A 51,366-nucleotide genomic window follows, 5' to 3' on the forward strand; every position below is an offset into this window, starting at 1 on the left:
TTCCGCTTCCTGCGCCTCCGGGGCAACGAGGGAAAACATTACGCCGAACCCGCCCACCCCGCAAACCCAGCCCACACCCCGGGCGTGTCGCACCCCAGCCCACCACCCAAACCCCCGACCACGCCCGAATCGACCGCGCGGACGCGCTCCACTCGCCCGCCGAGACGGGACGAGACGAATGGGGAGGAGGCCGGGGAGGCTGGAGCGGCCCGCCGGATTCCACCGCGTCGTGATCGACCGCGGGCGGAACGAAGCGCCGGCCCGACGCGCACCGCCGGTCAGAGCGCGCACGTTCGATACCGACGCCGACGGCACGTCCCGTGCTCTCGACCCAACGGGAGATCTCGCCCGGTCGAACCCGCTACGGCTGTGCGGGCTGCGCCGCGTACTCGGTGAACGCTTGCTCGACCTCGCTGAGGAGCTTCGAGCTGAGCGCATCGACGGCTCGGCAGGCACGGGCGGTGTTCACGCCCAGGCCGTGCGGCGTCGCCGATCCGTGCGCATGGATGTTGCGGAGCGCGTACGCGAAGACGACGAGGCCTGCGGTCGTCGAGATGTCGTCGAACTTGCCGCTTCCCTTCATCCCGGTCACGTTCTCGTTCGACGTCATGGCCTCGATGTCGAGCGTGCTCCGCAACTCGTCGGCGAGGTCCGGATCCGCGATCGCGCCGAGAGCCGCCTTCCGGCTCGGGTCGAGCTTGGTGAACTGCTCGAGCGCCGAGTACGCGAGCAGCAGTCTGAACAGGCTGGTCTGACCGGCCAGGGTGTCGTCGCGGTACCCGTCGAGCTGGAGGCCCGTGAAGCTCCGTGCCACACGCCAGCGGGAGTGGAATCGGGCGGGCAGACCGCTGCGAAGCAGCTCGGGATCGTCCTCCCGGATCCGGTCGCAGTAGGCCTTCCAGCCGATGAGCTCGATCGTCGCGGTCTCGGTCGTCATCCGGTCATGCTGGCAGCGCTGACAGCTGTCGCGGAAGGGCCGGTGCGGACTCGCCTACCCCACGTTCGCGGGGGCCGGCGTGCCGGCGGAAACCGGTGCGGGGGAGTCATCCACCGCAGGCCGGCGGGCGGTCGCGGCGGCGATCGCGACGGCGATGCCGACGAGGATGCCGAAGGCCGCACCGAACAGTGCCGAGAAGACCAGGTTCGCCGCCGTCGTGCCGAGGAACGTGCCGAGGTCGGCGTGGAGCACGAACGAGTACGCGACGCCGCGCACGAGGTTCGCGGCCATGACGGCGAGCACGGTCACGCCGAGGGCACGGCCGAAGGCGCGGGCGGGCCGTGGGAACGGGCGCTTGCGCACCGCGGCGCGCAGCAGCACCCACGCGGTGACGAGGAGCACGGCGACGGCGACGAGATCGACGGCCCACAACAGCCACGTCGTCTCGCCGACGGGCACCGGTCGCAGGGCCGGCAGCAGGAAGGGCAGGCCGATCGCGGCGGGCACGGCGACGTAGGGGAACCACGCCACGGCGGTACCCATGAGGGGCTGGATCCCCGCCAGGAGGCAGAGCACGGCGAGCGCGATGAGGACCGTCCAGGACGTGCGCCCGAGCGGTTGTGGGTCGATCGTCCCAGTTGGCATGGGCCGATGATAGCCTCGCGCACACGCTCGATGTCGAGCGATTTCCACGCCCCGCCCGAGGGGCGCGAGACCCGAGGAGACCGCAGTGCGTTTCGGTGCCCGTTCGACCCTCGCCGTGCTCCTCGTCGCCGTCTTCGGCGTGGGGGCCGCGGCCGCAGCAGCGCGCACGCCGGTGCCGGATTCGCTCGCTGCCGGCCTCACCGGTCCGGACGGCCGCACGCTCGTCGCCCACGGCTTCAACACCGCGAGCAGTTCGAAGACCGTCGCCGACGGCCTCCCCGACTTCACCGAGGACGACCTCGACGCCGAGCACGCCGACATGGGCACTTCCTTCGTGCGCTACCTGATCTCGTGGCGCAAGGTCGAGCCGAGCCCGGGCGTCTACGACCAGGACTACCTCGACGACGTCGCCGAACGGGTGCGCTGGTACGACGAGCGCGGCTACTCCGTGATGCTCGACATGCACCAGGACCTCTGGGGCGTCGGCATCACGCCCGACGGCCAGGTCGGCAACGGCGCCCCGGTGTGGGCGACCTATATGGACGGCCTGCCGGTGGAACCCCAGCCGCAGTGGGAGCTCTACTACCTGCAGCCCGGCGTCATCCGCGCGTTCGACAACTTTTGGAACACGACGGGCGAGCACCCCGAGCTCATGGACCACTACGCCGGCGCCTGGCGGGCCGTGGCCGAGCGGTTCGCCGACACCGACGCCGTCGTCGCCTACGACCTCATGAACGAGCCCTACGGCGGCTCCGTGCAGGGCGTCGCGTTCGAGTCCGGGCCGCTGACCGAGCTCTACCAGCGCAGCGTCGACGCGATCCGCGAGGTCGACCAGGACTCGTGGGCCTGCCTCGAGCCGCAGGCCCTCGGCTTCAACTGGGGCCTGCCGAGCGCGCTCGGCCACGTCGACGACCCCCGCGAGGGCGACCCTCGCATCGCGTTCTGCCCGCACATCTACCCGCTCCCGATGGACCTCGGCGACGGCTTCAGCGGGACGTCCCGCGACCTCGTCGAAGGCACCGTCGCCTCGTGGCGCGACAACGTGCTGCGCACCTCCCACGAGCTCGGCGACGTGCCGGTCATCCTCGGCGAGTTCGGGCTCGACACGACGCTGCCGGGCGCGCTCGACTACGTCGACCTCATGTACGACACCGCCGGCGAACTCGGCTTCGGCGTCACCTACTGGTCGCGAGACCCCGGCGGCTGGGGTCCCTACGAGGCGGACGGCACCCCCCGCAATCTGATCGGCGCCGTCGATCGCGCGTACCCGGTCGCGGTCGCGGGCACGGCCCGCTCGTGGTCGTGGGAGGACGGCGTCTTCACGCTCGTCACGGAACCGGATGCCTCGGCGAGCGCGCCGACCGAGCTCTACCTGCCCGACTCGATCGGCGACGACGTGCACGTCGAGGGGGCGGAGATCCTCGAGTGGGACGCGGCGAGCCGCATCCTCCAGCTCGAGGCGCCGGCGGGCGAGAGCGAGATCACCGTCGTGGTCAGCGCCGGCTGAGACCTGCGGCCCTCAGTCGATCGCCTCGACGCCGGCGATGCGCTGCTCCTCGACGTCGAGCCGCGTCTGCACCGAGTTCGCGACCGCGTCGTCGATCGAGCCGTCGCGGCGCAGCCGCAGCAGCACCTCCCGCTTGCGATCGAGGATGGCGAGCTGCATCCGCCGGTACTCCTCGAACCGGTGCACCGGGGAGAGGTCGACCTCGGCATCCTCGTCGGCGAGCGGATCGGCGCCGGTCGCGTCGGAAGGGTCCGCCGAGCCGGCCGATCCGGCGACCCCGGCGGCGCCGGTCGAGCCCGCGACGACGAGCGAGGCGCCGGCCTTCGCCGCGGCCTTGGCGTTCATGACCTCGAGCCGTTCCTCGAGATCGCGCCGCACGCGTTCGCGGGTGTCGTCGCCGACACCGAGCTCGTCGGCGAGTTCGTCGACCACCTGGTACGCGGCGCCCGAGAGGGAGCGCTCGGCGAGCGAGCGCTCCTCGTCCTCGCCGAAGTCCTCGGGGAAGCGCGCCCAGCGCACGACCGCCGGCAGGAGCGGGCCCTGCACGAGGAGGGTCAGCAGGATGACGCCCGCGGTCACGAAGATGATCTCGTCGCGGCCTTCCAGCGGCGCGCCCGAGGCCGTCGCCGGCACGGCGAGCGCGAGCGCGAGCGAGACCGCGCCGCGGAAGCCCGCGACCGTGCTCACGACGCGGGCTCGATGGCTCATGCGGCGAGCGCGTTGCGAGGGGCGCCGGTCGATGAGCCGGATGAGCGTGATCGAGAGCACCTGGAACACGAAGCGCACCACCAGCATGACGACCCACACGACGACCGTCACGAGCAGGAGCCACGCGACCTCCCACCCGGGGATCTCGCGGGCGACGACCTGCACCTCGATGCCGACCAGCACGAACAGGGCGCCGTTCAGGAGGTAGGAGCCGAAGGGCCAGGCCGACTCGGTCAGCCGTCGCGAGGCCGCCGTGCTGATGCGCGCCGACTGGTACGAGACGAAGAGTCCCGCGACGACCACGGCGAGCACGCCCGAAGCGCCGATGAGCTCCGCGAGCAGGTACGCCGTGAACGGCGTCGCGAAGAGTCCGAGATTGATCGTGAGCGCGTCGCGGCGTCGCCGGGCGAACAGGTAGGCCGCCCAGGCGACGAGGAGCCCGGCCGCGATACCCCCCAGGTAGGAGAGCACCACGAGCCACGAGAGGTCCCACGCCGTGTACGAATCGCCGGTCGCGATGCCGACGGCGACCCCGTAGACGACGAGCGCCGTTCCGTCGTTCGTGAGGCTCTCGGCCTTCAGGAGCATGAAGTTGCGCCGCGGCAGACTGCGACCGAGCGCGCTGACGGCCGTGGCGTCCGGCGGCGCGATCGCCGCACCGAGGATGAGGGCGGCCGTCCACGGCACACCGAGCGCGGCCGCGGCGCCGCCGACGGCGAACGCGGTCACGACGACGAGCAGGGTGCTCACGAGGACGATGCCGCGGAAGTCGCGCCGGATCGACCGCAGCGAGGTGGTGAGGCTCTCCCAGAACAGCATGACCGGCAGGAACAGGAGCAGCACGGTCTCCGGCGGCAGTTGCACCTCCCGCAATTGCGGCACGAAGCCGAGCAGCAGCCCGAGCACGAGCAGCACGAGCGGCGCGGCGATCCTCACGCGCATCGCGACGACGGTGCCCGCGAGGATCGTCAGCGCGAGCAGGACGGTGACCTCGAGCCCTTCCATCGACGGCTCCTTTCCCCGGCCGGACGGGATCCCGGTGATCCCACCCTGCACCCGGAATCGAACCGCGCGGGAGGCCCGGCGATTCCCGGGTACGGGTGGACCGGTCTCGTCGGACCTGTCCGCGCGGTCCCGGTCGCGGCGCGGGGCGCCGGTCGCTAGCGTCGGGCGCAGGCGGGAGGGGGCCGGATGACCGAGGGCGAGGCGGCCCAACCGCTCGAGGCCGGGCGGCCCGACCCCGAGGATGCCGGCGCCGCGGCGCTCGTGGCGATCGCGGCCATCGTCGAGACGCTCGACGCGAGTCTCGGACCCGCACTGCTGGACCTTCCCGACGGCGTGCACGCCCACCGCAAGGCCGTGCGGCGGCTGCGCAGCGCGCTCGCGGCGTTCCGACCGTTCTTCGACGGCGCGCGGGTCGACGTGCTCCGCGCCGACTACCGGGCGTGGGGCCGCGAGCTCGGCGACGTGCGGGACGCCGAGGTGCGCATCGAGTTCGCGGAGCACCACCTCGCAGCGGACGACCCGCCCGAGGCACGGGTGCTGCTCGTCGACGACGAACGCTCGGCGCGGGCCTTCGAGCACGCACGGCTCGCGCGGCACGGCATCGGACCCGCGGCGGCAGGGCGTCGGCGGCGACTCGCGGCGTTCCTGCTCGAGCCCGGCCGGACCGCCGTTGCGCGGCAGCCCATCGAGGACGGGTTGCGAGAGCGTCTCGTGCAGCAGGGCGAGCGAGCGCTCGATCGGGCGGATGCCGCGCTCGGGGCATCCGCGAGCCTCGACGACCTGCACGGGTTCCGGAAGGCGGCGCGGCGGCTGCGGTACGCGACCGAGGCGGCCGCCGCATTGCCCGCGTCGCGGTTCGGCGAGCGCGCCGACCGGCTCGCCGCCGCGGCCGAGGCGATCCACGAGTCGCTCGGCGCCCACCGCGACGGCGTGCTGTTCGCCGAGCACGTCGAGGCGCTGCCCGGCTCCGGCGCCGCGCTCGAGCCGATCGCGGCCCGCGCCCGCCTCGAGGCCGGCGCCCGGCTCGGGAAGCTGCCCGCGACCGTCGACGAGCTGCGGGCGGCGCTCCGCGCCTTCGCCTGAGCCGGGCCCCCGCCCGATCGAGGGTCACGGATTCACGTTGAGGTTGCCGTTCCTGCACGCTTCCGCGCGTGCCCCGGAAACCCGCGGAACGACGCCGATCAGAGCCCGTCGGCGACGGCCCCGGCGGCGGCCAGCCAGGCCCGTCGGGTCGGCTTCGCGAGGCGGTCGAAGCGCAGTTTGCCGTCGCGCATGGCCGGGTCGTAGGGGATCACGACGGCCTTGCGGGCGATGGGCCGGAAGCCCGAGGCGATGTGCTCGGCCGGGCCGAGGCCCGCACGGCGGTCGGACTGGGACACGATCACGACGGCCTGGTCCGCGAGGCGCGCGGCGCGGCCGTCGCGCGAGCGCAGCGCCTCGAGAAGGAGCGCCCCGGCCTCGGCGTGCTCGCCCTGCGCGGTCGTCGCGATGACGAGCTGGTCGGCCTGGTCGACCATGCGACGCCAGCGTTCGGCCGACTCGTCGTTGCCGGAGTCGATGACGATGAGCCGGAAGTACTTCGCGGCGACGGCGTGCACGGCGTCGAACTCGGCGGAGGTCAGCCGCTGGTTCTCGGCGAGGACGTTCGGGTTCGACCGCAGGACGTCGTAGCGGTCCTCGGTCTGGTGGTGCACGAACGCGGTGAGGTCGGAGACGCGCGCCATCGGGCCGATGAGGTGCGCGGCGTTCGGCAGCAGCTCGTGGATCGTCGCGTCGTGCGCGCCCTGCTCGGTTCGCCAGCCGAGGGTGCCGCGGGTCTCGTTGTTGTCCCAGGCGAGCACGCCGGCGCCACCGTTGCGGGCGAAGATCGCCGAGAGCATGGCAGTCGAGGGCGTCTTGCCCGCCCCGCCCTTGCCGTTGACGATCGCGATGGTGCGGGGGCCCGCCCAGTGCCGGCTGACCCGGGCGAGGTCCTCGAGCTCCTCGGCCTCGGCGGCCGACGGGGCGACCCGCATGCCGACCTTGTTCATCGCGCCGCGCCAGCCGCGCGTGGCCCGCTGGGACTGCTGCTCCTCCTCGATGAAGGAACGGCGCGAACGCATCGTGGCGACGGAGTGCTGAAGGGGCTGCGCGGCGACCGGCTGCACGGCCGGAGCGGGCTGCGGGGCGCCCTCGGCTGCTGGCGCGGGCGGGGTCATGGGCGTCAGGTCGACGGGACGCGGCCGGTCGGCGACCTCGACGCTCGTGTCGGCGACGACCTTGCCGTCGGGGTGGACGATGATCGGCCAGGTGCCGGTCGGGTCGTAGGTCATCACCGGCAGCGGTCGGCCGACCTTGGCCGCCTCGATCGCGATGAGGGCGCTGACTGCGTCGAGCGTCTGCTCGGCGGAATCGGCGAGCACGATGTGCATTTCGTCGTCGATGCGCACTTCCGCGGACCCGTCGTTGCGCATCTGCACGGTCACGGTCGGCCCGTCGAGGGCGTGGTCGGTCGTCATGGACTCTCCCTGTCGTGGCTTGGCCGCCGGGGGCGGGCGGCGAGCAGCTCCGGGGCGGACGGCTCGGGTGCCGGCCCGGTGCCTTCACAGCATACGAGCGGCGGGGGTCCGGTTCCATCCATTTGCCCCGCACCCGGGGGACATCGCATCGACGGCGTCGGGCTCCCCGGGCGGACCGCCGGTCGCCGTCGCCCCGAAGCGCTCGGCCTGCTCGAAGCGTTCCGTCGAGAATGGGTGGATGACCTCCCCCGTGCAGCTCACCGACGCCGGCCGTGCCTTCCTCGACGAGTACCACCTCGCGACCCTCTCCACGATGGGCCGCGACGGCGGCGTGCACGTCGTCGCCGTCGGCTTCACGCTCGGCGAGGACGGTTACGTCCGCATCATCACGAACGACGGCAGCCAGAAGGTCGTGAACGTCGAGCGGGACGACCGCGCCACCGTCGCGCAGGTCGCCGGGCCCGCGTGGCTGAGCATCGCCGGCCGCGCCGAGATCGAGCGCGACCCCGCGGCCGTCGCCCACGCGGTCGAGCTCTACGCGAACCGCTACCGCCAGCCCCGCGAGAACCCGAACCGAGTCGTCATCCGCATCGCGCCGACCAAGGTCATGGGGTCGCCGGGCCTGCGGGCCTGAGCGTCGCGGCGCCGGCTGACGACTCGCCGAGAGGATGCCCGTCGCCGCGGGCGGGTGTCGCCGGAAGGCCCTACTGTCTGGGCATGGCGCTGTTCCGACGACCGACCCCGAAGACCGTCCGCCTCGACGCGAACGTCGGCCTCAAGGCCTCGCGCGCGCCGTGGAGCCTGTGGGCCGACGGGTTCGGCCGGCTGGCCACCCGGAGCATCCAGATCATCGTCGTCGTCGCGGTCGCGGCGGGCATCATCTGGCTCATCCAGACGCTCACGATCGTGACGATCCCGCTCGTGCTCGCCCTCATCCTGGCGAGCGCGTTCGCCCCCGTGATGGCGTGGATGCGGCGCCGGGGCGTTCCGGACGTCCTCGCGACGCTCCTCGCGCTGCTCGCGACCTTCGTGGTGCTCGGCGGCATCGCCTGGCTCATCGTCGAGGCCGTGCAGGATCAGTGGGACGATCTCGCGACGCAGGCCTCCGACGGATTCGACGACCTCGTGCACTGGGCGCAGGACCTACCGTTCTTCCCCGAACCCGACCAGATCCAGGACTGGATCGACCAGGCCGTCGGCTTCCTCACGAGCGCCCAGTTCGGCTCGGGCGCCGTCGCGGGCGTCGGCGCGGTCGCGAGCTTCATCACGGGCCTCGTGCTGATGATCGTCATCCTGTTCTTCTTCCTGAAGGACGGGCCGCGCATGTGGGAGTTCCTGCTGCGCCCCTTCCACGGCGACCACTACCGCCGGGCCCGCCGCATCGGCGATAAGACGGTCTCGACGTTCGGCTCGTACATCCGCGGCACTGCGGCGGTGGCGGCGGTCGACGCCGTCGGCATCCTCATCGGCCTGCTCATCCTGCAGGTGCCGCTCGCGCTCCCGCTCGCGGTGCTCGTGTTCCTGCTCGCGTTCATCCCGATCGTCGGTGCGACGATCGCGGGCATCCTGGCAGCGCTCGTCGCCCTCGTCGCGAACGGCTGGATCAACGCGCTCTTCGTCGTCGGCGTCGTGATCCTCGTCCAGCAGCTCGAGGGCAACTTCCTCCAGCCCGTGCTCATGGGGCGCTCGATGAAGCTGCACGCCTTCGTCATCCTCGTCGCCCTGACCGTCGGCACGGCCGTCGGCGGCGTCCTCGGCGCGGTGCTGGCGGTGCCGATCGCCGCGGCGGCCTGGGGCATCATCCAGGTCTGGGACGGCCCGAACCTGCCCGCCCGCTGGGCGCGCGCGAAGGTGCCCGAACGCGAGTAGCCGCGCGTTCGCCGGTCACGGCGCGACGCGCGCGGGCCGCGACGTGATTTCGTCGCCGCCACGGCGGCGGGTAGTCTTTCGGAGTTGCCCGGCGACGGGCGGCATGCGGATGTGGCGCAGTGGTAGCGCATCACCTTGCCAAGGTGAGGGTCGCGAGTTCGAATCTCGTCATCCGCTCCGATGAAGCCCGGCGGTCACCCCGCCGGGCTTCACTCGTTTCCGGGCGTTCCGGAAGCCGGGGCGAGCCAGGTACGCGCAGACCCTCCCGGCAGCGGGGTCGCCCGGCCTACCGTGGAGGAATGGGAGACATCCGCTCGGAGGCCCGCGAGTTCCTCGGCTCGCGGCGTGCGCGCATCACCCCCGAGGAGGCCGGCCTGCCCGTCTACGGCGGCAACCGCCGGGTGACCGGGCTGCGTCGCGAGGAGGTCGCGATGCTCGCCGGCCTCTCGGTCGACTACTACGTGCGCCTGGAGCGCGGCAACCTGGCCGGTGCCTCCGAGAGCGTGCTCGATGCACTCGCGAACGCCCTCCGACTGGATGACGCGGAACGCGAGTACCTCTTCGATCTCGCCCGCGCGGCCGGGCCGGGGCGCAAGCGGGCCACGAAGCCCGCGACGGCCGTGCGCCCGGCGGTGCAGCAGGTGCTCGACGCCATCTCCGACGCCCCGGCATGGGTGCGCAACGGCCGGCACGACATCATCGCCGCCAACAGGATGGGCCGCGCGCTCTACTCCCCCGTCTACGCCGACCCGCACCGGCCGGTCAACACCACGCGCTTCGCCTACCTGAACCCTGCGGCCCGCGCGTTCTGGCGCGATCACGACCGCATCCTGCACGACGCCGCCGCGATGCTGCGGCTCGAAGTCGGCCGCAACCCGCACGACCCCGATCTCATCCGCCTCGTCGGCGAGCTGTCGACGCAGAGCGATGACTTCCGCCGGCAGTGGGCATCCCGCGACGTGAAGTTCCACCGCAGCGGACTGAAGCGCCTGCGCCACCCGGTCGTCGGCGACCTCGACCTGAACTTCGAGTCGATGGAGCTCTCGAGCGAGCCCGGCCTCTACCTCAACGTGTACTCGGCCCCCGAGGGCTCGCCGTCGGCCGACGGCCTGCGCCTGCTCGCCTCGTGGGCGGCGACGCAGGAGGCGGAGTTCTCAGCCGAGGACCGAGCCGCAGTCGAGTAAGCCCCCCGTTCCCGGGGCGGCGCCCCGGGCGCCCCGGTGCTTGAATGAGCCATGCTCATCGTCGAGTAAGGGGGATCCCATGGGGTTCGTCGCATTCGCGGTCCTCGGCCTCATCGCCGGCGCGATCGCCATGCTGATCCGCCCGGCCGGGAACGGCGGCGGTTGGCTCCTCACGCTCGTGCTCGGCGTCGTCGGCTCGTGTCTCGGCGGCTGGCTCGGCATCGCGCTCTTCAGCATCGACCTCCACCGATTCTGGGATCTGCGCAGCTGGCTCTGCGCCATCGCGGGCGCGGCCGTGGTGCTGCTCGTCCAGGCCGCGCTCCTCCGCGGCCGCGACCGCCGGCCCTGAGCACTCCATGCGAGGATCTCCCGCGTGGGGATCTGCTCGTGCACCCGGCGAACGCCGTCGCCAAGCGATGGGCGCAAGGCGAGAACGGGACGTTCCTCCGCGGACTCGGCGACGAAATCGTCCGTCGCACCGGCCTTCGCGCCGAGGACTGCCTGACCCGTCCAGGTCCGCTCCGGGCTGACCGCGCGACCCTTCCTACTGCGCGAGCGCCGGGAAGCTCCAGCGGCCGTCGGTGATCTCGGGGTGGGGTCGGTAGAGCCGGACGAGGTAGTTCCATCCCTCGACGATCGGCAAGGCGTTCGGGACGTCGTCGGGGTAGTCGCCGAAACGGACGGTGATCGTGCCGTCCTCGTTCCGCACCCCGGTGATGCTGTTGATCGAGTAGGCGCCCCGGTCGTTCGGCTCGAAGTAGCCGGCCCTGTTGTACACGGAGATCGACCAGAACCCGTCGACCGGAACCTCGCCGACGGTCAACTCGTACTGCCCGACGGGCAGTCGGGGGTCGACGCCGAGGTAGGTCGCCTCGATCGAGGGGAGCCCGCCCCACCCGGCGGCGGTGCCGATGAGGTGCCGGACCGGGTCGACGTCATCACGCGAGCCGAACGTGCGGTCGAAGGCGGTGAGATTCCGAGCGAGCGCGAGCAGGGCGTCACGGGTCTCATCGAGGCCGGCGGTGTCGTAGTCGGGCAGCTCGAAGGGGTTCGATGATCCGACCTCGAGCCCGATCTCGTCCTGCAAAGCCGCCACCTCCGCGAGGTCGGATTCGACGGCGGGATCGACCAGTGTCCGCACCGCCACCACGACGTACGGAGTGCCGAACTGCTCGACGGTCAGACGATGCTCGCCGGCTCCATGGAAGATCGCATCGATGTAGTGGTGCTCGTTGACCACCATCGCCGACAGATACCGCTCCCCGGGCTCGGGGAGGGTCAGCGTCGCGCCGGCGCTGATGTCGACGACCGCGAAGCTGTACAGCGTGTCCCGGTTCAACCGGATGACCGTCTGAGCATCGACGGCCGCCGGAACGCGGTTGTGCACGAATCGATTGACTCCGCCGGCGTCGCGCTGAAGATCGTGCATCATCCGGTGCGTCTCTGCGAGCACGAAGTTATCTGCGTTGACATGTATGGGCATGTCCCGATATTCGCAGCGCCATCGGCCCGCGCGCCGCTGGACTCGCGGGTCGGCAGCGCGTCGCGATTTCCGTCAGTCGCGGTCGGTCGACGCCGACTGGAACACCGGAACCGTGGTCGTCCGCCGACGATTCGCGAGCAGCACGGCCACGATGCCGAGGCCGAGGGTGCCCGCCAGGTAAGCGAGCTTCCCGAGCGTCAGGAACAACCCGGCGAGGCCCTGGATGTCGTCGGCGCCGACCGCGGCGAAGAGGAGCTGCGGCACGACCCACGCCACGACGTGCAGGCCGAACACCCACAACGGCGCCCGGTTCCACGGGCTCGGAACCGTGTCGGCGCGGGCGATCTGCACGGCCGCGATGAAGCCGGCCGCGGCGGGGACGAGCACCGACGCGACGCCGAACACGCTCCACGCGAGGTCGCCGATCGGCTCCGACGGGCTCAGCAACCGGCCGATGAACTGCGTCGCGAACGGCCAGAGCGCGAGCACGACGAGGGCGATGACGCCGAGCGGCCGTCGCGCGACCACGCTCGACTCCCGCGACGTGCCGATCGCGAACAGCAGCAGCGCTGCGGCGGCGAGGATCTCGGCGGCGGCGGCGATCACGGGCGCCCCGGCGCTGCCCACGAGGTTGTCGCGCAGCATCCCGAGCACGCCGGCCGCGATGAGTCCGAGACCTCCGGTCATCCACACCGTCGTCGTGCGCCGCATGCGATCACGCTACAACCCGACGCGCGGGCCGGGGCGGCGGAAACGGAAGCCGGGCGCCGCGGCGCGACGGGGGCCCGGCCTCCGTTCGAGCAGTTCGCTCAGCCCGGGTACTCCTCATCCGTGAGCAGGTCGCCCCACACCGTCTCCGGCTCGTCGCCGTCGGGGTCGGGCGCCTCCCACAGGGCGAGGTGGCACATGAACTGGTCGGCGGTCGCGCCGTGCCAGTGCCACTCGCCGGCGGGCGTGTAGGCCGTGTCGCCGGGGTGCAGCACGATGAGCTCCTCGCCGCGCGACTGCACGTACCCGAGGCCCTCGGTCACGTGCAGCGTCTGGCCGAGCGCGTGCCGGTGCCACGCGGTACGCGCGCCGGGCGTGAAGCGCACGAGGTTCAGCCGCGCCCGCGAGGGCTCGGTGCCGCGGTAGTACGCGTTGAAGTAGACGTCGCCGGTGAACCACTCGGCGGGGCCGCGGTTCGTCGGCCCCTTGGGCTGCAGTTCGGTCACGGTCTCCCCTTCCGGAGCCAGGATGCCCGCGGCGAAGCGCCGCGGGAAGCATCCGCGATCAGAATCGGATCATCGTCTTCAGCGACTCGCGGGCATCCATCGCCGCGTAGCCGGCCGGCGCCTCGTCGATGCCGATGACGCGGTCGAAGACGCGACCCGGGTCGATCTCACCCGCGAGCACCTGCGCGATCGCCGGCTCGAGGTAGGCGCGTACGGGCGCCGGGCCGCCGGTGAGCGTCGCGTTCTTGCCGAACAGCGAGCCGAACCCGATGGGCGCCGACTCGTACTGCGGCACGCCGACGCGGGAGAGCACGCCGCCGGGGCGGAGGATCCCGTACGACTGCTCGTAGGCGGGCATCAGGCCGACGGCCTCGAGCACCACATGGCTGCCCTCGCCGCCGGTGAGCTCCAGCACCTTCGCGACGCCCTCGTCGCCGCGTTCGGCGACGACGTCCGTCGCGCCCCACTCGACGCCGAGGTCGGTGCGGGCGGCGTGGCGGCCCATGAGGATGATGCGCTCGGCGCCGAGCCGGCGCGAGGCGAGCACGGCCGAGAGCCCGACCGCGCCGTCGCCGACGACGGTGACCGTCTTGCCCGGCTCGACGCGGCCCATGAACGCGGCGTGGTACCCGGTGAGGTAGACGTCGCTGAGCGCGAGCAGGGATGCCAGGAGCGACGCATCGGCGCCCGACGGGTCGACGCCGGGCACCGTGACGAGGCTGCCGTCGGCGAGCGGGATGCGGGCGAGTTCGGCCTGGAGGCCGCCGACCTCGGGGTTGCCGTACCAGCCGCCGTGGACGCACGCCGTCTGGAAACCCTCGCGGCAGAACGCGCACGTGTTGTCCTGGAACGCGAAGGGGGCCACCACGAAGTCGCCGGGCTTCACCGTGACGACCTCGGAGCCGACCTCCTCGACGATGCCGATGAGCTCGTGGCCCATCGGGGTGCCGTGCGCACCGTGGGGCATCGAGTGGTACGGGTGCAGGTCGCTGCCGCAGATGCAGGCGCGCACGGTGCGCACGATGGCGTCGGTCGGGTGCTGGATGACGGGGTCGGGGACGGTCTCGACGCGGACGTCGCCGGCGCCGTACATGAAGGTGGCCTGCATGGGTTCCTCTCGGGCGGTTGCGCCGGGGCGGATCTCGCTGCACCGGCGACACCCAGTCCACGCCGACGCGCCCCGGAGCGGGAGTCCCGGTCGGAACGGGTACCGGCGGTACCCCCTTCGCCGCGCGGGGCTCGCGCCGCGCGGGCTCAGGTCGCGCGGGCTCGCGCCGCCCCGGCGAGCGCGCGAGTAGCCTGAGGGCCGTGGATGACCGCGGGGACCAGGCCTACCTCGACGCGGAGCTCGAGCGCTACGAGCGCGAGCTGCCGCGGTACGAGCGACTCCAGGCGCAGCTCGTCGAGGAGTTCACCGACCGCCTCCACGAGGCCGGGTTCAAGTACTTCCACGTCAGCGGCCGGGTGAAGGCCCGCGACTCCTTCGAGGCGAAGCTGCGCCGCCAGCCCGACCGACCCGTCCTCGACGTGCTCGGCATCCGCGTCATCGCGAACTTCGAGGGCGACCTCGCCCGCATGGAGCAGGTCGTGCGCGAGGCGCTCGTCGTCGACGACGACTCCTGGGTGGACAAGAGCGACCTCCTCGCCCCCGACGCCTTCGGCTATCGCAGCGTGCAGTTCGTCGGCCGCATCCCCGGCGAGATCGCCGACGCGGATGCCGACGGAGACGACTGGCGCGTCGAGGTGCAGCTGCGCACCGCCCTCTCCGACACGTGGAGCGAGCTCGAGCACGACTTCCGCTACAAGTCCCCGCGGCAGCTGCCGCGCGAGGTCGATCGGCTGTTCGCCCTCTCCGCAGCGCTGCTCGAGCAGGCCGACACGAACCTCGACCAGATCCGCGAGCGCGTCGAGGACTTCGGCCGACCCTCCCCGGCGTCCGACGGGGCCGCCGAGAAGGGCTACATCGGCCGCTTCATCCAGTACGACGGCGACTCGCGCTTCCTCGACCAGCTCATCACCTCCGCGCTCGACGTGCCCTTCGGCACCGTCACCGGGTCCGGCCGCGAGCTGCGCAGCGTCGTCCGCGCCGCCGGGTGGATGCAGTACGACGAGCTCGAGGATGGGTTCGCGGGCTATTCGGAACTCGGCCGGCGCCTTGCCATCACGTGCTCGAGCGCCTCCCACGGCATCCTGCTCACCGACGTCGAGCCCGGTCGGCCGGCCCGCTCGTTCCGCGGCATCGGCGTCTACTGGACCGCGCTGGCCGCCGCGCTCATCGGCGGCGCGGACCTCTCCGAGAGCCGCGTGCCCGCGGGCCGCCTCGCGGAGTTCCGGGTCGTCGCGTCCTACTTGTTCGGGCATCCCGACCGCTCGGCGCTCGACGCCCGCTATCGCTACCGCACGCTCGCGGCGCCGGTCGGGTCGACCGAGGATGCCGCATTCCAGCCGATCTCGATGGACTGACGCGGCCGCGCCGCCCGCTGGTCGAGGATCGAAGGGGCATCGAGAGCTGGTGAGGTCGCCTCGCGGGGTCTCGATACGGCGCTGACGCCGACTCGACCACGGAGGCGGTTCAGCCGGAGACGGCGACGCTCTCGTGCACGAGGTCCGTGGACTCCGCGAGCTCGGCATGCAACTGCGCGACCGCGCGGCGCGAGACCGAGTGCCCCCGGATGCGTCCGTCGGTCGCGGTGAAGCGTTCCTCGCCCGGCTCGTCGGTGAGGAAGACGGGCTGCACGATCGTCCAGTCGAGGCCGGAACCGCGCAGCATCCCCTCCTGCACCTCGGTGTCGAAGATCTGGGGCTTGAGCAGCAGTGCGAAGTAGAGGCGGTTGACGAAGCCGAGCTTGTCGCGCGACTGGCCGACGCCGTACGAGGACTGCACGACGATGCGGCGGATGCCCGCCCGGCGCGCGGCGTCGAGCACCGCCGCGGTGGCGCGCGAACGCACGTCGAGCGTCGTGGCCTTCGGTCCGCGCAGCCGCACGCGCATGGGCGGCTCGGTGATGCCCACGGTGAGCACGATGGCGTCGTGGCCCGGCAGCAGCCGGTCGAGGGCGGCGGGATCGGTCGCGTCGGCGTCGACGACGGTCAGGCCCTCCCGCGGTGCGATGCGTTCGGTCGCCCGCCGGGAGACCGCAGTGACGCGGTGGCCGCGTCCGAGGAGGGCGTCGACGACGGCACGGCCGGTGCCGCTCGAGGCGCCGATGACGATGGTGTCCATGAGAGTGCTCCTTCGCTTCCAGGTGTCCTCAGATGCTCGCCCGTTCGGCTCGGATCTTCTATCGTCCCCAGTACCGTTTTCATGATCGATCGTCCGGAAGGATGCCCGATGCCGACGCCCCTCGTGCTCCCGTGGGAGCGCACCGATCCGCTCGCCGCCGCCCTCTACCGCGTGCGCATGCGCGGCGCGTTCTACTCCTGGACCGAGGCCTCCGGGATCGGCGCCGTCGCGATGCCGGTGTTCCCCGAGACGCTGAGCTTCCACATCGTCGCGGCGGGCACCGCGTGGCTCGAGGTCGACGATCGGCCGCCCGTGCGGTTGGACGCCGGCTCGCTCGCGCTCGTCCCGCGCGGCATCGGCCACCGCATCGGCACGGCGCCCGGCGCCCCGGCGCTCGGCCGCGCCGACCTGCTGCCCCAGACGATGATCGGCGAGTCCTTCTCCGTGATGCACGTCGGCCCCGCCGACGTCCCCACGAGTCTCACCCTGCTCTGCGGCATCGTCGCGTTCGAGTCCTCCGCGGTCCAGGACATGCTCGGAGTGCTTCCCCCGGTCGTCGTCGTCGACGCGGAAGCGCGTCCGGTGACCGCCGCCCTCCTCCCGCTCCTCGCCGCCGAACTGCGGGATCCGCGGCCCGGCGGCGACGCCGTGGCCACGCGCCTCGCCGACGTCCTCGTCGTCGAGGCCGTGCGCTCCTGGCTCGCGACGAGCCCCGACGAGGCGTCCGGGTGGCTCGCCGCGCTGCGCGACCCCGAGCTCGGCCCCGCCGTCGCGGCGATCCACCACGAGCCCGGTCGCGCGTGGAGCCTCGCCGAGCTCGCGCGCGCCGCCCGCCTCTCGCGCACCGTCTTCGCGGCGCGCTTCACCGAGCTCGTCGGCGTCCCGCCGATGGCGTACGTCGCGTCGACGAGGATGCGCGTCGCGCGCGGGATGCTCGCACAGGGCCGCCGCGTCGCCGACGTCGCGGCCGCGACGGGCTACGGCTCCGAGGCCGCGTTCAGCCGCGCCTACGCCCGCCTCACCGGCGAGACGCCGGGCCGCACGCGGCGCCAGGCGGCCTGAACCGGGGGCGGTTTTCGCAGGAGCGAAAGAACCGCGATTCTGCACTCTTTCGCGACCCCCGCTGCAGCGTGAAACGGGCGCTCGCCGACCTATGCTCGCAAACACCCCTCAGTTTTCGAACCAGGTGCCGGTGGCGCCCGCGATGCGCCGCGGCCGGAAGGACTACCCGTGAGCCACGAGTTCGCCCAGCGACGTACGGACTGGATCGCCCGCGAAGAGCTCGCCGAGCGGATGATCCCGCTCATCGGCGGCCTCTACCGCGACTTCGGCGTCGTCACCTCGATCCACGGCCGTCGGCTCATCAACCGCTCCCCCGTCGAGATCCTCAAAGCGCACCGCTTCGCCCGGCAGGCCGGCGACGTCGTGCTCGACCCGAACGACACGGTCCGCGTGCTCGAGGCACTGCGCGTCGTCGCGCCGGGGCCCGCCTCGGTCGACCTCGCCCGCCTCGTCGCCCGACACGCGGATGCCGGTGAACCCGACCTCGTCGACTTCCTCCGCAGCGAGCTCGCCCCCGTCCTCGTCGACGAGGGATCGCCCCGCCCGCAGGGCGCCGACGTCGTGCTCTACGGCTTCGGGCGGATCGGGCGGCTGCTCGCCCGCATCCTCATCGCCCACGCCGGCCACGGCGAGGGCCTGCGCCTGCGCGCGATCGTCGTGCGCAAGGGCGCCGAGAACGACCTGGCGAAGCGCGCGAGTCTGCTGCGCCGCGACTCGGTGCACGGTCCGTTCCCCGGGACGATCGAGATCGACGAGGAGGCGAACACGATCCTCGCCAACGGCACCCTCATCCAGGTCATCTACTCCGACGACCCGGCGAACATCGACTACACCGCGTACGGCATCCACGATGCGATCGTCGTCGACAACACGGGCCGCTGGCGCGACGAGGCCGGCCTCACCCAGCACCTCCGGTCCACGGGCGTGCAGCGCGTGCTGCTGACGGCCCCCGGCAAGTCGCCGCTGAAGAACATCGTCTACGGCATCAACCACACGGCGATCGCCGACGACGACCGCATCCTCTCGGCGGCCTCGTGCACGACGAACGCGATCACGCCCGTGCTCGCGGCGATCGACGAGGCATACGGCGTCGTGCGCGGACACGTCGAGACGGTGCACTCGTTCACGAACGACCAGAACCTCATCGACAACTTCCACAAGGGCGACCGCCGCGGCCGCTCGGCGGTGCTCAACATGGTCATCGCCGAGACGGGCGCAGCGAAGGCCGTCGCCAAGGCGCTGCCGCAGCTCGAGGGCAAGCTCACGGGCTCCGCGATCCGCGTGCCCACGCCCGACGTATCCCTCGCGATCCTCAACCTCCAGCTCGAGCGCCCGACCGACAAGGACACGCTCAACCGCTACCTCCGCCAGGTGTCGCTCACGAGTCCGCTGCGCCAGCAGATCGACTACATCGAGTCGGCCGAGGTCGTCTCGACGGACTTCGTCGGCTCCAACCGTGCGGGCATCGTCGACGGGCTCGCGACCATCGCCGACGGCACCGACGTCGTGCTCTACGTCTGGTACGACAACGAGTTCGGCTACTCGTGCCAGGTCGTGCGGGTCATCGAGGAGATGGCCGGGGCGCACCCGCTCGTGCTCCCCGAGCGGGAGCCCGTGCGCATCGAGCAGATCGCCGCGCGGACCACGGTCACCGCGTAACGCGGGACCGCGTAACACGGGACCGCGTCGGTCGACGCCGACCCGGGGCCGTCGTTACCGACGCGCCTCGGGCACGGGTCGACGCTGCGGCACCTTCTTGCGCTCGATGTCGGCCATCCCGATCCAGAGGACGTAGGCGAGCAGTTGGCCGGCGGCCAGCGCCCCTGCGATCGGCAGCGCATCGGGGAAGTCGAGGAACCCGCACGCGAGCGTGACGAGGATGGTGAAGCCGGCGAGACCGGCGACGGCGACCAGGCCGCCGAACCGGAGCCGGCCGTCGCCGGCATCCGCGCGTCGGAGCGCGCGTCGGCCGCTGCCTGCCAGGATGCCGGCGGCGATCGGGACGGGGATCGTGATGAGCCACGTCGTGACGTCGTACGGGAGGATGCCCGTGACCGCCCAGAGGATCTGCAGCGGCGCGAGGGCCAGCACCACGATGCCCCACACCGCGCCCGGGTCGGGAGCGCCCGAGGGCGGATCGGCGAGGGGACGAGGGGCGGGGTCGCGGCGCGCGAGTTCGGTGGGTCGCAACCCGGGGCCGGCTGCGACCGCGAGCGCGCCGACACCGGGCGCCTCCTCGCGCACGATCTCGGCCGTGGCGTCGTCGAGGATCCCGCGCTGCCTGAGCACGCCGACCATGGCATCGCGGTCGGCGGACAGCCGCTCGAACTGCGGGACGTCGAGCTTCGCGACCGCGCGGCGCGCCCGCCCCAAGCCGCGCTCGACCCGCCTGGCGACCGCCGACGGGAGCGGTTGACCGGCCGGGACGCGCCCGACCGCCTCGAGCACGTCGTGACGGGCGGCGCTGACGTCCACGCGCACCTTCGGCAGGTCGGAGAGGAGCTCGTAGTCCATGCCCGAGAGCACGCGGTCGAGCGGCTCGTCGGCCGAGATCCCCTTCGCCCAGGCGGTCGGGTCAGTCATGTCGGCCTCCTGCCGGAATGCGCCACGCGAAGGTGGCGATGATCGCGTCGCTCAACAGTCGCATGCCCGCGACCGCGTCGACGCCGTCCGCGTCGGCATCCGACGCACTCGACGCCTCGGGGTCGAGCAGGATCGAGGTCGAGAAGAGCAGCCCGCGACGCCGGCCCGAGCCGGGGATGGGGATCAGGTAGTTGAGCTGGTCGACGTCGGCGCCCTGCAGTTCGGCCGAACCGCGGACCGAACGCTCCCAACGGACGACGGACGTGTCGTCCCCGAGCATCGTCGCGCCGCCGCGGAACAGATCGGACACGGCGGCGTCGAGGGTTCCCCCGGCCGGGTCGACGAGCACGGAGGCCGTGATCGACATCGGAAGGACCGAGTCGCCCGGCAGATCCGTCGGCACGAAGAGCGCCACCGCCCGCGACTCCTCGAGTCGCCGGAACGCGCTCTTCAGCAGCAGGCGGAACTCGAAGTCGAGGTCGGGGCGCGCGTAGCGCCGCAGGGCGGCCGAGGCGCGCTTGATCGCCTCCTGCTCGCCGGCGAGATCCGGCCGGATCCTGGTCCAGCCGTCCGGCAGCACGAGCTGGAAGTCGGGCACGTCGTTGGGCGAGGCGGTCATCCGAGCACGATCGATTCCACGAGGGTCCAGAAATCGGGTGCCATGGCGACGAGCGACGCCGGATCATCGCCTCGGGCGATCGCGAACACGAACGCGTCCGGCGTGTTGAACACCGCGCCGAGCTCGGCACGCACACCGGGATCGTCCTCGCTCACCCGCTCGAGCTGGCGGCTGAAGGCGAAGCCGGCACCGAGACCGCGAGCGACGACGGCCTCCGGCCGGATCGGCACGAGACTGCGCAGCGCGCGCACTTCCTGCTCGACGTCGAGCCCGGGCTGGGGTGCGTCGAGATGCAGCTCGAACCCGGCGACCGCCGGCAGGCCACGGGGGCAGTAGAGCAGCCAGGCGTTGCTCGAGGGGTCGAGACGATCGAGCTGCGCCTCGAGCACGGCCGCGAGCGCCGTCTGGTCGTACTCCCAGGCCGGGTCGACCTGCCAGCGACCGGCGGCGTCGAGGCACCAGGCTCGACGTGCGTCGAGGGAGTCCCGGACGGACGCGATCGGCACCTCCAGCCAGACCTGCGACTCGAACTCGAGCGAGAAGGCGATCCCGACGTTGCCGAGGGTCACGGCGTCGCCATCTGGACGGCCCAGTTGTCGGCGTCGCTCGGAACGACCAGGTCGATGCCCTGGTTGAGCAGCTCGAGCACGCCGTAGCCCGGCTTGGCGATCGTGTCGGTCACGTTGAGGGCGATCTGGAGCTTCGACGTGTCGAGGATGCCCTCGATGGCCGTGCCGTTGAGCGCGCCGTTCACGCGGTTGATCACTGCGGCGCCCGCGCCGTCCGCCGCTTCCGCGATCGTGCGGATGCCCGCACCGTTCGGGCCGGCGATCACGCGGGACCAAGCGGCCTGGATGCCCTTCTGGCCGTCGCGGACGCTGTCGCCGAAGTCCGCCATGCGCTGCAGGACGCTCGCGCTCTGCGTGGCGTTGCCCGCCGAGTTGACGACCGGCTGTCCGAGGAACTGGGCGAAGTCCTTCAACCCTCGGGCCTCGCGGAAGGCCGTCAGTCCGACCATGTCGGCGCCGAAGCCCTTCGAGAAGGTCCAGAAGTTGCCGCCGAACCCGCTCGCGATGCCCTTCGTGCTGCCCCAGAATCCGGCGCCGGCCTCCGCCCACGACGACGCGCCCTTGAAGAGGCCGCCGAGCTTGGTGAGGCTGCCGAACGGGATGACGCCGACGATGGCCATCGCCATGTCCCAGTTGTTGCCGCGGCCTCCCACGCGTTTGGCGATCGTGAACGCGAGCGTCAGCACGCCGGCGATCACGGCGAGCAGGCCGATGATCGGCCCGCCGACGACGATCGCGAGGACGGCGAGCACCGCCCCGGCGATGGCGAGCACGACCAGCGCGCCCTCGATGAACGGCATCCAGTCGTCGAGCGTCGAGTCGGTCACGCCGTTCTCGTTCGCGTCCTGGAGTCCGTTGAGCGCGATCTCGTACGCCGTCTCCCAGGTGTCGTACGGCTCGTCGTAGAGCGCGGCCTCCGTGCGGAACTCGGTCAGCGCGGTGCTGCGAGCGGTGCGCGCGTCGTCGACGTCGCGCTGCCAATCGGCGGCTCCCGCATCGTCGGCGCCGCTCGGCGGCAGGCCGTTGCCGTAAGCGTCCGAATAGTCGTTCTGCGCCGTCTGGTAGTCGTTCCAGAGGGTCTCGCAGTTCGCCGCGATCGTGTTGATCTTGTACTGCACCTGCGAGAGCGCCGAGCCGTAGTCGCGGATGACCGTGCCGCTCGGCTCGTAGCGCACCCCGGCCTTGCGGAGGTCTTCGGTGATCTCCCCGATGCTGTCGCGCACCGAGTCGATCGAGTACCCCTTGCCCTCGGCACCGTCGTCGATGGCTTTGAGCAGGCTCGCGGACTCCACCATCTGCACGCCGAGCAGGCGCATCTGCTCGCCTCGCGTGTACAGCGCGTGGCCCTCGCCCTCGAGCCGGATGATCTCGTGGCCGCCGGGACTGCGATCCATGCTCACACCGCCTTCGGGAGTCGGGTGGTGTCGCCGCTCTCGACGCGCAGCTGCGCCGAGGCGTCGGCATCCCAATCGGCCCAGCCGCTGCCGACCTGGTCGACCTTCTGCTGGATCTCCTCGAGCTTCTCGCGGAGGGTGTCCCGCTTGTCGTTCCAGGCCGACTCGAACTTGCCGGCCGCATCGCGCAGGCCGCCGCGGCCGAAGGGTCGTCCGATCGCCGCTTCGAGCGCATCGCCGCGCGCTCCCGCACGGTCGAACTCGACGATGATCTGCTTGAGCGAACCGTTCAGCCTGTTGAGCACGTCGTAGGGGATCTCGACTCCGCCGGACACCGGCGCCTCCCGTCAGTCAGTCGGTGCCGGAGCACCGGTATGGCGTCAGTTGCCGGCGAGCGCCGAGTCGGTGTCCTTGATGGCCTGCTGCATCTTGCGCAGCGAGTCGGCCATGTCGGAGATGCCCTCGATGGCCTTCTCCAGACCGCTCGTGAGCTCCGTGTAGCCCTCGCCGAACTTGCCCGACGCGTGCTGCGTCTTGAAGTCGTCGCCCAACAGACGGTCCACATCGCTCTTGAGACGACGCAGCACGTCGCCGATCTCCTCACGACCGCTGTCGAGCTTGCCCGACATCGCTTCCATCTCGCCGTAGGACGCCTTGAAATCAGCCATGTACCTGCTCCTCGTTTCGGGTGACGGGGTCGGTCGGTGCCGACCCGGAACGACCCTACCGGGACGCGAGCGCACGGCCGATTCGTCATCCACAGCCCCGGTGACGGAGCCGCGCTACCGGGCCCGCTCGTGGACCGGCAGAATCGATCCGATGACGATCACGCTCACCGCACGAGGCCTCCTCTTCGACATGGACGGCACGCTCGTCGACTCGCTCGACGTCGTCGTGCGGATCTGGTCGGGGTTCGCCGTCGACCAGGGGCTCGACCCGGAGGTCGTCCTGGCCGCTGCCCACGGGGTGCGCATGGAGGACACGATCGCGCGCTTCGCGCCCGAGGGCTCCGACCTCGACGCCCTGCACGACCGATTCCAGCGGATGGAACTCGAGGACGTCGGCGGTGTGCGCGAGGTCCCGGGCGCTCGTGCGCTGCTCGCGAGCCTCCCCTCCGACCGCTTCGCGATCGTGACGAGCGCGACGCCCGAGCTCTACCGGATCCGCATGGAGGCGGCAGGGCTGCCGCTCGGGGCGACGGTGGTGGACGCCGGCTCGGTGTCGGCGGGCAAGCCGGCGCCCGACCCCTACCTGCGCGGCGCGGCGCTGCTCGGCGTCGATCCGACCGACACGATCGTCTTCGAGGATGCCGAGGCGGGCATCCGCTCCGGGCTCGCGGCGGGGGCGACGGTCGTCGTGGTCGGCGACCACGAGTCCGACGCGACCATCGGGCTCGCCCGCATCGCGGACTACCGCGACGTACGAGTCGAGGTAGACGACGCCGGGCTCGTGCTGCGTATCGGCTGACCGCCCGGGCCGGCGCTCAGTCGACGGCGGCCCCGGGGTCGGCAGGCCGCCCGGGCTCGGGTTCGGCCTCGGGCTCGGCCTCGGGCTCGGGGACCGAGCGGAGCCCCAGCAGGAGTTCCCGCAGCGGTGCATCCGCGAGTCCCGCCATCGTCGTGGTCGTCGGCTCGCTCGTGATGCGGATCGCCAAGGCGGGCGTGTCGATGAGGGCGCCGAGGAGTGCGACCGCGGGCTCGCCGGCCCCCGCGGGCAGCACGGCCCGGACGACGATGCCGCGCCCGAGACCGGGGACGTGCAGATCCTCGACTGCGGGCGGCAGCCCGAGGGGCAGGTCGCCGAGCAGCACGGTGAGCGGATCGGTGCCCCACGGCAACGGGTCGGCGATCTCGAGGTGGAACAGCGCCGCCGCCGGCCGCGGCGTCGGCCAGAACAGGAGCCCGGGCTCGTCGTCGCCCGACACGGCCTCGAGCGCGGCGCGCGCCACGTCGTGGGCCCGCACGTCGACGGCGGGATCCGCCGTGCCGCGCGAGTCGGCGTTGCGGGCGACGATCGAGCCCGCCCACGCCTCCGGCGTCAGGTGGTCGCCGAAGGGGAACCGGTTCGGCACGACCGCCCAGAACCGGTCGTCGAGGTCGAAGCGGAGACTCACTCGGGCCTCCATGCGAACGTCGACACGATGGCGTCGCTCAGCTCCTCGAACCCGCGCTCGAGCGGCTTCGCCCCGTCGTCGTCGGGCTCCGGGAGCAGCAGGACGGTCGTGAACTGCAGCGCGTGCGTGCGCCGATCCGGGAAGGGCGTGAGGTAGGAGATCGTGCGCTGCCGCACGGTCTGGCCGCCGAGCGCCGTCTCGGCGTCCTGGACGTGGCGGATGAAGCGCTGATCACCGCGAAGGGCCGTCGCGCCGCGGCGGACGAGGTCGGCGACGATCCCGTCGAGGCTGCCGCCCTCCGGTCCGACCCGCACCGCGACCGTGATCGACATCGGCGCGACGAGCCCGTCGCCCCAGGCCTCGGTCTGCAGGTAGACGCGCTCCACGCCGGCGCCGCGCATCCCGGCGAACGCCCGCCCCGACATGGCGCGGTACCGGGCGAGCAGGTCGGGTCGGTGCTCGCCGCGGAGGCGATTCGCGACGAGTCCCGTGAGCTCCCGCTCGGCGTCGGCGGAAGCCGCGAACTCGCGCCAGCCCGACGGGAGCATGAGCGCATACGGGGGCGTCGGCGTCGCGCCGCCGGAGAGCTCGTCGCGGAGGGAGGGTCGGCCGGTCACGAGGCGAGCTGGCCTTCCCACGTCTCCACCTGGCGATCCGCCGACTGGTCGGCGATGAAGTCGTAGACCGTCTTGCCGAGCTGCACGGGTGAATTCACGACCCAGCCGTAGTGGCCGAGGACGAGTCCGGCGGCGCCCCAGCCGTTCGTCGCCGCGTCGGCCGCCTCGTCGGCGAAGCCCATGCCCATGAGGCGCGCCGCGATGTCGTCGAGCCCCGAGCTGCCGCGGAAGGAGGTCATGAGCGACGTCCAGCGCCCGGCGCCGAACACGCGCGACGTCTGGAACACGTCGTCGAAGCCGGTGACGGCCAGCCGCAGCGTCGTGCGGCCCGAGGCCGTGCCGAGGCCGCCGGTGAAGCCGTCGAGCATGGCGACCGCTCCCGACTTGAAGCCCCCGGAGAACTTCGCGATGCTGCCGAACGGGATGACGCCGATCACGGCGACGCCCACTTCCCAGAGTTCGGCGTCGCCGCGACGCCACTGGTACGTCGTCGCGATGAGCGCGGCGATGGCGACGACGGCGCCGATCGCGGCGATGATCGGCCCGCCGATGACGAAGGCCGCGATGGCCAGGACGACGCCCGCGTAGGTGAGCACGACCTGCAGGACCTCGACGAATCCGTCGACGTCGTCCCAGAACCCGTCGCTGATGCCGCCGTCGGTCGCGTCCTGGATCGAATCGGCGGCGAGGTCGAAGGCGTTCGCCCAGGTCTCGTACTCGCCGTCGAATCGCACGCCCGCCGTGACGAAGTCGGCGTGCGCGTCGTCCATGGCGCGCTGGGCGTCCGCCGCGTCCTCGTCGCGGGTGCGCTGCTCGAGCTCGCGCGCCGACGGGTCGGCGGCGACCGTGATCGACATCGGGGCGAACCGGGCGAGCTTCGCGTGCGTGTTCGCCTGCTCGGCGCGGGCGTAGTCGTCCCACGCCGTCTGGCAGCTCGCCACGATGGGCCGCATCGCGCGCTGGACCTCGGCGAGGACGTCGGCGTACACGACGAGCGCGGCGCCGGAGGGCCGGTACCGCTCGGCGGCGAGCGCGAGTTCGCGGTCGATCTCGCCGATGACCTCGACGACCTGCTCGATCGAGAGGCCTTCCTGCGCCGCCGCGCCGTCGGCCATGGCCCGCAGCACGCCGGCCGCACCCGTCATCTGCTCGCCGAAGTCGACGATGTCGCGCCCGCGCGTGCGGATGGCGGCTGCGTCGCCGAGGACGACGGAGATCTCATGCCCGCCCGGTGACCGATCCATGGCGGTTACTTCGCCGACGGGAGGGTCGAGACCTCGTCCACCGAGACCGAGAGACTGCGGGAGGCCCGGTCGTCGAAGTCCGCCCAGCCGGTAAGCACCTTCTGGACCCGTTCCTGGATGGTGCGGAGGTCTTCGGTGAGCGCGCTGCGCCGGTCGTCCCAGCCGGATTCGAACGAGGATGCCTCGTCGCGCAGCCGGCCCTTGCCGTACGGCCGGTCGATGGCGTCCTCGAGCGCGGACGAGCGATCGCCGGCGCGTTCGAACTCGACGATGATCTGCTTGAGCGACCCGTTGAGCTCGTTCAACGCGTCGTACCGGATCAGCACGTCGGCCATCGGCATCCTCTCTGCTGCGTTCGCCGGACGGCAAACGCTCCGCGACACTATCGCGAACGGCGAGGCGGTGGCTCGCGCCGTCCACACCGCGCCGTGCGGTCTTATCCGAGCGCGGCTCGGCGGGCCTGGACTTCGAGGGCCCACGCCCGGCGGGCGAGCCCGCCGAGGGGTGCGGCGAGCAGGTCGGAGCGCTCGGCTTCGTCGATGACGCCGTGCTCGGCGAGGATGCCCGTCGCGCGCTCGAGGTCCGCCGCCAGGTCGGCGCGGTCGCGGTCGGACAGCGCCGCGAGCGAGGCGCGGAGGGCGTCGGCTGCGGTGGGCGGGGTCGGTGCGGCGGCGGATCGGCGCCGGATGACGACGAACGCGACGACCTCTGCGATCGTCATGAGCGCAGCGGCGATCGCCGCGAGTGCACCGGACACGGGGGTCGTCGGGACCGTGAGCGCGGTCAGCACGACGGTGAGCGCGCCGAAGCCGGCGCCGACCGCGGCGAGGACGCCTTCGCGCGGCGAACCGTGCCAGTCGGCACGTCGCCACTGGAGCACCCGGCGCACCGCGACGACGAGGCTCAGCGCGGCGACCGCGATGAGGGCGCCGGCCGGGACGGGGCCGTCGAACGTGCCGGCGACGAAGAGGACGCCGGGGATCAGGACCGGCAGGAAGTCGACGACGACCTCGAGGACCCCGAGCGCGAGGTCGTGGCGCGGCGGCTCCCGATCGAGCGCTTCGGTGGCTGCTGCGAGGGCGGCGGCGGGCTCAGGTCGGCTCGCGAACTGCGCTGCTTCGAGCGCGCGCTGGTCGAGGGGGTCGCCCGAGGCGACGATCGAGTGCGCGTAGTCCGTCGCGGTCCGGTGCACTGCAGTCACCGGAGCATCCTAACGACCCGCCGTTCAGGCGCCGGGCGGGTCGTGGAGGCCGACGCGATCGGGGACGTCGAAGGGCAGCCGCGGCAGCCAGTCGGCGGGTTCGGGCCACGAGCGCGATGCGGGCAGGGATTTCAGCTGCGCTCGCAGCGCGGGCAGCGTCGGCTCGACGGGCAGGACCCGTTCGGGGGCGCGGTGCGCGAGGGCGCCGAGCCACCAGTGCTTCCAGGTGCCGGGCAGGTCCTGCGGTCCCGCGACGACGTAGTAGTCGGGCATGACGGCCTCGCCGGCGGCGAAGCGCCCGAGTACATCCTCGACCTCCGCTTCGAGCACCCCGAGCGTCGAGCGCTCGTCGTAGAGCTCGACCCAGGCGGCGGCGACGTGCTCGAGCGGATCGGCGTCGTGCACGACGTAGGGCGTCCGGGCGCCCGAGAGCAGGTGCGCGGCGACTGCCGGATCCGTTTCGCGGAGCGAGAGCGCCAGCAGCGCGGGCAGATCGTCGAGGCCGGCGAGCAGCCGCTCGCGGTCGGCGCCGACGAGTGCGACGACGGTCGATCTCGGTGCGTTCCCCGGTGTGCGGCCCATGCTCCACGCTAAGCCGTTCCCGCCCGTGCGGCGGGGACACGCCGCCGAATCGTGATCCGGCGCGTCGCGACGCCCCGTCAGGCCGTGCGGCGCTCGTCTTCCTCGAACCCGGCCGCGTCGGTCTCCGCGTCCTCGATGCCCCAGCGCACGAGGGGCGTCATCGCGGCCATGAGCGAGCGGCCTCGCGGTGTCAGGGCGTAGCGCACCTGCACCGGGGTCGTCGGCACGACGGTGCGGATGACGAGGGCCGCGGCCTCGAGCTCGCGCAGCCGGACGGCCGCCATGCGGTCGCTCAGCCCGTCGACGGCGGCGACGATCTCGCTGAACCGGTTCGCGCCGCGGGCGAGGGCGAGCAGGATGCCGGAGCTCCAGCGCCGGCCGACGGTCTCGACGGACGATTGGAAGCGTCGGCACGCTTCGTCGTCGATATGCATCCACTGGTCAGTCACTCACGTATCGTAAGCCGCTCACGCGGTACTTTTCCTGTGCAGACCTCGGGGGGAGGATCGAGACATGCCCGACTACGGCCACGACCTCCGCTTCGGCACGTTCATCACCCCCGTCAACGCCGACCCGGACCAGCCCGTCCGGCTCGCGCAGCATGCCGAGCACGTGGGTTTCGACCTCGCCACGTTCCAGGACCACCCGTACCAGCCGGCGTTCCTCGACACGTGGACGCTGCTGAGCTGGGTGGCCGCGCGCACCGAGCGCATCCACGTCTCGGGCAACGTCCTGAACCTCGCGCTCCGCCCGCCCGGCGTCCTCGCCCGCGCGAGCGCGAGCCTCGATCTGCTGAGCGACGGCCGCTTCGAGCTCGGCCTCGGCACCGGCGGCTTCAACGACGCGGTCGTGAGCCTCGGCGGGCCGACGCGCACTCCGGGTCAGGGCGTCGAAGCCCTCGACGAGGCGATCGACGTCATCCAGGGCATCTGGTCCGCCGGCGAGCGCGGCGGCTTCACCTACCCGGGCGAGCACTACCAGACGAAGGGGGCGAAGCGCGGCCCCGCGCCCGCCCACGACATCCCGATCTGGGTCGGCGCCCTCAAGCCCCGGATGCTTCGCCTCATCGGCCGCAAGGCCGACGGCTGGCTGCCCTCGCTCGGCTACCTCGGCGTCGACGGGCTCGCCCCCGCCAACCGCACGATCGACGGGGCCGCCGTCAAGGCCGGCCGCGACCCCCGGGAGATCCGGCGCCTGCTCAACGTCGGCGGGCGCTTCGGCGAGCGCCGCGGCGGACTGCTCGACGGGCCGCCCGCGCAGTGGGTCGAGGAGTTGCTGCCCCTGGCGGTGGAGCACGGCGTCTCGACGTTCATCCTCGCCGGCGACGACCCGCGGGCCATGCAGGTCTTCGCCGAGGAGGTCGCCCCTGCGCTGCGCGACGCCGTCGCCGCCGAACGGCGCACGGCCGGCACCGAGACCGGGGCCGTGCGCTCGAACTCGGCGCTCGCCGCCCGGCGGCCGGGTATCGACTACGAGTCCATCCCCCCGCGGCTCGCCGAGCGCGCCGTCGAACCGGGCGACTTCGGCTACGCCGACGTACGCAGCACGTACATGCGCGGCGGATCGCCCGGCCTCGTGCTGCGGCCCGACGACGTCGACGGGCTCCGCGAGGCGCTCGCCTTCGCGCGCGCCCAGGACGTGCTCGAGACCGTCCCCCTCAGCATCCGCTCGGGCGGTCACGGCATCTCCGGCCGCTCGACCAACGACGGCGGCATCGTCATCGACCTCGGCGCGCTCGACTCGATCGAGGTGATCGACGAGTCGCGCCGGCTCGTCCGTATCGGACCGGGCGCCAGATGGATGGACGTCGCCGCGGCCCTCGCCCCCTACGGCTGGGCGCTCTCCTCCGGCGACTACGGCGGGGTCGGCGTCGGCGGCCTCGCGACGGCCGGCGGCATCGGCTGGCTCGCCCGCGAGCACGGCCTGACGATCGACAAGCTCCGCGCTGCCGACGTGCTCCTCGCCGACGGCACCCTCGTCCGGGTCTCCGAGGACGAGCATCCGGACCTCTTCTGGGCCGTGCGGGGCGCCGGGGCGAACTTCGGCATCGCGACCTCGTTCGAGTTCGAGGCCGACGAGGTCGGGGAGGTGGGCTTCGCCCAGCTCGTCTTCGACGCGGACGACACCGCGGAGTTCCTCGTGGCGTACGGCGCCGCGGTCGAGGCGGCGCCGCGCATCCTCACGAGCCAGGTGCTGCTCGGCGCTCCGCGTCGCGGCCAGCCGCTCTACGCGCAGGTCATGGCGGTCGTCGACTCCGGCGATGCCGACGAGATCCTCGCCGCGCTGCAGCCGTTCGCCGAGATCGCGCCGCTCGTCGACCAGTCGGTCGCGCTGACCACCTACCGGCAGGTCATCTCGAACGCCGCCGCCGGACCGCACCAAGGGCAGGGCGACCCCGTCTCCCGCTCGGCGCTCATCACCCACCTCACCCCCGAGCTCGCCGAGCGCTTCGCCGAGCTCGTGCGCAGCGGGGCGACCCACTTCTTCCAGCTCCGCAGCGTCGGCGGCGCCGTCGCGGACGTGCCCGACGACGCGACCGCGTACGCGAACCGTTCGGCGAATTTCGCCGCCTCGGCGATCGGCTCGAACGCGGCCCGGCTGGATGCCCACTGGTCGCACTTCGCGCGCTACTTCGACGGGCTCTACCTCTCGTTCGACACCCGCCGCGACCTCGCGGCCGTCGAATCCGCCTGGCCGGCGCCGACCTTGCAGCGCTTGCGGGCGCTCAAGGCGGAATACGACCCCGAGAACGTCTTCCGCGACAACTTCAACATCCGGCCGACCGTGTGAGCGGATCAGCCGGCCGAACGGCCGCCGTGGACGCGGGGCTCAGCCGGCCGGTTCGGGGAGCGGGCACTTCGCGTAGGAGTTGAGGTGCGCCTTGGTCTGGTCGAGGGCGAACGGCAGGCCGACCGCCGGCGCCGTCCGCCCTTCGGCGGGCGCCGCCTTCGAGGCGAGCGAGACGAGCGCGAACGCGAGCTCGCGCACGAACTTCGGACCGGAGGTCGCATTGTTGAGCGTGACGACGACCGTGAGGCCGGACTCCGGGTCGCTGTAGGCGGCGGTGAGCGTGCCGAGCTGCTCCCCCGTCGTGCCGCGCAGCGGCCCGTAGGTCTCCGCGCCGATCGCGTACTGCTGCCAGCCGACGTCGCCCATCGACACCGTCGTCGCCCACTGCGCTGCGGCCGACTCGTCGGAGAGCAGGGAGGACTGCGCGAACACCTGGGTCATGACGCGGAGGTCGTCGAGGTCGGTGATCGCCCCGCTCGCGGCACCCCCGATCGTCGGCGACTGCGAGCGCAGGTCGGTGACGACGGCGCAGTCGCCGCCAGGAGTGGCGTAGCCGCCGAGCACCCCGGCGGGCTCGAGTTCGTCGTCGCCCGGCAAGCGCGTGGCCTCGAGTTCGAGCGGCTCGAACACCCACTCGTCGGCGAGCGTCGACCAGCTCTTGCCCGTGGACTCCTGGAGCGCGAGCGCGACGAGCAGGATCGCGGCCCGGGAGTAGCTCCACCGTGCACCCGGCTCGCCCGTGCGCGACGACGCGAGCGCGTCGGAGACGAGCTCGACGTTCGACCAGCGCCGCTCCGGGTTGCCGAGGAAGTTGCCCTTCAGATCGGCGTAGTAGTCCTGCAGGCCCGACGTGCCCTGGCAGAGCTGCCCGAGCGTGATGTCGCCGACGTTCGGCAGCCCCGAGACCACCTCCGCGACGGGCTCGTCGAGCGCGAGGATGTCGTCGTCGACGGCCTTCATCAGCATCGTGCAGGTGATGAGGCCCGTCGCGGTCGTCGCGCGGAATCCCATGTCGGGCGTGACCGGCGCGGCGCCCTCGTCGAAGCTCACGGTGCCGCTCGCCGACTTCCATTCGCCGGCCCAGGGCACCCAGACGCCGGCGATCCCCCCGCTCGAGCCGCTCAGTCGCACCCCTGCGTCGAGCAGCCCCTGGAGCTGGTCGGGCAGGTCGCCGGCGAACCGGCCCTGCACCTGGTCGTAACGCGCGTCCACGTCCTTCGGCGGCGGCCCGAACGTGCAGCCCACGAGGACGAGTGAGATGAGTGCGGCGACGAGGACGACGAAACCGCCGCCCGCGCGCGCGCCGCCCCCCAGGCGGTCCGCCACGAAGCCCCCCTCGCTGATCGCGTGCGTTGTCCTGCGAGTGTAACCCGCAGAACCGGCGTGTCCAGGAGGCGCCGCCAGGACCGACCGGGACGGCTCAGCGGGGCGCGATCTCCCGCTCGGCGCCGGCCATGAACCGCTCGACGTGCTCGTCGACGATGATGTCGCTCGGCCGCATCGGGCGTGCGAGATAGAGCCCGCCCAGACTCGTCAACCGGGAGAGCGCGACGTAGGTCTGGCCGGGGCTGAAGACCCGGGCGCCGAGGTCGATGACGGCCGTGTCATAGCTCGCGCCCTGCGCCTTGTGGATCGTGACCGCCCAGGCGAGCCGCAGCGGGAACTGGATGAATTCGGCGACGATCTCCTTCTCGAGCTTCTTGGCGCCCGGGTCCCAGCGGTACTTGTACTGCTCCCAGGTGGCCGGCTCGACCTCGTGGATCTCGCCGTCGACGTCGACGAGCACCTCGCGCTTGAGCTTCACCACGGTGCCGATCGTGCCGTTGACCCAGCGCGGGCCCTCGCCCGTCACCGCGACGTCGTTGCGCAGGAACATGACCTGCGCGCCGACCTTCAGCTCGAGCCGTTCGTCGGCCGGGTACGAGCGGCCGATGAAGTCGCCGTTGACTTCGGCTTCGTTGGATTTGGAGAGGCCGGGGAGCCGGGCGAGTCGCGCCGCGTTGATGCGGTTGACGGCGTCGTTGCGCGTCGCGAGCGTGATCGCGCCGTCCTCGGGGATCGGGCGCCGCGCGCCGATGCCGTTGAGGATGCCGCCGATCTCCGCGTCGACCTGGCCGTGGCGCACCGCGTTGAGGATGTGCTTGAACTGCTCGTCGGACTGGCGGTGGATCTCGCCGAGCTCGAAGATCCGCAGGGACGCCTCGTTCCACACCTTCGCGTCGAAGAACCACATCGAGCGGTAGGTGTCGGTGTAGTAGGCGCGCTCGTGCGGGTCGCGCGGCGGCACGGGGGCGAGCTGGTACGGGTCGCCGAACAGCACCACCTGCACGCCGCCGAACGGGATGTCGGGCTTCTGGCGGGCCTGCCGCAGTGCGCGGTCCATGGCATCCATGAGATCGGCGCTCACCATCGAGACCTCGTCGACGACGAGGGTGTCCATCGCGTTCAGCAGCTTGCGGGTCGCGTCGTTCTGCTCGAGCACGTGGTCGGCGATGACCCCGATCGGCAGTCGGAAGAGCGAGTGGATCGTCTGGCCGCCGACGTTCAGGGCGGCGACGCCGGTCGGTGCGCAGATGACGATCTGCTTGGCCGTGTTCCAGTTCAGGTGGTTCAGCAGGGTCGACTTGCCCGTACCGGCGCGGCCCGTGACGAACACGTGCTCCCGGGTGCGTTCGATCGCGTCGAACACCGCCTGCTGCTCGCGACTGAGCGCCACCGATCCCGACACGGAAGCCACTGTAACCGGCTGGATCCGTACACTGGCCGGGTGGGGACGAGGGAACGGACGAGAACGCGGCGCGCGCCCGCGATCATCGGCTGGGCCCTCCTCGCGGCGCTCCTCGTCGGCGCGTTCTTCGCCTCGTTCTGGGCGCTCAACCGCACGGTCTACGGCGCCGGCCAGTTCGTCGACCGCTACCTCTCCGCCATCGCCCGCGACGACATCGCGGCCGCGGTCGCGACGCCCGGCGTCGACGTCACGACGTCGCAACTCGAGGCCCTCGGCGTGCCCGCCGACACCTCCCGCGCGATGCTGCGTTCCGGCGTGGTCGCCGAGGCGCCCGAGGACGTCGAGATCGTCGACGACGTCGCGAACGACGACGGCACCCACACGGTGTCGGTCTCGTACCGCATCGGCGACAGCATCCTCGAGAACTCCTTCCTCGTGCAGCCCATCGACCCCCTCTACGGCGTGCTGCACCGCTGGGCGTTCGCGGTCAGCCCGCTCGCGGTCGTCCAGGTCGACGTGCAGCACGGCTACTCCTTCGAGGTCGGCGACCTCACGCTCGACGCCCGCGCGGCGAAGACGGGTGAGGACCTCGCGGCGTTCACGCAGAGCGCCCCGTACCTCGTCGTCGCCCCCGCCGGCTACGTCTTCGAGTCGTCCACGACGCTCGTCTCCGCGAACGACGAGGAGTACACCGCGGAGCCCGCGACGAAGGGGGCGGTCGCCCTCGACCTGCAGCCGACCCCCGAGTTCGTCGATCGCGTGCAGGAGCAGGTCGAGGCGTACCTCGTCGACGAGTGCACCTCGCAGCAGGTGCTCCAACCCACCGGATGCCCGTTCGGCGCACAGATCGACGACCGCGTCATCGGCGATCCGACGTGGACCATCGCCTCCATGCCCACGGTCACCCTCACTGCCGGGGAGGATGCCTTCGTGATGCCGCCGACCGAGGGGGTCGCGCATCTCTCGGTGCTCGTGCAGTCGCTCTTCGACGGCACCACCGAGCAGCAGGAGTCCGACCACCCGTTCGATCTCGCGCTGAGTGCGACGATCAACGCCGACGGCGGCATCGAGGTGCAGCTGCAGTGAGGCTCCGGCTGCGGCGGCGTCAGTCCCCGCGGCGCGCGTCGCGCTCGGCCACGGCGGCCAGCTGCGCGTTGTAGGCCTCGAGCTCGGCCTCGCCGGTGCGGTCGGCGTGCCGGTCGCGGCGCTTCGTCTCCTTCTCGTCGGCCCGCGACCACTGGATCGCGACCGTGATCGCGAGCGCCAGGGTGGGGATCTCGCCGATCGACCAGGCGATGCCGCCGCCGAGCTGCTGGTCGACGAGGGCATCCGTGCCCCACCCCATCGCGCCGTACCAGTCGGCGAGCAGCAGGCCCTCCGCCATCATGATCGCGAGGCCGAAGAAAGCGTGCGCCGCCATCGTGATGAGCAGGAGCAGCAGCCGGAACGGGTAGGGCAGCCGGTAGGGCACCGGGTCGATGCCGATGAGCGACTGCACGAAGAGGTACCCCGAGATGAGGAAGTGCACGATCATCCACTCGTGGCCGATGTGGTCGACCATCGTCCAGCGGAAGAGCGGCGTGTAGTAGAAGACCCAGAGCGAGCCGACGAAGACGACGGCTGCGACGATCGGGTTCGCCACCACCTGGGCGAACTTCGTGTGCACCGCCCACAGGATCCATTCGCGGCCGCCCCGCGAACCGTCGTCGCGTTTGCGGATGGCCCGCGCCGCGAGCGTCACGGGCGCACCCGGCACGAGGAGCACCGGCACCGCCATCGTGAGCGCCATGTGCGCGCCCATGTGCGCGGAGAAGAGGACGTCCTGATAGACGTTGACGCCGCCGCCCGTGATGTAGACGAGGAGCAGGAGGCCTGCGACCCAGAGCACCGTGCGGTAGATCGGCCACTTGTCGCCGCGCCGGCGGAGGCGGATGACGCCCGCGACGTAGAAGAAGATGCCGAAACCGGCCGCGAGCAGCCAGATGAGGTCGAGGTCCCACTCGGTGAAGTAGCGGTACCAGTCCGGCCACGGGGGGAGCGGGGAGCCGGTGAGGATCTCGGCGGGCGTCGTCGTCGCAGCGATCGTGTCGTCGGACACGGGGCTCGCGGTGCGACCGAGGGCCGCCGCGAGGCCGGACGCGATGCCCATGAACGCGAGCTCGGCGACGATGATCGTCCAGAACGTGCCGAGGCCGGATGCCCGTTTCGCCGGGTCCGCGGCGACACGGTCGAGGCGCCGGATGAGCCGCGTGCGCCAGAGCGCGCCGAAGAGCCCGAGCGAGACGAGGGCGAGCACCTTGCCGATGACGATGATCCCGTAGTCGGTGCCGAGCCGATCCCACGCGCCGACGTTGATCGCGGCGCTCGCGTACCCCGAGATCGCGACGACCACGAAGCAGACGATCGCGACGGACGAGTAGCGGGCCATGACGACGGCGAGGCGCCGGGCATCCAGTTGCCGCTGCAGGATGACGATGGTGACGAGCCCGCCGAGCCAGACGGCCGCGAACACGATGTGCAGGCCGAGGGCGGCGATCGCCGCGTTGTGGCTGCCTGCGGAGGCGGCGTGGCCCTGCTGCACCATCGGGACGAGGGTCGCGACGGCGAGGACGCCGAGGAAGAGCACCGCGACCTGGTTGCGCACCGCGAACGCGAGCACCGTCACGGCGGCGGCGCCGAGCGTGACGAGCAGCCACGCGCGGCCGAGCTCGATCTCGGTGAGGAAGACGCCGAGCGAGGAGCCGAAGGTCGAGTCGAACGTGACGGTCTTGCCCGTCACGAGCAGGAAGTTCAAGAAGCCGACCGAGGCCGCGCTCACTGTGAGGAGTCCGGCGGAGCCGGCGGCGACGTCGAGCGCCAGGCCGTACTCCCGCTCCTTCTTCGGGCTGAGTGCGAAGACCGCGAGGAGGATCGCCCCGAGCATGCCCGCGGCGCCGAGATTGACGCCGAGCTTCGCGACCGGGAGTCCCCAGCGCACGACGGGGCCCGGGTCCTGCAAGGGGAGCGGTGCCGCGCCGCCGCCGAACACCAGTCCGCCGACGAGGACGGCGAGGGCGACGAGGGCGAGCAGGGCAGGGCCGAGCACACGGACGGATCGGGGCACCGGCCAAGCCTATGCGCCCGCAGCCTGCGTGTTCCCTGGCCGAGCGGTCGTACCGGGTTTCCGTCGGTCGAGTCGGCGCCCCTCGAGGTCGACCGTGCGGACCGTTGGTCGAGTGGCGACGAAGGAGCGTAACGAGAGCACCGCGACGTCAGCTCATCGGGTCTCGATACGCTTCGCTACTCGACCAGCGGGTGAGACGCGAAGCGTAGCGAGAGCACCGCGACGCCGGCTCATCAGGTCTCGATACGCTTCGCTACTCGACCAGCAGTGGACGCGGAACGGGGCGCCCGGACCGCAGTCCGAGCGCCCCGTCCGGGCGTGGCGAGATTACTTCGCGGCGGCCTTGAGCTTCGAGCCGGCCGAGACCTTGACCGAGAAACCGGCCGGGATCTCGATGGTCGCGCCGGTCTGCGGGTTGCGACCGGTGCGCGCGGCGCGCGACGTGCGCTCGACGGCGAGCCAGCCCGGGATCGAGACCTTCGTGCCCGAGCCGACGGCGTCGGCGAGCTCGGCGAAGAGACCGCCGAGCACGGCGTCGACGGTGGCCTGGCTCTGACCGGTCGAGGCCGCGATCTTCGCGACGAGCTCGGTCTTGTTCAGCGACTTGTCAGCCATTGAGTGTCCTCCTCGGACCTTTCACTGCTTGTTCAGCAATTCCTTGTTGAGCGGCGCGGGTATTCCGCCCCGCATCCCCCTGGCCGAACGGCCGCCTCGAATGTAACAGAGATGCGCGGAAACACGCGGATTTCCGGCGTTCCGAGGGCATTCGCCACCGCGTGTCCGCCGCCCGCGAACACCGGCACCCGTGTCGGTTCCGACACCGGGCCCGGAAACGGCGAAGGGGCGCCGGTCGGAAGAATCCGACCGGCGCCCCTTCGGACGCTGCTGCGTGCTTACCAGCTCGACTTGGTGATGCCGGGCAGCTCGCCGCGGTGCGCCATGTCGCGGAAGCGGACACGCGAGATGCCGTACTTCGAGAGCACACCGCGGGGGCGGCCGTCGATGGCGTCGCGCGAGCGCAGGCGGACCGGCGACGCGTTGCGGGGGAGCTTCTGGAGGCCGTTGCGGGCCGCCTCGCGGGACTCGTCGGTCCCGTTGGGGTCAATGAGCGCCTTCTTGAGTTCGAGGCGCTTGGCCGCGTAGCGGTCGACGATCTCCTGGCGCTGGTTGTTGCGCGCGATCTTGCTCTTCTTAGCCATGGATCAACGCTCCTCTCGGAAGTCGACGTGCTTGCGGATCACCGGGTCGTACTTCTTCAGCACGAGTCGGTCGGGGTTGTTGCGGCGGTTCTTCTTCGTCACGTACGTGAAGCCCGTGCCGGCGGTCGACCGAAGCTTGATGATCGGTCGGATGTCCTGCGCTTTAGCCATTAGAGCTTCACCCCACGTGCGAGAAGGTCCTTGACGACGGACTCGATGCCGCGCGCGTCGATCACCTTGATGCCCTTGGCGGACAGCGTCAGGGTCACGTTACGGCGAAGCGACGGCACGTAGTACGTCTTCTTCTGGATGTTCGGGTCGAACCGACGCTTCGTGCGACGGTGCGAGTGCGAGATCGCGTGGCCGAAGCCGGGAACGGCTCCAGTCACCTGGCACACTGCTGCCATTGGTCTTTCCTCCTAGTACCGAGGAGCCGGACGGCTCCTCCCAAGATCACTTGTCGGCGGACACGCCCCACCCTCGTCGCTTCGAACGACTCGGCTAGATACGGGGAATGTCCACGGTCTGGACGGTGGAAGCGCCCAGCCAAAGGGAGAGCCTACCAGAGGCGGCGCTGCGACGAGAATCCCCTCAGGGTTTCACCAGGCCCGCCCGGACGCCGATCCGCCCGGTCATTCCGCGGCCCGCCGCGAGAGCAGCGCGGCCGCCAGGAAGCACAGCGCGCCGATGAGCGTCCCGAGGTTCGCCCAGAACGCGCTGAGCAGGGTGTCGGTCGTCGGCACGACGTAGGCGCCGACCGCCGAGACGCCGAACGCGATCGAGCCGAGCAGATTCAGCCAGGTGCCGTGCCACGTGCGGGCATCCGGATCCCAGAGCCTCCCCCGGTCCCGCGTGGCCACCACGGCCAGCGCGCTCGCGACGAGGAAGGCGATCGAGCCGACCGCATCCGGCCGCCAGCCCGCGCCGAGGCGGGTCGGATCGGCGATCGCCGCCGCGAGCGCGACGCCGGTGCTGACGTTGAAGCAAAGGGTGCCGACGAACTGCACGGCCGCGGCGAACCAATCGGCACGGTCGGCGGGCTCGGTGCCGGGTCGCGGCGGTCGCCGACCGCTGAGGCTCAGCTGCACGAACCCGGCCGCCGTGAAGAGGATCGAGCCGACGAAGAACACCCAGCCCGCTCCGACCGGCCCCGCCCACGCGGCGAACCACGGCAGCGCGGCCACGAAGAAGCAGCACGACCCGGTCGCGAAGCCCCAGGCCTCGCGACGCAGTCGAGTGGTCCGCGCGACGACGCGAGGCATCCGCGCTCCGTCTCAGTGGTGGAAGGTGGTCTTGATGCCCGCCTCCGGCATGGGCTGCTCGAGCTCGTCGAGGTAGGCCGTCTCCGTGCGGATGTCGCGCAGCAGGTCCTCGGCGAGGTCGCGGCTGAGGCCGTTGCGGCAGACGATGCGCATGACCGTCTGGTCCGTCTGCTCGCCCGAGAGCGGATAGGCGGGCACGAGCCACCCGCGGATGCGCAGCCGCTCGGAGAGGTGATGCAGGTCCCACTTGTCGGTGTAGCCCGGTTTGATGCGCCACGCGAAGACGGGGATGTCGCTGCCGTCGGTGAGCAGCTCGTACGGTGCGAGTTCGCTGACGCCCTTCGAGAGGAACTGGGCGACGCGCTGGGAGGCGAGCTGGATCGCCGTGAACCCGATGCGCCCGAGCCGGACGAACCGGTAGTACTGCAGCAGCACCTGCGCGCCGGGTCGAGAGAAGTTCAACGCGAGCGTCGGCATCTCGCCGCCGAGGTAGCTGACCTTGAACACGAGCTCCTCGGGCAGCGCCGCCGTGTTGCGCCACACCACCCAGCCGACGCCGGGGTAGACGAGCCCGTACTTGTGCCCGGACGTGTTGATCGACTGCACGCGCGGCACGCGGAAGTCCCACTCGAGCTCGGGCTGCAGGAACGGCGCGATCATCGCGCCGGAGGCGCCGTCGACGTGGATCGGGATGTCGAGACCGGTGCGCTCCTGGATGCCGTCGAGGATGCGGCCGATCTCGGCCACGGGCTCGTACGCGCCCGTGTAGGTGACGCCCATGAGCACGACGACGCCGATGGTGTTCTCGTCGACGACGTCCTCCAGTCCGGTGCCGTCCATGATCGGATGCTCGTCGGTCGTGGGGATCAAGCGCATCTCCACGTCGAAGTAGTTGCAGAACTTCTCCCAGCACACCTGCACGGCGCTGCTCATGATGAGGTTCGGCTTGTCTGCCGGCTTGCCGGCCGCGACGCGGGCGGCCCGCCAGCGGCGCTTCAGCGCGAGCCCGCCGAGCATGCAGGCCTCCGAGGAGCCGATGGTGGAGGTGCCGATGACGTCGGACGGGTCGGGGACGCTCCAGAGGTCGGCGAGGATGCGCCAGCAGTACTCCTCGATCGCCGCCGTCGCCGGGTACTCGTCCTTGTCGATCATGTTCTTGTCGAACGAGTCGTGGTACAGCCGGTCGGCGTGCTCGTCCATCCACGTGCCGACGAATGTGGCGAGGTTGAGCCGCGCGTTCCCGTCGAGCATCGTCTCGTCGCGCACGATGCGGTACGCGGTCTCGGCGAGCAGCTCGCCGTCGGGCATCCGCGTGTATCTCGCCGTCCCCGTTTCGCCGATCCGAGCGAACAAGGGCGTCAGTGCTTCGTCTTCGTTCATGGTTCCCCCCGGGCCGCGAACTCGCGCGACCCCGGTGCGGGGTCGCGACGCGCCGAAAGCTACACCAGGCGCGGCGGCGCCGGGACGGATGCGGTCCGAGGGTTCCGCCCGGCCCGTCGCTGCGAACACGCTTCGGGCGAGCGCGCGATGTCCGACGGTCCCGCCGGATCGGGCAGGATGCTCTGGTGCCCGACTCCCCCGATCTGTGGGCGCTCGTCGCCCCGACGACGCCCGTCGCCCTGTCCTGGACCGTGATCGCCGTCATCGTCGTCGCCGCGGCCGCCCTCAGCATCCCCCGCGCGACGTGGCGCTGGTTCGGCCTCGTCACGACGCTCGTGCACGAGCTCGGCCACGCGTCGGCTGCGCTGCTCACGGGACGTGTCGTGCGCGGCATCCGCATCCGCGCCGACCAGTCGGGCGAGATGCTGAGCGCCGGCGTGCGCGGGCACGTGCTCAGCGGGATCGCGGGCTATCCCGCGCCCGCGATCGTCGGGACGCTGCTGATGTGGGCGGTCACGCAGGGCTGGCAGGCGCCGGCGCTCGCGATCATCGCGGTCGCGCTCGTGCTCTCGCTGCTCGTGATCCGCAACGCGGTCGGCCTCGGCATCGTCGTCGGCTCGCTCGCGGCGAGCGTCGCCCTGCTGCTGTTCGCGACCCCGGAGTGGCAGGCGTGGTCGCTGCTCGCCGTCGGGCTGGCCCTCCTGGTGGGCGCGTGGCGCGGGCTCGGGGCCGTGCTCGCCGTGCACGCGCGTCGCCGCGACCTGCAGAGCTCCGACGCCTGGCTGCTCGCGCGCCGCACGGGCATCCCCTCGTTCGTCTGGCTGTTCGTCTTCATCGTGGTCATCGCCGGCAGCACGGCGCTCGCCGCCTGGACGCTCGCGAGCGACCTCGGCGTGAACCCGCTGGTCGAGTAGCGAAGCGTATCGAGACCTCGCAGGATGCCGCTCCCGGCCCGCGAGGAGAGCTCACGAGGTCTCGATACGCTCCTGCGTCGCTACTCGACCGACGAGCACGAAAGCGGGCGACGGCCCCGCCCAGGGAACCGCCGCCCGCCGCTTCGGGGAGCCGGACTCAGCTCGTGAGCGAGTCGACGTACTCCTGGTTGTCGGCGATCCAGTCGGCGACCACGGGGCCGTAGTCGTCGCCGTCGTACTCGTTGAACATGGCGTTCTCGAGCGAGTAGAGCAGGTCGGAGTCCATCGTGAAGTCCTCGAGCCAGCCGCTCAGCGTCGGGAAGTCCTCGGTGAAGCTCTTCGAGCCGAACGAGTGGATGCTCTCGGCGTCGCCGAGGGCGCCCTCCGGGTCCTCGAGCGTCTTGATGGGGAACGCGTCGTAGGCCCAGTGCGGGGTCCAGAGGGTGACGGCGACGTTCTCGCCGGCATCCGTCGCGGCCTTCAGCTCGCTGAGCATCGCCGGCGTCGACGAGGTCGTGTACTCCAGGTCCTCGAGGCCGTAGGCCGGGATGACGCTCTCCGTCGTGACCCGGTTGAGGCCGGAGCCGGACTCGATGCCGACGAGCTGGTTGCCGAAGAGGTCGGCGTTGTCGGCGAGTTCGGCGAGGGAGTCGATCGGAGCATCCTCGTTGACCGCGATGGTGAGGGCGGCATCCTCGTTCCAGGCGCCGAGGTCGACCATGTCGTCGCCGTACTGCTCGATGTAGTCGGCGTGCGTGATGGGCAGCCAGGTGTCGAGCACGACGTCGTAGTCGTCGGTCGTCAGGCCCGAGTAGGCGGGCGCGGGGTCGGCGTACTCGAGGGTGACGTCGTAGCCCTGCTCCTCGAGGATCGCCTTCCACAGCTCGGAGGCCGCGATGCCCTCGTCCCAGCCGTTGAACACGGCGATGGTGAGGTCCTGGCGGTCGCCGTTGTCGAGGGCCTCGGCCTCGGTCGACGAGCAGCCCGCGAGGGTGAGGGCCGCGATGCCGGCGGTCGCGATGCCGGCGAACAGGGTGCGCTTGGTGCGCTGCATGGGTGTTCCTTTCGTCCCCGCGTGCTGTGGCGCGGGTGATCGGGTGTCGCCGCGGTTGTCCGCGGACGTTTGGGGTTCGCCGGTCGAGTCGGGGCGCCGGCGCCGCGTCCCACCCGTCGGTCGAGTAGGCGCGCCGGCGCCGTATCGAGACTTCGCGAGGTCCCCTCGGGGGTCTCGATACGCTCCTTCGTCGCTACTCGACCGGCGCAGTCGGGTCTCGATACGCTCCTCCGTCGCTACTCGACCGGCGCAGTCGGGTCTCGATACGCTCCTCCGTCGCTACTCGACCGGCGCAGTCGGGTCTCGATACGCTCCTCCGTCGCTACTCGACCGGCGGGATCTGTCGCTCCTCGACCGGCGAGGATGCGCCGCTAGGCGACCAGCGCCGGTTCGCGCTCGGGCACCGGCGAGGGCGCCACATCCTGCTTCGACGCCGCCTTCCGGCGCGTCCAGGGCGCGGTCCAGCCGTTGCCGAACGCGCCGGTCGCGCGGTCGAGGATGATCGCGAGGATGACGACCGAGAGGCCGGCCTCGAATCCGAGGGCGACGTCGATGCGTCCGAGTGACTGCACGACCTGGCCGCCGAGTCCGCCCGCGCCGACCATGCCGGCGATGACGACCATCGAGAGGGCGAGCATGATGACCTGGTTGACGCCGGCCATGATCGAGGGCATCGCGAGCGGCAGCTGGATCTGACGGAGGATCCGGCCGGGCGAGGAGCCGAAGGCCTGGCCGGCCTCGACGACCTCGCGGTCGACGCCGCGGATGCCGAGCTCGGTGAGGCGAACGCCGGGCGCCATCGCGAACACGATCGTCGCGATGATGCCGGGCACGACGCCGACGCGGAAGAGGATGAGCGCGGGGATCAGGTAGACCATCGCGGGCATCGTCTGCATGAAGTCGAGGATCGGCCGGATGACGCGCGAGGCGGCGTCCGATCGGGCGGCGAGGATGCCCACGGGGATCGCGATCGCGATCGCCACGAGCGAGGCGACGAGCACGAGAGCGAGCGTCGACATCGCGTTCTCCCACTGGTCGACGCCGACGATCACGAGCAGCCCGACGGCCGTGCCGACCGCGAACTTCCAACCCTTCGCGAGCCACGCGACGGCGGCGAGCGCCAGGATGACGATCCAGAACGGCGGGACCGTGAGCACGGCCTCGAGGCCGTCGTAGAAGCCGTCGAAGATCGTGCGGATGACGGCGAAGAAGCCGCCGAGCGTGTCGGTCAGGAACTCGACGACGGCCTCGGCCCAGTCGCCGACGGGGATGCGGAAGCCGTCCATCAGGCGATCCCTCCGTTCGTCGCGGCGGCCGCGGGCGGCAGGTCGCCGTCCTCACGGGCATCCTCGGTTCCGGCTCGTCGTGCGTCGGCGAGCGCCGCCTCGGCGCCGGCGAGCGTGGCCTGGATGACCTCGACGGGCACGGTCACCGGCGGAACGGCCACGGGCAGCTCGCCCGTCTCGGTCGTGACGTTGCCGAGGGCCGCGAGCAGGGTGACCCGCGGCACGACGCCGACGAGGCGCTCGCGCTCGTCGACGACCGCGATGGGCGCCTCGTGCTCGACACTCGTCGCAAAGAGCTCCGCGAGGTGCACGTCGGGCGCGATGCGCGGCACGTCGGTCCGGATCGCGGAGTCGAGCGAGCGTTCGCCGCGCTGCACGAGCCGCAGCACGTCGCGGTCGTGCACGACGCCGACGAGCTTGCGGCCGCCGGTGACGACGAGCGCGCTCGAGGTCTCCTGCTCGAGCATCGTGCGGAGCGCGGCGCGCGGTCCGGCCGACTGCGCCACGACGGCGCGCGGCGCCTGCATGACGTTGGCGGCGGTGAGCACGCGGGCGCGGTCGACGTCGGCGACGAACTGCGCGACGTAGTCGTCGGCGGGATCGGTGAGGATCTCCTCGGCGGTGCCGAGCTGCACGATGCGGCCGTCGCGCATGACGGCGATGCGGTCGCCGAGGAACATCGCCTCGTTGAGGTCGTGCGTGATGAACACGATCGTCTTGCCGAGCTCCTGCTGGAGCTCGACGAGCTGCTCCTGCATCTCGCGCCGGATCAGGGGGTCGAGGGCGGAGAACGCCTCGTCCATGAGCAGGATGTCGGTGTCGGCGGCGAGCGCGCGGGCCAGCCCGACGCGCTGCTGCATGCCGCCCGAGAGCTCGGACGGGAGCTTGTCGCCCCAGCCGCCGAGGCCGACGGTCTCGAGCACGCGCTCGGCGCGCTCCCGGCGCGCCGCCGGCGGCACGCCCTGGATCTCGAGCCCGTAGGCGGCGTTGTCGCGCACCGTTCGGTGCGGCAGCAGCGCGAAGTGCTGGAAGACCATCGAGACGTGCTCGCTGCGGATGGCGCGCACCCGCTTCGCGGAGACGCCGGTGAGCTGCTCCCCCATCACCCGGACGCTGCCGGCGGTGGGCTCCTGCAGGCCGTTGAGCATGCGGATGAGCGTCGATTTGCCGGAGCCGGAGAGACCCATGACGACGAAGATCTCGCCGCGGCGCACCTCGAAGTCGGCGTCGATCACGGCGGCGGTGCCCAGTTGGGCGAGTTCGGTGCGGCTCGCGCCGGCCCGGAGCCGCTCGAGGGCCTGGTCGGGCTTGCGGCCGAAGAACTTGGTGAGTCCCCGGACTTCGAGGGCGGGTGCCTCCCCCGACGGCGGTGCGGCGGAGGGGTCGGGATGGACGGCGGACGCGACGGGCGCGGCCGGGTCGGTCAGTGCGGTTGCGGACATGTGTGCTCCCGCGCCGTCGACGGACACCGGGCACGCCGAAGGGCGCGCTCGCGATGCTCGTGATGCACGACGACGCTCGGGTCACGACCGGGTTGACGGCACTCGGAACGCCGCCTCGAGCCCGATCGAATTGCTGTGGTCGATCGGGCGATACGAACGTTCGTCGTCCCGGGCATTCGGTGCCCGGAACCGTGCCGCCGAACCATACGACCGTCGCGTTCGGGCTCGTTCGAGACCTCGCGCGGCGGGCGCGGACTGGGCGGGTGCGGCCCTCGCGGGCCGTTCCTCCACGCTATACAGGTTCGACGACGGGTCTCAAACCGAGCGTTGGGAAATCGTGCTGATCAGGCATTTCATACTCCCAGTTCGGCGACACCTGTCGTTCAGGTTACGCTGCCCCACCGGCCAACCCCCGCTGGTCGAGTAGCGGCGAAGCCGCCCGTTGGTCGAGTAGCGGCGAAGCCGCGTATCGAGACCGCCCGCACGACCTCGACCGGGCCTTCGCCCTTACTCGACCGGCCGCCGACCGTCGGCCGAGCACTCCGCGCACAGGCCGAAGACGTCGACGACGTGCGCCGCTCGCGTGAAGCCGTGCTCCGCGGCGACCTGCTGCGCCCACGACTCGACCGAGTCCGCCGAGATCTCGACCGTGAGCCCGCAGTTGCGGCAGATGAGGTGGTGGTGGTGCCCCGTGGAGCACGCGCGGTAGAGCGCCTCGCCCTCGGGCGACTGCAGCGTGTCGGCGTCGCCCGCGGCCGCGAGGGTGCCGAGGGCGCGGTAGACCGTGGCGAGCCCCACCGTCGAACCGGCCCGCTGCAGCTGCGAGTGCAGGGCCTGCGCGCTCACGAAGCCCTCGGTGTCGGCGAGCGCCTCTCGGACGGCCTCGCGCTGCTTCGTGGTGCGCTGCACGGCGGTCCGCGGAGCGGTGTTCTCGAGATCCGGCGTCATGGTCACGCCTCCTGGGGGGTTCGGATGGACGGGGTGGAGCGGTCGGCGTCGGGGATGCCCGATGCCCGCGCGCGGCGCGACCCGCGGGCCCGCTCGACGACGAGTGCGATGGCGAACACCGCCGCGGCGATCAACGCGATCGCCGGGCCGGCCGCGATGGCGAACCAGCGCGAGCACAGCACGCCGAGCACGCCGGCGCCGGCCCCGATGAGCGGGGCGACGATCGCGACGCCGCGGAACGTGCGCATCAGCCGCTGCGCGGCGGCGGCCGGTGCGGCGAGCAGCGCGATCGCGAGGATGGCGCCGACCGCGGGCAGCGCGCTCACGACGGCCGTCGCGATGAGCGCGAGCACGAGCACCTCGATGCCGCGGGCCCGGTAGCCCGCGGCGCGGAAGCCGACCGGGTCGAACGTCGAGAAGGCGATCTCCTTGCCGAAGAGCAGGAACACGGCGATCGCGACGACGAGCAGCGCCCCGGCGAGCCAGACGTCGCCCGTCGACACCGTGAGGATCGATCCGACGAGGAACGACTCCGCGTGCACGGGGACCGGCAGCAGCGCCTGCAGCAGCACGCCCAGCGCGAACCCGCCGGTCAGCACGATGCCCGCGGCGACGTCGGGACCCTGCGACCGGATGCGCGCGAGCGCCTGCATGGCGGCGACGATGCCGACGGCCGCGATCGCCGCGCCGAGCGGGATCGCGATGCCGAGCGCCGCCGCGGCGACGGCGCCGGGGAAGGTCGCGTGCGTGAGCGCCTGGGCGAAGAACGTGCGGCGGCGCAGCACGACGAGCGTGCCGACGAGCCCCGATCCGGCGCCGATGAGCACGGCGGCGAGCAGCGCCTGTGCGAAGTACCCCATCAGCGCACCGCCTCCCGGGCGACCCGCGACCGAGATGCGGTCTCGCGCGCCGCGGCATCCGGCGCCGTGTCGCCGCCGAACGCCGCGCGCAGGGCGAGCACCAGCAGGTACCCGAGCACGAAGACGGCGACCACAGTCGCCCCGGCGGGCAGGTTCACCCCGCCGCCGACGGACACGGCGTAGTTCGCCGCGAGTCCGAGCCAGGACGCGAGCATCCCGAAGCCCGCGGCCACGGGGAAGAGCCACCACAGCCGCGCGGTGACGAGGCGCGCGACCGCACCCGGCACGATGAGCAGGGCGAGCACGAGCAGACTGCCGATCGCGGATGCCGCCGCGACGACGACGAGCGCGATGGCGACGTTGAGCACGAGGTCGAGCACGGTGATGCGCAGGCCCGCCGCGCGCGCGGCGAGCGGATCGAATGCCCGCATGACCTGCTGTTTGAGGGTGAGCAGCACGAGCACGACGGCGATCCCGGCGATGGCGAGGATGCCCGGCAGCTCGGCATCCGTCACGGTCAGCACCCGGCCGAACAGCAGCGACTCGAGCTCGCCCGCGTAGTCGGTGCCGAGCGAGACGACGATCACGCCGACGGAGAACGTCGCGGTCAGCACGATCGCGATGGACGCGTCGGACCCCGTGCGCGAGCGCCCGAGCCAGCTCAGGATGCCCGCCGCGATGAGCGCGGCGATCGCCGCCCCCGGCAGCAGGCCCGCGGTGCCCGCCACGGCGAAGCCGATCGCGAGGCCGGGGAAGACGGCGTGGGAGAGTCCGTCGCTGATGAACTCGAGGCGGCGCAGGTTCACGAGCACCCCGACGATGCCCGCCGCGAACGAGAGGCCGAGCAGCACGACGAGCGCCCGCGCCAGGAACGGGAGCTGGAACGCGCCGAACAGGGCGTCGCCGATCGTCATCGCGCTCACTGCCCGTGGTGGTCGGGCACGACGAGGGTGTGCTCGTCGAGCTCGACGCCGACGTCCTCGAAGCAGCGCTGCACGTTGCCGAGCGTGAGGGTCGTCGCGGTCGGGCCGAACGCGAACTGGCTGCCGTTGAGCAGCAGCACCGAGTCGCACGCCTCGCGGGCGAGGTCGAGGTCGTGGGTGGAGACGATCACCGCGACGCCGCGCGCGGTGAGGAAGCGGATGGTGCGCAGCAGCGCCTCGCGGTTGGGACGGTCGAGGCCGTTGAACGGCTCGTCGAGCAGCAGCAGCCGGGGCTCGGCCGCGAAGGCGCGGGCGATGAAGCCGCGTTGCCGCTGCCCGCCCGAGAGCGCCCCGAACGGCGTCGTCGCGTGCTCGGCGAGGTCGACGGCGGCGATCGCGTCGCGCACGACCTGCCGGTCGCACTTGCCCGGCCAGCGGAACCACCCGAGACGCCGGTAGCGCCCCTGCATGACGACCTGCTCGAGCGTGATGGGGAAGCCGAGGTCGACGTCGGCCGTCTGGGGGAGGTAGCCCACGTGCCCGTGGTCGGTGCGCGTGCCCTCGGCCCCGGCATCCATGGCGCCGGCGACGAGCGGGACGAGCCCGAGGATGCCCGTGATGAGCGTCGATTTGCCGGCGCCGTTCGGGCCGATGAGGGCGACGGCCTCCCCCTCGTGCACGTCGAAGTGCAGGTCGCCGATGCCGGCGCCGCCCGGATGCCGGAACGCGGCGTCGCGGAGCCGCAGCACGACCGGCGCCGACGCGAAGTCGCGGCCGTGCACGCAGTCCGGGTCGAGATCGGCGCCGTGCGCCAGTGCGCCGAGGGAGCCCGTCGGTCCGGCTTCGCCGACGGGCCGGACCGCGGGCACGCCGACGGCGGCGACCGAACCGGTCGCCGCCTCGGGGACGCGCTCGTCCGAAGCTCCGCTCATGCGGTCATCCTGCCAGCGAATCGGGCAGCGCCGGGACGCTCGCGCCCCACGATCCGACGATCTGCGTGATGTTGTGGATCTGCGACGCGAGGTACGTCGCGCCGTCCGAGCCGGGCTCGCCGAGCGAGTCGCCGTAGAGGGCGTCGGGGCCCGAGTACACGGCAACGCCGGCCTCGGTCGCGATGGTCTCGGCGGTCGCGGGCGAGATGGACGTCTCGGAGAACACGGCCTGGACACCGGTCTGCTCGATCGCGGCGACGAGCGCGTCGATCTGCGCGGCCGACGGCTCGGCGTTGTCGTCGAAGCTCGGGATGACGCTGCCGACGAAGGTGATGTCGAACTCGTCGACGAAGTACGTGAAGGCGTCGTGGTTGGTCACCAGCAGGCGCTCGGCGACGGGCACGGGGTCGATCGCGGCATCCGCCCAGGAGTCGAGGTCGTCGAGCAGGCCGAGGTAGTCGGCCCTCGCCGTCTCGAGCGCGGCGGCGTCGATGCCGTCGAGGTCGCCGAGCCCGCCGGCGATGTTGCCGACCATCGTCTCGGCGTTCTCGATGCTCGTCCAGATGTGCGGGTTGCCCTCGGCGTGGTCGTGGTCGTCCTCGGCGTGCGCGTCGTCCGACTCGCCCTCGTGGCCGACCTCCTCGGCGTGGTCGTGATCGTGGTCGGACTCCCCCGTCTCGGCGAGCTCGATGCCCGTCGAGGCGTCGATGAGCACGCCGTCGAAGCCGCTCGCCGAGGTCGCGTCGTCGATCCAGGTCTCGAGTCCGGCCCCGTTGACGACGAGCGCGTCGGCGGAGGCGAGCGCCGCGAGCTGGGCGGCGGACGGGTCGAACGAGTGCGCCGACTGGCCCGGCTGGATGAGCTGGGTGATCCCGGCCTGGTCCCCCACGAGCTCGCTCGTGAAGTCGCCGACCTGCGTGGTCGTAGCGACGATCTGCAGCGAGCCGTCGTCGCCCGCGGCGGGCCCGCCGGCGCACCCGGCGAGCACGAGCACTCCGGCGACGCCGAGCGCGGCGACCGCGCCCGTCTTCGCGACGCGCCCCGTTCGGGGTCGGGAAGGACGGCGGGCGTGCTCGGGCTGCGGGTTCATGTCCCCCAACCTAGTTCTAAATGAGAACGATTGTCAATCTCACCGGAACGACGCCCGGTCGACCCGTCACTCGAGCAGCAGTGCGGGCTCCTCGATGATCGACGCCACGTCGGCCAGGAACCGCGACGCGACGTCGCCGTCGACGACGCGGTGGTCGAAGCTCGCGCCGACGGTCGTGACGAAGCGCGGCCGCACCTCGCCGTCGACGACCCACGGCTTCTGCTTGATCGTGCCGAGCGCGACGATCGCGACCTCGCCCGGGTTCAGGATCGGCGTGCCCGTGTCCATGCCGAAGACGCCGATGTTCGTCACGGTGATCGTGCCGTGCTGCATCTCGGCGGGCTGCGTGCGGCCCTCGCGCGCCGTGAGCGTGAGCTGCTCGAGCGCCGTCGCGAGCTCGACCATCGACATCGACTGCGCGTCTTTCACGTTCGGCACGATGAGGCCGCGCGGCGTCGCGGCGGCGACGCCGAGGTTCACGTAGTGCTTGACGATGATCTCCGAGTCGGTCCACTGCGCGTTGACGCTCGGGTTGCGGCGCACGGCCCAGATGATCGCCTTCGCCATGACGAGCAGCGGCGACACCTTGACGGTCGCGTAGTCGGGCGAGGCCTTCAGCCGCTTGACGTACTCCATCGTGCGCGTGGCATCCACGTCGACGAACACCGACACGTGCGGCGCCGAGTACGCGCTCGACACCATCGCCTGCGCGATCGCCTTGCGCACGCCCTTGACCGGGATGCGTTCCTCGCGCCCGGACGGCACGTCCGGCGTCGTGATGTTGCGGAACACGCTCGCCTGGTTCGCCTCGCGGATGACGTCTTCGCGGGTGACCTCGCCGCGCTCGCCCGTCGGGCTGACGCGCGCGAGCTCGACGCCGAGGTCCTTCGCGAGCTTGCGGATCGGCGGCTTCGCGAGCACGGGGTAGCCGGCCGAGCCCTGCGTCGTGCGCGCCGGGACGGCCTGCGCCACCGCGGCGGCGAGCGCGTCGGACGCCGCAGCGGGCGCGACGGCCGGCTCCGGGGCGTCGGGCACGGCAGGGGCGAACCGATCGTGGGCGACGGATGCCTCGGGGTGGCGTCGACGGCGACGCGACTCCGGCAGGCCCGACGTGCCGTGGCCGACGAGCACGGCGCCGCCGCCCTCCTCGGCCGCCGCGGGTGCGGGAGCGGGAGCGGGCTCGGCCGCCGGGGCCGGG

The 51,366-nt window shown here is 71.9% G+C and carries 53 protein-coding genes and 1 tRNA gene; 14 read left to right on the forward strand and 40 right to left on the reverse strand.

Features of this window, described 5'->3' with window-relative positions; all coding sequences use genetic code 11:
* Positions 1–361: 361 nt before the first annotated feature.
* Both GB864_RS06405 and GB864_RS06410 read right to left on the reverse strand, forming a co-directional pair.
* Positions 362–937: a hypothetical protein gene (locus GB864_RS06405; RefSeq protein ID WP_160423518.1), complete on the reverse strand. Its 576-nt coding sequence runs from the start codon at positions 935–937 to the stop codon at positions 362–364.
* Between the two features lie 54 nt (positions 938–991).
* Positions 992–1,582, reverse strand: coding sequence for a hypothetical protein (locus GB864_RS06410; protein WP_160423519.1), 591 nt, complete (start codon positions 1,580–1,582; stop codon positions 992–994).
* Between the two features lie 85 nt (positions 1,583–1,667).
* Here GB864_RS06410 and GB864_RS18930 point away from each other — a divergent pair, with 85 nt between their 5' ends.
* Positions 1,668–3,089 carry a cellulase family glycosylhydrolase gene (locus GB864_RS18930; protein WP_160423520.1) on the forward strand — a complete coding sequence of 474 codons (1,422 nt, stop codon included), beginning with the start codon at positions 1,668–1,670 and terminating at the stop codon, positions 3,087–3,089.
* 12 nt (positions 3,090–3,101) lie between these two features.
* On the opposite strand, the gene GB864_RS06420 is transcribed toward GB864_RS18930, so the two are convergent.
* Positions 3,102–4,802 (reverse strand): Na+/H+ antiporter, encoded by a 1,701-nt coding sequence (locus GB864_RS06420; RefSeq protein ID WP_160423521.1) that lies wholly within the window; start codon positions 4,800–4,802, stop codon positions 3,102–3,104.
* Between the two features lie 186 nt (positions 4,803–4,988).
* Here GB864_RS06420 and GB864_RS06425 point away from each other — a divergent pair, with 186 nt between their 5' ends.
* Positions 4,989–5,885, forward strand: a complete 897-nt coding sequence (locus tag GB864_RS06425) for a CHAD domain-containing protein (RefSeq protein ID WP_160423522.1) — start codon at positions 4,989–4,991, stop codon at positions 5,883–5,885.
* Between the two features lie 98 nt (positions 5,886–5,983).
* Here the strand turns inward: GB864_RS06425 and GB864_RS06430 are convergent, their stop codons facing one another.
* Positions 5,984–7,300: a MinD/ParA family ATP-binding protein gene (locus tag GB864_RS06430; protein ID WP_160423523.1), complete on the reverse strand. Its 1,317-nt coding sequence runs from the start codon at positions 7,298–7,300 to the stop codon at positions 5,984–5,986.
* 238 nt (positions 7,301–7,538) lie between these two features.
* On the opposite strand from GB864_RS06430, the gene GB864_RS06435 reads away from it, so the two are divergent.
* The 5 genes from GB864_RS06435 (at position 7,539) to GB864_RS06455 (ending at position 10,702) form a co-directional block, all read left to right on the forward strand.
* Entirely contained in the window at positions 7,539–7,934 is a 396-nt protein-coding gene (locus GB864_RS06435) for a pyridoxamine 5'-phosphate oxidase family protein (RefSeq protein ID WP_160423524.1), read from the forward strand.
* A gap of 83 nt (positions 7,935–8,017) precedes the next feature.
* Entirely contained in the window at positions 8,018–9,169 is a 1,152-nt protein-coding gene (locus GB864_RS06440) for an AI-2E family transporter (protein ID WP_160423525.1), read from the forward strand.
* 105 nt (positions 9,170–9,274) lie between these two features.
* Positions 9,275–9,346 (forward strand) — tRNA-Gly (locus GB864_RS06445).
* A gap of 122 nt (positions 9,347–9,468) precedes the next feature.
* A complete protein-coding gene (locus tag GB864_RS06450; protein WP_160423526.1) occupies positions 9,469–10,353 on the forward strand; it encodes a helix-turn-helix transcriptional regulator in 885 nt (294 codons plus the stop codon).
* Between the two features lie 79 nt (positions 10,354–10,432).
* On the forward strand, positions 10,433–10,702 hold the full coding sequence (locus GB864_RS06455; protein ID WP_160423527.1) for a GlsB/YeaQ/YmgE family stress response membrane protein: 270 nt from the start codon (positions 10,433–10,435) through the stop codon (positions 10,700–10,702).
* A gap of 195 nt (positions 10,703–10,897) precedes the next feature.
* Here GB864_RS06455 and GB864_RS06460 read toward each other — a convergent pair whose 3' ends face one another.
* From GB864_RS06460 to GB864_RS06475, 4 genes are all read right to left on the reverse strand, one after another.
* Positions 10,898–11,785, reverse strand: coding sequence for a DUF1214 domain-containing protein (locus GB864_RS06460; RefSeq protein ID WP_236778934.1), 888 nt, complete (start codon positions 11,783–11,785; stop codon positions 10,898–10,900).
* Between the two features lie 123 nt (positions 11,786–11,908).
* Complete coding sequence (locus tag GB864_RS06465; RefSeq protein ID WP_160423529.1) at positions 11,909–12,547, reverse strand: hypothetical protein; 639 nt, start codon at positions 12,545–12,547, stop codon at positions 11,909–11,911.
* 98 nt (positions 12,548–12,645) lie between these two features.
* Positions 12,646–13,050: a (R)-mandelonitrile lyase gene (locus GB864_RS06470; protein ID WP_160423530.1), complete on the reverse strand. Its 405-nt coding sequence runs from the start codon at positions 13,048–13,050 to the stop codon at positions 12,646–12,648.
* A gap of 58 nt (positions 13,051–13,108) precedes the next feature.
* Positions 13,109–14,158 (reverse strand): zinc-binding dehydrogenase, encoded by a 1,050-nt coding sequence (locus GB864_RS06475; RefSeq protein ID WP_202107023.1) that lies wholly within the window; start codon positions 14,156–14,158, stop codon positions 13,109–13,111.
* A 200-nt stretch (positions 14,159–14,358) separates the two neighbouring features.
* Here GB864_RS06475 and GB864_RS06480 point away from each other — a divergent pair, with 200 nt between their 5' ends.
* The gene (locus tag GB864_RS06480; protein ID WP_160423531.1) at positions 14,359–15,513 is read left to right on the forward strand and encodes a hypothetical protein; all 1,155 of its coding nucleotides are present in this window, start codon (positions 14,359–14,361) and stop codon (positions 15,511–15,513) included.
* 109 nt (positions 15,514–15,622) lie between these two features.
* Here the strand turns inward: GB864_RS06480 and GB864_RS06485 are convergent, their stop codons facing one another.
* Positions 15,623–16,273, reverse strand: a complete 651-nt coding sequence (locus GB864_RS06485) for an NAD(P)-dependent oxidoreductase (protein WP_160423532.1) — start codon at positions 16,271–16,273, stop codon at positions 15,623–15,625.
* A gap of 108 nt (positions 16,274–16,381) precedes the next feature.
* Here GB864_RS06485 and GB864_RS06490 point away from each other — a divergent pair, with 108 nt between their 5' ends.
* Together GB864_RS06490 and GB864_RS06495 are read left to right on the forward strand one after the other, a co-directional pair.
* A complete protein-coding gene (locus GB864_RS06490) occupies positions 16,382–17,335 on the forward strand; it encodes an AraC family transcriptional regulator (RefSeq protein WP_160423533.1) in 954 nt (317 codons plus the stop codon).
* A gap of 231 nt (positions 17,336–17,566) precedes the next feature.
* Entirely contained in the window at positions 17,567–18,994 is a 1,428-nt protein-coding gene (locus tag GB864_RS06495; protein WP_236778938.1) for a glyceraldehyde-3-phosphate dehydrogenase, read from the forward strand.
* Between the two features lie 54 nt (positions 18,995–19,048).
* Here the strand turns inward: GB864_RS06495 and GB864_RS06500 are convergent, their stop codons facing one another.
* The 6 genes from GB864_RS06500 to GB864_RS06525 are packed head-to-tail and all read right to left on the reverse strand — an operon-like array spanning position 19,049 to position 23,168.
* The gene (locus tag GB864_RS06500) at positions 19,049–19,918 is read right to left on the reverse strand and encodes a hypothetical protein (protein ID WP_160423535.1); all 870 of its coding nucleotides are present in this window, start codon (positions 19,916–19,918) and stop codon (positions 19,049–19,051) included.
* Positions 19,911–20,537, reverse strand: a complete 627-nt coding sequence (locus tag GB864_RS06505; RefSeq protein ID WP_160423536.1) for a hypothetical protein — start codon at positions 20,535–20,537, stop codon at positions 19,911–19,913. Before GB864_RS06505 ends, GB864_RS06500 begins: the two co-directional genes overlap by 8 nt.
* Positions 20,534–21,106: a hypothetical protein gene (locus GB864_RS06510; protein ID WP_160423537.1), complete on the reverse strand. Its 573-nt coding sequence runs from the start codon at positions 21,104–21,106 to the stop codon at positions 20,534–20,536. The genes GB864_RS06505 and GB864_RS06510 overlap by 4 nt, the downstream gene beginning before the upstream one ends.
* Entirely contained in the window at positions 21,103–22,500 is a 1,398-nt protein-coding gene (locus GB864_RS06515) for a transporter permease (protein ID WP_160423538.1), read from the reverse strand. Before GB864_RS06515 ends, GB864_RS06510 begins: the two co-directional genes overlap by 4 nt.
* A 2-nt stretch (positions 22,501–22,502) precedes the next feature.
* The gene (locus GB864_RS06520; RefSeq protein WP_160423539.1) at positions 22,503–22,835 is read right to left on the reverse strand and encodes a flagellar protein FlgN; all 333 of its coding nucleotides are present in this window, start codon (positions 22,833–22,835) and stop codon (positions 22,503–22,505) included.
* 45 nt (positions 22,836–22,880) lie between these two features.
* On the reverse strand, positions 22,881–23,168 hold the full coding sequence (locus GB864_RS06525; protein WP_160423540.1) for a WXG100 family type VII secretion target: 288 nt from the start codon (positions 23,166–23,168) through the stop codon (positions 22,881–22,883).
* Positions 23,169–23,319: 151 nt separating this feature from the next.
* Between GB864_RS06525 and GB864_RS06530 the strand changes: the two genes are divergently transcribed.
* The gene (locus tag GB864_RS06530) at positions 23,320–23,967 is read left to right on the forward strand and encodes an HAD-IA family hydrolase (RefSeq protein WP_160423541.1); all 648 of its coding nucleotides are present in this window, start codon (positions 23,320–23,322) and stop codon (positions 23,965–23,967) included.
* Between the two features lie 16 nt (positions 23,968–23,983).
* Here the strand turns inward: GB864_RS06530 and GB864_RS06535 are convergent, their stop codons facing one another.
* The 7 genes from GB864_RS06535 to GB864_RS06565 form a co-directional block, all read right to left on the reverse strand.
* A complete protein-coding gene (locus GB864_RS06535; protein WP_160423542.1) occupies positions 23,984–24,613 on the reverse strand; it encodes a hypothetical protein in 630 nt (209 codons plus the stop codon).
* Entirely contained in the window at positions 24,610–25,230 is a 621-nt protein-coding gene (locus tag GB864_RS06540) for a hypothetical protein (protein WP_160423543.1), read from the reverse strand. The genes GB864_RS06535 and GB864_RS06540 overlap by 4 nt, the downstream gene beginning before the upstream one ends.
* Complete coding sequence (locus GB864_RS06545; RefSeq protein ID WP_160423544.1) at positions 25,227–26,474, reverse strand: hypothetical protein; 1,248 nt, start codon at positions 26,472–26,474, stop codon at positions 25,227–25,229. Before GB864_RS06545 ends, GB864_RS06540 begins: the two co-directional genes overlap by 4 nt.
* A gap of 5 nt (positions 26,475–26,479) precedes the next feature.
* Positions 26,480–26,809, reverse strand: coding sequence for a flagellar protein FlgN (locus GB864_RS06550; RefSeq protein WP_160423545.1), 330 nt, complete (start codon positions 26,807–26,809; stop codon positions 26,480–26,482).
* Between the two features lie 101 nt (positions 26,810–26,910).
* Positions 26,911–27,675, reverse strand: a complete 765-nt coding sequence (locus tag GB864_RS06555; RefSeq protein ID WP_160423546.1) for a hypothetical protein — start codon at positions 27,673–27,675, stop codon at positions 26,911–26,913.
* A 24-nt stretch (positions 27,676–27,699) separates the two neighbouring features.
* Positions 27,700–28,257 (reverse strand): hypothetical protein, encoded by a 558-nt coding sequence (locus GB864_RS06560; protein ID WP_160423547.1) that lies wholly within the window; start codon positions 28,255–28,257, stop codon positions 27,700–27,702.
* Between the two features lie 77 nt (positions 28,258–28,334).
* Positions 28,335–28,706, reverse strand: a complete 372-nt coding sequence (locus GB864_RS06565) for a winged helix-turn-helix transcriptional regulator (protein WP_336603898.1) — start codon at positions 28,704–28,706, stop codon at positions 28,335–28,337.
* A 64-nt stretch (positions 28,707–28,770) separates the two neighbouring features.
* On the opposite strand from GB864_RS06565, the gene GB864_RS06570 reads away from it, so the two are divergent.
* Positions 28,771–31,047, forward strand: a complete 2,277-nt coding sequence (locus GB864_RS06570) for an LLM class flavin-dependent oxidoreductase (protein ID WP_160423548.1) — start codon at positions 28,771–28,773, stop codon at positions 31,045–31,047.
* A 39-nt stretch (positions 31,048–31,086) separates the two neighbouring features.
* On the opposite strand, the gene GB864_RS06575 is transcribed toward GB864_RS06570, so the two are convergent.
* Both GB864_RS06575 and GB864_RS18420 read right to left on the reverse strand, forming a co-directional pair.
* Complete coding sequence (locus tag GB864_RS06575) at positions 31,087–32,373, reverse strand: serine hydrolase (RefSeq protein WP_160423549.1); 1,287 nt, start codon at positions 32,371–32,373, stop codon at positions 31,087–31,089.
* A 94-nt stretch (positions 32,374–32,467) separates the two neighbouring features.
* A complete protein-coding gene (locus GB864_RS18420) occupies positions 32,468–33,775 on the reverse strand; it encodes an ATP-dependent DNA helicase (RefSeq protein ID WP_419672773.1) in 1,308 nt (435 codons plus the stop codon).
* 39 nt (positions 33,776–33,814) lie between these two features.
* Here GB864_RS18420 and GB864_RS18425 point away from each other — a divergent pair, with 39 nt between their 5' ends.
* Positions 33,815–34,861 carry a hypothetical protein gene (locus GB864_RS18425; RefSeq protein ID WP_160423551.1) on the forward strand — a complete coding sequence of 349 codons (1,047 nt, stop codon included), beginning with the start codon at positions 33,815–33,817 and terminating at the stop codon, positions 34,859–34,861.
* Between the two features lie 19 nt (positions 34,862–34,880).
* Here the strand turns inward: GB864_RS18425 and GB864_RS06590 are convergent, their stop codons facing one another.
* The 7 genes from GB864_RS06590 to gad all read right to left on the reverse strand — a co-directional run bounded on the left by GB864_RS06590 (position 34,881) and on the right by gad (position 40,719).
* A complete protein-coding gene (locus GB864_RS06590; RefSeq protein WP_336603899.1) occupies positions 34,881–36,878 on the reverse strand; it encodes a bifunctional copper resistance protein CopD/cytochrome c oxidase assembly protein in 1,998 nt (665 codons plus the stop codon).
* A 327-nt stretch (positions 36,879–37,205) separates the two neighbouring features.
* Complete coding sequence (locus GB864_RS06595) at positions 37,206–37,493, reverse strand: HU family DNA-binding protein (RefSeq protein WP_160423552.1); 288 nt, start codon at positions 37,491–37,493, stop codon at positions 37,206–37,208.
* A 278-nt stretch (positions 37,494–37,771) separates the two neighbouring features.
* A complete protein-coding gene (gene rpsN / locus GB864_RS06600) occupies positions 37,772–38,077 on the reverse strand; it encodes a 30S ribosomal protein S14 (protein WP_160423553.1) in 306 nt (101 codons plus the stop codon).
* Positions 38,078–38,080: 3 nt separating this feature from the next.
* On the reverse strand, positions 38,081–38,248 hold the full coding sequence (gene rpmG / locus GB864_RS06605) for a 50S ribosomal protein L33 (protein WP_160423554.1): 168 nt from the start codon (positions 38,246–38,248) through the stop codon (positions 38,081–38,083).
* The gene (gene rpmB / locus GB864_RS06610; RefSeq protein WP_160423555.1) at positions 38,248–38,484 is read right to left on the reverse strand and encodes a 50S ribosomal protein L28; all 237 of its coding nucleotides are present in this window, start codon (positions 38,482–38,484) and stop codon (positions 38,248–38,250) included. The genes rpmG and rpmB overlap by 1 nt, the downstream gene beginning before the upstream one ends.
* A gap of 225 nt (positions 38,485–38,709) precedes the next feature.
* Positions 38,710–39,339 (reverse strand): YrhK family protein, encoded by a 630-nt coding sequence (locus GB864_RS06615; RefSeq protein WP_160423556.1) that lies wholly within the window; start codon positions 39,337–39,339, stop codon positions 38,710–38,712.
* A gap of 12 nt (positions 39,340–39,351) precedes the next feature.
* Positions 39,352–40,719 carry a glutamate decarboxylase gene (gene gad, locus GB864_RS06620; protein ID WP_160423557.1) on the reverse strand — a complete coding sequence of 456 codons (1,368 nt, stop codon included), beginning with the start codon at positions 40,717–40,719 and terminating at the stop codon, positions 39,352–39,354.
* A gap of 185 nt (positions 40,720–40,904) precedes the next feature.
* Between gad and GB864_RS06625 the strand changes: the two genes are divergently transcribed.
* Positions 40,905–41,633, forward strand: coding sequence for a M50 family metallopeptidase (locus tag GB864_RS06625; protein ID WP_336603900.1), 729 nt, complete (start codon positions 40,905–40,907; stop codon positions 41,631–41,633).
* 157 nt (positions 41,634–41,790) lie between these two features.
* Here GB864_RS06625 and GB864_RS06630 read toward each other — a convergent pair whose 3' ends face one another.
* From GB864_RS06630 to GB864_RS06670, 9 genes are all read right to left on the reverse strand, one after another.
* Positions 41,791–42,687, reverse strand: coding sequence for a glycine betaine ABC transporter substrate-binding protein (locus GB864_RS06630; protein WP_160423558.1), 897 nt, complete (start codon positions 42,685–42,687; stop codon positions 41,791–41,793).
* Positions 42,688–43,058: 371 nt separating this feature from the next.
* The gene (locus tag GB864_RS06635; protein ID WP_160423559.1) at positions 43,059–43,973 is read right to left on the reverse strand and encodes an ABC transporter permease; all 915 of its coding nucleotides are present in this window, start codon (positions 43,971–43,973) and stop codon (positions 43,059–43,061) included.
* Positions 43,973–45,415, reverse strand: coding sequence for a quaternary amine ABC transporter ATP-binding protein (locus GB864_RS06640; RefSeq protein ID WP_160423560.1), 1,443 nt, complete (start codon positions 45,413–45,415; stop codon positions 43,973–43,975). Before GB864_RS06640 ends, GB864_RS06635 begins: the two co-directional genes overlap by 1 nt.
* 507 nt (positions 45,416–45,922) lie before the next feature.
* A complete protein-coding gene (locus GB864_RS06645; RefSeq protein ID WP_160423561.1) occupies positions 45,923–46,363 on the reverse strand; it encodes a Fur family transcriptional regulator in 441 nt (146 codons plus the stop codon).
* Between the two features lie 2 nt (positions 46,364–46,365).
* Positions 46,366–47,223, reverse strand: coding sequence for a metal ABC transporter permease (locus tag GB864_RS06650; RefSeq protein WP_160423562.1), 858 nt, complete (start codon positions 47,221–47,223; stop codon positions 46,366–46,368).
* The gene (locus tag GB864_RS06655) at positions 47,223–48,137 is read right to left on the reverse strand and encodes a metal ABC transporter permease (protein ID WP_160423563.1); all 915 of its coding nucleotides are present in this window, start codon (positions 48,135–48,137) and stop codon (positions 47,223–47,225) included. The genes GB864_RS06650 and GB864_RS06655 overlap by 1 nt, the downstream gene beginning before the upstream one ends.
* 5 nt (positions 48,138–48,142) lie before the next feature.
* A complete protein-coding gene (locus GB864_RS06660) occupies positions 48,143–49,078 on the reverse strand; it encodes a metal ABC transporter ATP-binding protein (RefSeq protein WP_160423564.1) in 936 nt (311 codons plus the stop codon).
* Positions 49,079–49,082: 4 nt separating this feature from the next.
* On the reverse strand, positions 49,083–50,168 hold the full coding sequence (locus tag GB864_RS06665; RefSeq protein WP_160423565.1) for a metal ABC transporter substrate-binding protein: 1,086 nt from the start codon (positions 50,166–50,168) through the stop codon (positions 49,083–49,085).
* A 66-nt stretch (positions 50,169–50,234) separates the two neighbouring features.
* Positions 50,235–51,366: dihydrolipoamide acetyltransferase family protein (locus GB864_RS06670; RefSeq protein WP_160423566.1), on the reverse strand; the 1,132-nt coding region annotated here is incomplete at its 5' end.

The organism is Agromyces seonyuensis (assembly GCF_009789225.1).
GTDB classification, from domain to species: Bacteria; Actinomycetota; Actinomycetes; order Actinomycetales; family Microbacteriaceae; genus Agromyces; species Agromyces seonyuensis.

Bases quoted from the DNA above. Each gene is read 5' to 3' on its own strand.
- GB864_RS06405 (WP_160423518.1), bottom strand. From the start codon at position 937: ATGACGACCGAGACCGCGACGATCGAGCTCATCGGCTGGAAGGCCTAC.
- GB864_RS06410 (WP_160423519.1), bottom strand. From the start codon at position 1,582: ATGCCAACTGGGACGATCGACCCACAACCGCTCGGGCGCACGTCCTGG.
- GB864_RS06420 (WP_160423521.1), bottom strand. From the start codon at position 4,802: ATGGAAGGGCTCGAGGTCACCGTCCTGCTCGCGCTGACGATCCTCGCG.
- GB864_RS06425 (WP_160423522.1), top strand. From the start codon at position 4,989: ATGACCGAGGGCGAGGCGGCCCAACCGCTCGAGGCCGGGCGGCCCGAC.
- GB864_RS06430 (WP_160423523.1), bottom strand. From the start codon at position 7,300: ATGACGACCGACCACGCCCTCGACGGGCCGACCGTGACCGTGCAGATG.
- GB864_RS06435 (WP_160423524.1), top strand. From the start codon at position 7,539: ATGACCTCCCCCGTGCAGCTCACCGACGCCGGCCGTGCCTTCCTCGAC.
- GB864_RS06440 (WP_160423525.1), top strand. From the start codon at position 8,018: ATGGCGCTGTTCCGACGACCGACCCCGAAGACCGTCCGCCTCGACGCG.
- GB864_RS06450 (WP_160423526.1), top strand. From the start codon at position 9,469: ATGGGAGACATCCGCTCGGAGGCCCGCGAGTTCCTCGGCTCGCGGCGT.
- GB864_RS06455 (WP_160423527.1), top strand. From the start codon at position 10,433: ATGGGGTTCGTCGCATTCGCGGTCCTCGGCCTCATCGCCGGCGCGATC.
- GB864_RS06460 (WP_236778934.1), bottom strand. From the start codon at position 11,785: ATGATGCACGATCTTCAGCGCGACGCCGGCGGAGTCAATCGATTCGTG.
- GB864_RS06465 (WP_160423529.1), bottom strand. From the start codon at position 12,547: ATGCGGCGCACGACGACGGTGTGGATGACCGGAGGTCTCGGACTCATC.
- GB864_RS06475 (WP_202107023.1), bottom strand. From the start codon at position 14,158: ATGCAGGCCACCTTCATGTACGGCGCCGGCGACGTCCGCGTCGAGACC.
- GB864_RS06485 (WP_160423532.1), bottom strand. From the start codon at position 16,273: ATGGACACCATCGTCATCGGCGCCTCGAGCGGCACCGGCCGTGCCGTC.
- GB864_RS06490 (WP_160423533.1), top strand. From the start codon at position 16,382: ATGCCGACGCCCCTCGTGCTCCCGTGGGAGCGCACCGATCCGCTCGCC.
- GB864_RS06495 (WP_236778938.1), top strand. From the start codon at position 17,567: ATGATCCCGCTCATCGGCGGCCTCTACCGCGACTTCGGCGTCGTCACC.
- GB864_RS06500 (WP_160423535.1), bottom strand. From the start codon at position 19,918: ATGACTGACCCGACCGCCTGGGCGAAGGGGATCTCGGCCGACGAGCCG.
- GB864_RS06505 (WP_160423536.1), bottom strand. From the start codon at position 20,537: ATGACCGCCTCGCCCAACGACGTGCCCGACTTCCAGCTCGTGCTGCCG.
- GB864_RS06515 (WP_160423538.1), bottom strand. From the start codon at position 22,500: ATGGATCGCAGTCCCGGCGGCCACGAGATCATCCGGCTCGAGGGCGAG.
- GB864_RS06525 (WP_160423540.1), bottom strand. From the start codon at position 23,168: ATGGCTGATTTCAAGGCGTCCTACGGCGAGATGGAAGCGATGTCGGGC.
- GB864_RS06530 (WP_160423541.1), top strand. From the start codon at position 23,320: ATGACGATCACGCTCACCGCACGAGGCCTCCTCTTCGACATGGACGGC.
- GB864_RS06545 (WP_160423544.1), bottom strand. From the start codon at position 26,474: ATGGATCGGTCACCGGGCGGGCATGAGATCTCCGTCGTCCTCGGCGAC.
- GB864_RS06550 (WP_160423545.1), bottom strand. From the start codon at position 26,809: ATGGCCGACGTGCTGATCCGGTACGACGCGTTGAACGAGCTCAACGGG.
- GB864_RS06560 (WP_160423547.1), bottom strand. From the start codon at position 28,257: ATGGGCCGCACACCGGGGAACGCACCGAGATCGACCGTCGTCGCACTC.
- GB864_RS06570 (WP_160423548.1), top strand. From the start codon at position 28,771: ATGCCCGACTACGGCCACGACCTCCGCTTCGGCACGTTCATCACCCCC.
- GB864_RS06595 (WP_160423552.1), bottom strand. From the start codon at position 37,493: ATGGCTGACAAGTCGCTGAACAAGACCGAGCTCGTCGCGAAGATCGCG.
- rpsN (WP_160423553.1), bottom strand. From the start codon at position 38,077: ATGGCTAAGAAGAGCAAGATCGCGCGCAACAACCAGCGCCAGGAGATC.
- rpmG (WP_160423554.1), bottom strand. From the start codon at position 38,248: ATGGCTAAAGCGCAGGACATCCGACCGATCATCAAGCTTCGGTCGACC.
- rpmB (WP_160423555.1), bottom strand. From the start codon at position 38,484: ATGGCAGCAGTGTGCCAGGTGACTGGAGCCGTTCCCGGCTTCGGCCAC.
- GB864_RS06615 (WP_160423556.1), bottom strand. From the start codon at position 39,339: ATGCCTCGCGTCGTCGCGCGGACCACTCGACTGCGTCGCGAGGCCTGG.
- gad (WP_160423557.1), bottom strand. From the start codon at position 40,719: ATGAACGAAGACGAAGCACTGACGCCCTTGTTCGCTCGGATCGGCGAA.
- GB864_RS06630 (WP_160423558.1), bottom strand. From the start codon at position 42,687: ATGCAGCGCACCAAGCGCACCCTGTTCGCCGGCATCGCGACCGCCGGC.
- GB864_RS06635 (WP_160423559.1), bottom strand. From the start codon at position 43,973: ATGGACGGCTTCCGCATCCCCGTCGGCGACTGGGCCGAGGCCGTCGTC.
- GB864_RS06640 (WP_160423560.1), bottom strand. From the start codon at position 45,415: ATGTCCGCAACCGCACTGACCGACCCGGCCGCGCCCGTCGCGTCCGCC.
- GB864_RS06645 (WP_160423561.1), bottom strand. From the start codon at position 46,363: ATGACGCCGGATCTCGAGAACACCGCTCCGCGGACCGCCGTGCAGCGC.
- GB864_RS06650 (WP_160423562.1), bottom strand. From the start codon at position 47,223: ATGGGGTACTTCGCACAGGCGCTGCTCGCCGCCGTGCTCATCGGCGCC.
- GB864_RS06655 (WP_160423563.1), bottom strand. From the start codon at position 48,137: ATGACGATCGGCGACGCCCTGTTCGGCGCGTTCCAGCTCCCGTTCCTG.
- GB864_RS06660 (WP_160423564.1), bottom strand. From the start codon at position 49,078: ATGAGCGGAGCTTCGGACGAGCGCGTCCCCGAGGCGGCGACCGGTTCG.
- GB864_RS06665 (WP_160423565.1), bottom strand. From the start codon at position 50,168: ATGAACCCGCAGCCCGAGCACGCCCGCCGTCCTTCCCGACCCCGAACG.